This window comes from Sporosarcina ureae (assembly GCF_029267015.1).
Classification (GTDB): Bacteria; Bacillota; Bacilli; order Bacillales_A; family Planococcaceae; genus Sporosarcina; species Sporosarcina ureae_D.
Window position 1 is genome coordinate 1 of the sequence record NZ_JARIEA010000028.1, and the last position, 47,118, is coordinate 47,118.

53 protein-coding genes and 8 tRNA genes are annotated in these 47,118 nt (G+C 41.5%); 49 read left to right on the forward strand and 12 right to left on the reverse strand.

The genetic code is table 11. The annotated features are described in order from the left end of the window. Positions 1–230: 230 nt before the first annotated feature. Complete coding sequence (locus tag Q7P97_RS04015; protein ID WP_303966920.1) at positions 231–905, reverse strand: adenine nucleotide alpha hydrolase family protein; 675 nt, start codon at positions 903–905, stop codon at positions 231–233. A 287-nt stretch (positions 906–1,192) separates the two neighbouring features. On the opposite strand from Q7P97_RS04015, the gene Q7P97_RS04020 reads away from it, so the two are divergent. The 9 genes from Q7P97_RS04020 (at position 1,193) to Q7P97_RS04060 (ending at position 8,554) form a co-directional block, all read left to right on the forward strand. Continuing rightward, complete coding sequence (locus tag Q7P97_RS04020; protein ID WP_303966924.1) at positions 1,193–3,607, forward strand: Na+/H+ antiporter subunit A; 2,415 nt, start codon at positions 1,193–1,195, stop codon at positions 3,605–3,607. Then, positions 3,594–4,019, forward strand: a complete 426-nt coding sequence (locus Q7P97_RS04025; RefSeq protein WP_303967050.1) for a Na(+)/H(+) antiporter subunit B — start codon at positions 3,594–3,596, stop codon at positions 4,017–4,019. Before Q7P97_RS04020 ends, Q7P97_RS04025 begins: the two co-directional genes overlap by 14 nt. Further along, positions 4,019–4,351 carry a Na(+)/H(+) antiporter subunit C gene (locus Q7P97_RS04030; RefSeq protein WP_085427382.1) on the forward strand — a complete coding sequence of 111 codons (333 nt, stop codon included), beginning with the start codon at positions 4,019–4,021 and terminating at the stop codon, positions 4,349–4,351. Before Q7P97_RS04025 ends, Q7P97_RS04030 begins: the two co-directional genes overlap by 1 nt. Next, positions 4,344–5,828 (forward strand): Na+/H+ antiporter subunit D, encoded by a 1,485-nt coding sequence (locus Q7P97_RS04035; RefSeq protein ID WP_303966929.1) that lies wholly within the window; start codon positions 4,344–4,346, stop codon positions 5,826–5,828. The genes Q7P97_RS04030 and Q7P97_RS04035 overlap by 8 nt, the downstream gene beginning before the upstream one ends. Before the next feature lie 15 nt (positions 5,829–5,843). Next, positions 5,844–6,326 carry a Na+/H+ antiporter subunit E gene (locus Q7P97_RS04040; protein WP_303966932.1) on the forward strand — a complete coding sequence of 161 codons (483 nt, stop codon included), beginning with the start codon at positions 5,844–5,846 and terminating at the stop codon, positions 6,324–6,326. Then, positions 6,323–6,607, forward strand: coding sequence for a Na(+)/H(+) antiporter subunit F1 (locus Q7P97_RS04045; protein ID WP_085427379.1), 285 nt, complete (start codon positions 6,323–6,325; stop codon positions 6,605–6,607). The genes Q7P97_RS04040 and Q7P97_RS04045 overlap by 4 nt, the downstream gene beginning before the upstream one ends. Next, positions 6,585–6,950, forward strand: a complete 366-nt coding sequence (gene mnhG / locus Q7P97_RS04050; protein WP_085427378.1) for a monovalent cation/H(+) antiporter subunit G — start codon at positions 6,585–6,587, stop codon at positions 6,948–6,950. Before Q7P97_RS04045 ends, mnhG begins: the two co-directional genes overlap by 23 nt. A gap of 99 nt (positions 6,951–7,049) precedes the next feature. After that, on the forward strand, positions 7,050–7,412 hold the full coding sequence (locus Q7P97_RS04055) for an ArsR/SmtB family transcription factor (protein WP_232319613.1): 363 nt from the start codon (positions 7,050–7,052) through the stop codon (positions 7,410–7,412). Between the two features lie 44 nt (positions 7,413–7,456). Then, complete coding sequence (locus Q7P97_RS04060) at positions 7,457–8,554, forward strand: GNAT family N-acetyltransferase (protein WP_303966942.1); 1,098 nt, start codon at positions 7,457–7,459, stop codon at positions 8,552–8,554. Between the two features lie 31 nt (positions 8,555–8,585). On the opposite strand, the gene Q7P97_RS04065 is transcribed toward Q7P97_RS04060, so the two are convergent. After that, on the reverse strand, positions 8,586–8,741 hold the full coding sequence (locus Q7P97_RS04065; protein WP_143560424.1) for a lmo0937 family membrane protein: 156 nt from the start codon (positions 8,739–8,741) through the stop codon (positions 8,586–8,588). Positions 8,742–8,860: 119 nt separating this feature from the next. Between Q7P97_RS04065 and mntR the strand changes: the two genes are divergently transcribed. The 5 genes from mntR (at position 8,861) to Q7P97_RS04090 (ending at position 12,050) form a co-directional block, all read left to right on the forward strand. After that, on the forward strand, positions 8,861–9,268 hold the full coding sequence (gene mntR / locus Q7P97_RS04070; RefSeq protein WP_029054749.1) for a transcriptional regulator MntR: 408 nt from the start codon (positions 8,861–8,863) through the stop codon (positions 9,266–9,268). A 15-nt stretch (positions 9,269–9,283) separates the two neighbouring features. Then, positions 9,284–10,138: a CvfB family protein gene (locus tag Q7P97_RS04075; RefSeq protein ID WP_303966955.1), complete on the forward strand. Its 855-nt coding sequence runs from the start codon at positions 9,284–9,286 to the stop codon at positions 10,136–10,138. Positions 10,139–10,201: 63 nt separating this feature from the next. After that, positions 10,202–11,089: a DUF1002 domain-containing protein gene (locus Q7P97_RS04080; protein ID WP_303966958.1), complete on the forward strand. Its 888-nt coding sequence runs from the start codon at positions 10,202–10,204 to the stop codon at positions 11,087–11,089. Between the two features lie 91 nt (positions 11,090–11,180). After that, a complete protein-coding gene (locus Q7P97_RS04085; protein ID WP_303967052.1) occupies positions 11,181–11,462 on the forward strand; it encodes a GNAT family N-acetyltransferase in 282 nt (93 codons plus the stop codon). A gap of 114 nt (positions 11,463–11,576) precedes the next feature. Beyond that, complete coding sequence (locus Q7P97_RS04090; protein WP_303966960.1) at positions 11,577–12,050, forward strand: DUF4064 domain-containing protein; 474 nt, start codon at positions 11,577–11,579, stop codon at positions 12,048–12,050. Positions 12,051–12,154: 104 nt separating this feature from the next. On the opposite strand, the gene Q7P97_RS04095 is transcribed toward Q7P97_RS04090, so the two are convergent. After that, positions 12,155–12,652 (reverse strand): GNAT family N-acetyltransferase, encoded by a 498-nt coding sequence (locus tag Q7P97_RS04095; protein ID WP_303966964.1) that lies wholly within the window; start codon positions 12,650–12,652, stop codon positions 12,155–12,157. Positions 12,653–12,921: 269 nt separating this feature from the next. Between Q7P97_RS04095 and Q7P97_RS04100 the strand changes: the two genes are divergently transcribed. From Q7P97_RS04100 to Q7P97_RS04115, 4 genes are all read left to right on the forward strand, one after another. Continuing rightward, the gene (locus Q7P97_RS04100; RefSeq protein WP_303966967.1) at positions 12,922–13,314 is read left to right on the forward strand and encodes a YbyB family protein; all 393 of its coding nucleotides are present in this window, start codon (positions 12,922–12,924) and stop codon (positions 13,312–13,314) included. A gap of 175 nt (positions 13,315–13,489) precedes the next feature. Next, complete coding sequence (locus Q7P97_RS04105) at positions 13,490–14,272, forward strand: helix-turn-helix domain-containing protein (protein WP_303966970.1); 783 nt, start codon at positions 13,490–13,492, stop codon at positions 14,270–14,272. Positions 14,273–14,329: 57 nt separating this feature from the next. Next, positions 14,330–15,112 (forward strand): membrane protein insertase YidC, encoded by a 783-nt coding sequence (gene yidC, locus Q7P97_RS04110; RefSeq protein ID WP_303966974.1) that lies wholly within the window; start codon positions 14,330–14,332, stop codon positions 15,110–15,112. A gap of 62 nt (positions 15,113–15,174) precedes the next feature. Continuing rightward, the gene (locus Q7P97_RS04115) at positions 15,175–15,423 is read left to right on the forward strand and encodes a hypothetical protein (protein ID WP_303966977.1); all 249 of its coding nucleotides are present in this window, start codon (positions 15,175–15,177) and stop codon (positions 15,421–15,423) included. Between the two features lie 35 nt (positions 15,424–15,458). Here Q7P97_RS04115 and Q7P97_RS04120 read toward each other — a convergent pair whose 3' ends face one another. Beyond that, on the reverse strand, positions 15,459–16,619 hold the full coding sequence (locus tag Q7P97_RS04120) for an MFS transporter (protein ID WP_303966979.1): 1,161 nt from the start codon (positions 16,617–16,619) through the stop codon (positions 15,459–15,461). 171 nt (positions 16,620–16,790) lie between these two features. Here Q7P97_RS04120 and Q7P97_RS04125 point away from each other — a divergent pair, with 171 nt between their 5' ends. Next, positions 16,791–17,720 (forward strand): M15 family metallopeptidase, encoded by a 930-nt coding sequence (locus Q7P97_RS04125; protein ID WP_303966982.1) that lies wholly within the window; start codon positions 16,791–16,793, stop codon positions 17,718–17,720. A 37-nt stretch (positions 17,721–17,757) separates the two neighbouring features. On the opposite strand, the gene cls is transcribed toward Q7P97_RS04125, so the two are convergent. From cls to Q7P97_RS04150, 5 genes are all read right to left on the reverse strand, one after another. Continuing rightward, positions 17,758–19,209 (reverse strand): cardiolipin synthase, encoded by a 1,452-nt coding sequence (gene cls / locus Q7P97_RS04130; RefSeq protein ID WP_303966985.1) that lies wholly within the window; start codon positions 19,207–19,209, stop codon positions 17,758–17,760. Positions 19,210–19,308: 99 nt separating this feature from the next. Continuing rightward, positions 19,309–20,484 (reverse strand): MFS transporter, encoded by a 1,176-nt coding sequence (locus Q7P97_RS04135; RefSeq protein ID WP_303966988.1) that lies wholly within the window; start codon positions 20,482–20,484, stop codon positions 19,309–19,311. A 644-nt stretch (positions 20,485–21,128) separates the two neighbouring features. Beyond that, positions 21,129–23,534, reverse strand: a complete 2,406-nt coding sequence (locus Q7P97_RS04140) for a heavy metal translocating P-type ATPase (protein WP_303966990.1) — start codon at positions 23,532–23,534, stop codon at positions 21,129–21,131. A 20-nt stretch (positions 23,535–23,554) separates the two neighbouring features. Further along, positions 23,555–23,764, reverse strand: a complete 210-nt coding sequence (gene copZ / locus Q7P97_RS04145) for a copper chaperone CopZ (protein WP_303966993.1) — start codon at positions 23,762–23,764, stop codon at positions 23,555–23,557. Between the two features lie 12 nt (positions 23,765–23,776). Continuing rightward, positions 23,777–24,106: a metal-sensing transcriptional repressor gene (locus Q7P97_RS04150; protein ID WP_303966995.1), complete on the reverse strand. Its 330-nt coding sequence runs from the start codon at positions 24,104–24,106 to the stop codon at positions 23,777–23,779. Positions 24,107–24,348: 242 nt separating this feature from the next. Here Q7P97_RS04150 and Q7P97_RS04155 point away from each other — a divergent pair, with 242 nt between their 5' ends. Next, the gene (locus Q7P97_RS04155) at positions 24,349–24,489 is read left to right on the forward strand and encodes an Lmo0850 family protein (RefSeq protein ID WP_198166243.1); all 141 of its coding nucleotides are present in this window, start codon (positions 24,349–24,351) and stop codon (positions 24,487–24,489) included. 67 nt (positions 24,490–24,556) lie between these two features. Here the strand turns inward: Q7P97_RS04155 and Q7P97_RS04160 are convergent, their stop codons facing one another. Both Q7P97_RS04160 and Q7P97_RS04165 read right to left on the reverse strand, forming a co-directional pair. Then, positions 24,557–24,901, reverse strand: coding sequence for a zinc ribbon domain-containing protein YjdM (locus tag Q7P97_RS04160; RefSeq protein WP_303966998.1), 345 nt, complete (start codon positions 24,899–24,901; stop codon positions 24,557–24,559). Between the two features lie 72 nt (positions 24,902–24,973). Beyond that, positions 24,974–26,161, reverse strand: a complete 1,188-nt coding sequence (locus Q7P97_RS04165) for an FtsW/RodA/SpoVE family cell cycle protein (RefSeq protein WP_303967001.1) — start codon at positions 26,159–26,161, stop codon at positions 24,974–24,976. A gap of 227 nt (positions 26,162–26,388) precedes the next feature. On the opposite strand from Q7P97_RS04165, the gene Q7P97_RS04170 reads away from it, so the two are divergent. From Q7P97_RS04170 to Q7P97_RS04195, 6 genes are all read left to right on the forward strand, one after another. Then, complete coding sequence (locus tag Q7P97_RS04170) at positions 26,389–27,450, forward strand: D-alanine--D-alanine ligase (RefSeq protein ID WP_303967004.1); 1,062 nt, start codon at positions 26,389–26,391, stop codon at positions 27,448–27,450. Between the two features lie 14 nt (positions 27,451–27,464). Further along, complete coding sequence (locus Q7P97_RS04175) at positions 27,465–28,835, forward strand: UDP-N-acetylmuramoyl-tripeptide--D-alanyl-D-alanine ligase (protein WP_303967007.1); 1,371 nt, start codon at positions 27,465–27,467, stop codon at positions 28,833–28,835. Then, positions 28,832–29,524, forward strand: a complete 693-nt coding sequence (locus Q7P97_RS04180; RefSeq protein WP_303967010.1) for an alpha/beta hydrolase — start codon at positions 28,832–28,834, stop codon at positions 29,522–29,524. Before Q7P97_RS04175 ends, Q7P97_RS04180 begins: the two co-directional genes overlap by 4 nt. A 430-nt stretch (positions 29,525–29,954) precedes the next feature. Further along, on the forward strand, positions 29,955–31,475 hold the full coding sequence (gene cshA / locus Q7P97_RS04185; RefSeq protein ID WP_303967012.1) for a degradosome RNA helicase CshA: 1,521 nt from the start codon (positions 29,955–29,957) through the stop codon (positions 31,473–31,475). 133 nt (positions 31,476–31,608) lie between these two features. Then, positions 31,609–32,088 carry a PH domain-containing protein gene (locus Q7P97_RS04190; RefSeq protein ID WP_303967015.1) on the forward strand — a complete coding sequence of 160 codons (480 nt, stop codon included), beginning with the start codon at positions 31,609–31,611 and terminating at the stop codon, positions 32,086–32,088. Continuing rightward, positions 32,081–33,622 carry a PH domain-containing protein gene (locus Q7P97_RS04195; RefSeq protein WP_303967018.1) on the forward strand — a complete coding sequence of 514 codons (1,542 nt, stop codon included), beginning with the start codon at positions 32,081–32,083 and terminating at the stop codon, positions 33,620–33,622. The genes Q7P97_RS04190 and Q7P97_RS04195 overlap by 8 nt, the downstream gene beginning before the upstream one ends. Before the next feature lie 185 nt (positions 33,623–33,807). Here the strand turns inward: Q7P97_RS04195 and Q7P97_RS04200 are convergent, their stop codons facing one another. Beyond that, a complete protein-coding gene (locus Q7P97_RS04200) occupies positions 33,808–34,413 on the reverse strand; it encodes a rhomboid family intramembrane serine protease (RefSeq protein WP_303967019.1) in 606 nt (201 codons plus the stop codon). Positions 34,414–34,481: 68 nt separating this feature from the next. Here Q7P97_RS04200 and acpS point away from each other — a divergent pair, with 68 nt between their 5' ends. The 23 genes from acpS (at position 34,482) to Q7P97_RS04315 (ending at position 47,021) form a co-directional block, all read left to right on the forward strand. Beyond that, positions 34,482–34,838: a holo-ACP synthase gene (gene acpS, locus Q7P97_RS04205; protein ID WP_303967021.1), complete on the forward strand. Its 357-nt coding sequence runs from the start codon at positions 34,482–34,484 to the stop codon at positions 34,836–34,838. 95 nt (positions 34,839–34,933) lie between these two features. After that, the gene (locus tag Q7P97_RS04210) at positions 34,934–35,968 is read left to right on the forward strand and encodes a LolA family protein (protein ID WP_303967023.1); all 1,035 of its coding nucleotides are present in this window, start codon (positions 34,934–34,936) and stop codon (positions 35,966–35,968) included. An 88-nt stretch (positions 35,969–36,056) separates the two neighbouring features. Further along, a complete protein-coding gene (gene alr / locus Q7P97_RS04215; RefSeq protein ID WP_303967024.1) occupies positions 36,057–37,169 on the forward strand; it encodes an alanine racemase in 1,113 nt (370 codons plus the stop codon). A gap of 156 nt (positions 37,170–37,325) precedes the next feature. Beyond that, the gene (locus Q7P97_RS04220) at positions 37,326–37,631 is read left to right on the forward strand and encodes a transcriptional regulator (RefSeq protein WP_303967026.1); all 306 of its coding nucleotides are present in this window, start codon (positions 37,326–37,328) and stop codon (positions 37,629–37,631) included. A 4-nt stretch (positions 37,632–37,635) separates the two neighbouring features. Then, positions 37,636–37,986 carry a type II toxin-antitoxin system PemK/MazF family toxin gene (locus Q7P97_RS04225; protein WP_029054722.1) on the forward strand — a complete coding sequence of 117 codons (351 nt, stop codon included), beginning with the start codon at positions 37,636–37,638 and terminating at the stop codon, positions 37,984–37,986. Between the two features lie 185 nt (positions 37,987–38,171). Next, positions 38,172–38,999: an RsbT co-antagonist protein RsbRA gene (gene rsbRA / locus Q7P97_RS04230; RefSeq protein WP_303967035.1), complete on the forward strand. Its 828-nt coding sequence runs from the start codon at positions 38,172–38,174 to the stop codon at positions 38,997–38,999. A 1-nt stretch (position 39,000) separates the two neighbouring features. Continuing rightward, positions 39,001–39,363, forward strand: a complete 363-nt coding sequence (locus Q7P97_RS04235) for an STAS domain-containing protein (protein WP_083034138.1) — start codon at positions 39,001–39,003, stop codon at positions 39,361–39,363. A 2-nt stretch (positions 39,364–39,365) separates the two neighbouring features. Then, entirely contained in the window at positions 39,366–39,767 is a 402-nt protein-coding gene (locus tag Q7P97_RS04240; RefSeq protein WP_303967037.1) for an anti-sigma regulatory factor, read from the forward strand. A 7-nt stretch (positions 39,768–39,774) separates the two neighbouring features. Next, on the forward strand, positions 39,775–40,785 hold the full coding sequence (locus Q7P97_RS04245) for a PP2C family protein-serine/threonine phosphatase (RefSeq protein ID WP_369684314.1): 1,011 nt from the start codon (positions 39,775–39,777) through the stop codon (positions 40,783–40,785). 101 nt (positions 40,786–40,886) lie between these two features. Further along, on the forward strand, positions 40,887–41,228 hold the full coding sequence (locus Q7P97_RS04250) for an STAS domain-containing protein (protein ID WP_303967041.1): 342 nt from the start codon (positions 40,887–40,889) through the stop codon (positions 41,226–41,228). Next, positions 41,215–41,688, forward strand: coding sequence for an anti-sigma B factor RsbW (rsbW, locus tag Q7P97_RS04255; protein ID WP_085427345.1), 474 nt, complete (start codon positions 41,215–41,217; stop codon positions 41,686–41,688). Before Q7P97_RS04250 ends, rsbW begins: the two co-directional genes overlap by 14 nt. Continuing rightward, entirely contained in the window at positions 41,663–42,448 is a 786-nt protein-coding gene (gene sigB / locus Q7P97_RS04260) for an RNA polymerase sigma factor SigB (RefSeq protein WP_303967044.1), read from the forward strand. The genes rsbW and sigB overlap by 26 nt, the downstream gene beginning before the upstream one ends. Beyond that, positions 42,448–43,044: a PP2C family serine/threonine-protein phosphatase gene (locus tag Q7P97_RS04265; protein WP_303967046.1), complete on the forward strand. Its 597-nt coding sequence runs from the start codon at positions 42,448–42,450 to the stop codon at positions 43,042–43,044. Before sigB ends, Q7P97_RS04265 begins: the two co-directional genes overlap by 1 nt. A gap of 111 nt (positions 43,045–43,155) precedes the next feature. After that, a complete protein-coding gene (locus Q7P97_RS04270; protein ID WP_303967054.1) occupies positions 43,156–45,297 on the forward strand; it encodes a Tex family protein in 2,142 nt (713 codons plus the stop codon). A gap of 14 nt (positions 45,298–45,311) precedes the next feature. Further along, positions 45,312–45,764 carry a SprT family protein gene (locus Q7P97_RS04275; RefSeq protein WP_303967048.1) on the forward strand — a complete coding sequence of 151 codons (453 nt, stop codon included), beginning with the start codon at positions 45,312–45,314 and terminating at the stop codon, positions 45,762–45,764. A 256-nt stretch (positions 45,765–46,020) separates the two neighbouring features. Next, a tRNA-Glu gene (locus tag Q7P97_RS04280) sits at positions 46,021–46,092 on the forward strand. Between the two features lie 51 nt (positions 46,093–46,143). Beyond that, positions 46,144–46,218 (forward strand) — tRNA-Gln (locus Q7P97_RS04285). 72 nt (positions 46,219–46,290) lie between these two features. Beyond that, positions 46,291–46,366, forward strand: a tRNA-Lys gene (locus tag Q7P97_RS04290). A gap of 79 nt (positions 46,367–46,445) precedes the next feature. Continuing rightward, positions 46,446–46,532 (forward strand) — tRNA-Leu (locus tag Q7P97_RS04295). A gap of 37 nt (positions 46,533–46,569) precedes the next feature. Beyond that, a tRNA-Gly gene (locus Q7P97_RS04300) sits at positions 46,570–46,643 on the forward strand. A 4-nt stretch (positions 46,644–46,647) separates the two neighbouring features. Beyond that, positions 46,648–46,724, forward strand: a tRNA-Ile gene (locus Q7P97_RS04305). 140 nt (positions 46,725–46,864) lie between these two features. Continuing rightward, positions 46,865–46,940 (forward strand) — tRNA-Thr (locus tag Q7P97_RS04310). Positions 46,941–46,944: 4 nt separating this feature from the next. Beyond that, positions 46,945–47,021 (forward strand) — tRNA-Pro (locus tag Q7P97_RS04315). Positions 47,022–47,118: the final 97 nt, after the last annotated feature.

Here is a 47,118-nt window from a genome sequence, read left to right on the forward strand (position 1 = left end):
GGGGCGACTCCCGATGGATCAGCCCGATCAGGTGAGACAACCAAAAAGGAGCACAGCGACTTGGTTGGCTCACCGCGGGCCCATGGGAAAGCGTCCCCCAACTGGAGCTTCCATCCCGAACCACTCAAAAATTCACTCACCACTTCCAAGCCCTTGCTCTTGAACTTGAACTTGAACTTAACCTTATACAAAAAGAGAGATGCCCCATTCAAGGGACATCTCAAGTGATATTAATTCTGTATCTTGCACTGGATCTTGCTTGAGTCGATTACCTGGTCATCTTCTATCTGTACCTGGCAGATCTTGTTATTCTGCATGAACTTAAAAAGACCGTTATTGAAATCCGTACCGATCTCCTTAAAGAAAATTCCCTCGTACTGCGCATGTTTCGAAAGCGTGAAGTTTATGCGGAAGTTATCACCATCTGGAACTAGATAGGCACGTACTCCCTTTTCAAACGTCCCTTCCGTCTCACTCTTAATCGCACGATCAACCGACACGACATGAAAATCCACAAATGGAATTTCTCTCAACAGAACATTCATGAATGAACCTTTTGTGATTTCTTCCCAGCGACTTTGTGCAGTCTGTCCGATAATAATCTGTGTAATACCGTACTGGTGAGCCACTTCTTTGATGACCTTTGCAGTAGGGCGCTTCTCATCATCGCGAATAATGAACGCCTCTACATCTAACTCTTCCGCAAGCTCTTTCCATCGGTCTACATACTCCGACTTCTCTACATCGAAATCATCTAGTGGAGCAGGATCGACGGTCAGGATATAGAGCGGACAGTCCATGATTGCAGCAATTTTATATCCTCTGTTAATGAGACGTTCACCATTTGGACCGTAATACACACAAACGAGAATGCTCTCGTCCATACGGCTTTTCATTTTGCCCATAATGACTCTTCACCTCTTCGAATTCTATAAACTACGTGTATTCGGTTCACATATTAGGGGAATGCTTTCCGCTGCAATTCCGCCAGAGAACCTCATCCCAGAGACGGGATTACGAACTTGGCCTTACAGTATGCTGACCGCGCTTCCTATGCGGTTTTTGATAAAGTAGTGTATACTTTTCAGTAGAGAATATATTCTATACTTAGAGTCCCATTATGCATAACGTATAGGGTTCAGTCAAGAGTCCCTCAGTATTATATAAAAAAATATTTTTTGGAGGTGTTAGATTGATAACTGTCTTGCTGGCAATTTTCTTACCATTTATCGCAGCGTGTTTAGTGCCATTTATACATAAGTTCTTGACAGGTCGACGAATTGGTTGGTTCGTGATTACAATTCCGCTCTTCTTATTCATTTTACTACTCCGTTTAGTTCCATCGCTTTCAAATGGAGCTTCTTATTTATATACATTCCCTTGGATACCTTCTGCAGGTGTCCATTTTTCCACTCATTTAGATGGATTGAGTATGATTTTTGCTTTATTGATTACGGGCATTGGAAGTTTAGTTGTGCTGTATTCCATTTATTATCTTTCAGAGCGAGAAGCGATCGGGCGTTTCTATACATATTTACTACTTTTCATGGGCGCTATGTTGGGAGTCGTTTTATCTGATAACTTGATCGTTCTTTACGTATTTTGGGAATTAACGAGTATTTCCTCGTTTCTATTGATTGCATTTTGGTATCACCGAAAACAATCCAGATACGGAGCGAAGAAATCCATGCTCATTACCGTCACGGGCGGTGTTTTCATGTTAGTTGGATTTTTAATGCTCTATACGATCACAGGGACATTTAATTTGCAGGAGTTAATCGCCATGCGGGAAGTGATTGCAGCGGATTCGTTATTCATCCCTGCCATGCTACTTGTTTTGCTTGGTGCGTTCACCAAGTCTGCGCAGTTCCCATTCCATATTTGGTTGCCTGACGCAATGGAAGCACCTACGCCTGTCAGCGCCTATCTACACTCCGCGACGATGGTTAAAGCAGGGATTTATTTAGTGGCACGTTTTACACCGATTTTCGCAGGTGATGCGACATGGTTCTATGTTGTGTCTTGTGTAGGATTATTGACGATGCTATGGGGGTCTGTGAATGCTGTGAAGCAAACGGATCTAAAAGCTCTACTCGCTTTCTCTACAGTGAGTCAGCTCGGAATGATCATGAGTTTGTTAGGCATTGGATCACTGGCATTCGCATCTTCTGAGAGTGCGCAAGTCGCATTGTTTACTGCTGCGACGTTCGCTGCATTATTTCATTTAATTAATCATTCTACCTTTAAGGGCGCTTTATTTATGGTCGTCGGTATTTTAGATCATCAGCTAGGTACGCGTAATATTAAACGGCTTGGTGGATTAGCTACTATTATGCCGATCACGTTTACCATCGCATTGATCGGTAGTTTTTCCATGGCAGGCCTTCCACCATTTAACGGCTTCTTAAGTAAAGAACTCTTTTTTGAAGCCGTGCTGTCATTGAAAGATGCGAATCTGCTGACGATGGATTCGGTGGTGTCATTGTTCCCGATCGTTGCATGGATCGGAAGTATATTCACTTTCATTTATTGCATGATTATTGTATTTCAGACGTTTTTCGGCAAAGTACCGCCACCAGTGTCGGGACAGCGACCTGCACATGAAGCACCGATTCAAATGCTGATTTCACCGATAGTTCTTGGGAGTCTAGTCGTACTGATATTCTTCTTCCCGAATCTGCTCGGTACGTATATTTTAGGGCCCGCAATGAATGCGGTGTATCCAAAATTCGAAGGAATGACCGGTCTAATACCTGAAATTCATGTGTGGCATGGATGGGGTATGCCAATCTTTATGACGATTGGTTTGGTTGTCGCCGGAGTCTTATTGTATCGTTTCTTGCGTTACTGGAAAGGCATCTACAGATTAGGCTTTTTACAATGGACGCTCGACCGCTTTTATAATGCATTTTTAATTCGGACTGAACGAATGGCTTCTGTTGTGACGAAAACCTATATGACTGGATCGGTACGTGACTATGTTGCTTATATCATGTTGATTTTCATTGCCCTTGTCGGAGTAGGGTTAGTAGGTTTTCAACAATTCATTTTCGACTTTACGAATGATGCCCCAATAGAGATCAATGAAGGTATTATTATCTTCGTCATGATGTGTTCAAGTGTGGCGATTTTGTATGCGAAGTCAAGGATTGCTGCTATTGTTCTTAATGGTGTATTGGGCTATTCCATTGCGATTCTATTTGTCGTATTCCGCGCACCAGATTTGGCATTGACGCAAATAGTTGTCGAGACGGTCACGACAGTGTTGTTCTTGCTTTGCTTCTATTACTTACCAGAGTGGAAGCCTGAACATAAATCGATTTCTATGCGAGTGCGTAATGGATTGATCGCGATCGCTTCGGGGACAGCTGTCACAGTGGTTGCACTACTCGTGCAAGGTCATTCCATCTATCCATCTATCTCAATTTATTATGAAACGGCATCACGGATTGCTGGCGGTCTAAATGTGGTCAACACGATACTTGGGGACTTCCGTGCGTTCGATACGATGCTTGAGGTATTGGTATTGTTCATCGGAGGTCTTGGCGTATACTCATTAGTCAAACTGCGTCGCAAGAAGGGAGCGGATCACTCTGAAGAAAAATGATGTGATCTTACAAACAGTCACGAAGATTGTTTTCTTCATCATCTTGACGTTTGGAGTGGAGCTATTTTTAGCGGGACATAATAATCCGGGCGGTGGCTTTATTGGCGGACTTGTGCTCTCTTCGGCGTTTGTATTGTTGTACTTGGTTTATGACATAGAAACCGTTCACCGCGGGACACCGTTTGATTTTAAACGAGTGGCGGCACTTGGTGTGTTGCTGGCGGTAGGGACGGGGATGTTGTCGATAGTGTTCGGTGAGCCTTTCCTGACTCAGACAACGTGGCTAGTGGATTTACCGGTTTTCGGTGAGACGAAACTTGGAACGATGACGATTTTCGAAGCAGGCGTCGCGTTGACTGTGCTCGGTGTCGTCGTGACCATTATTTTAGGAATCAGTGAGGACGTGGAGTAATGGAGACATTAATTACCCTTCTGGTTGGAGTGCTGGTGACTGTAGGCGTCTATTTACTTCTGTCAAAAGAGATGTTGCGAATCATTTTAGGGACCGCAATCCTATCGCATGCCATTAACTTATTATTACTAACGATGGGCGGTTTGAAAAAAGGGGACGTGCCCTTACTGACAGAAAATGCGGCTGAATATACGGATGCCTTACCACAAGCGCTTATTTTAACGGCGATTGTCATCAGCTTTGCGGTGACGGCATTTTTGCTCGTATTATCTTACCGTTTGTATCAGGAGTCTAACCGTGGACCTGGATTGCGAGGACGACAAGATGAATAATTTATTAGTATTGCCTATGATTCTGCCTGTTTTGGTAGGTGTGATTTTAGTGTTCTTACGCCCCTATATCCGTGTGCAACGTGTGCTGAGTATTCTAACGATAATTGCTTCTGCTGGGATAGCTGCGTATTGCTTGCAGCAAATTCATCTGCACGGCATTATGCGACTAGATTTTGGAGGCTGGCTACCACCACATGGTATTTTATTTGTGGGCGATTCATTCGCTATGTTGCTAGTACTTACCACATGCGTTGTTTCGAGTATTATTTTACTGTATTCATTCGCTTCGACAGGAGTAGAGACAGAGACGATGTTTTTCTACCCGTTCTTCCTGTTTTTAATCGCGGGTGTCAACGGTTCATTTTTGACGGGAGATTTATTTAACCTCTTTGTTTGTTTTGAAGTAATGTTACTAGCTTCCTATGTATTGCTGACTCTTGGTGGACGCAAGATGCAATTGAAGGAAGGTATTACTTATGTGTTAATCAATGTATTGGCATCATGGTTTTTCTTGCTGGGTATTGCGTATTTATATGGTGCTCTTGGTACGTTAAACATGGCACATGTCGCAGTACGTGTAGCAGAAACGGGACAAGGACCGCTGCTAACCTTAATTGCGATCATTTTCTTGATTGTCTTTAGTTTAAAAGCGGGTTTATTAATGTATTTCTGGTTGCCTGGTTCCTATTCTGCCCCACCTACAGCGGTTGCCGCTCTGTTCGGTGCATTATTAACGAAGGTCGGAATCTACGCGCTATACCGGATGTTCACGCTAATATTTATACATGATCCATTAATTTATACAATCATTGGTGTACTAGCGGTCGTGACGATGGTAGCGGGCTGTCTCGGAGCTATTGCCTATACAGACGTACGTCAAATCGTTTCATATAACGTGATCATTTCCGTTGGCTTTGTGCTGACAGGTTTGGCGATTGGTACGTATACAGCATTTCAGGGAGCAAGTTATTATTTAGTTCATGACATGGTAAGTAAAGCGTTGCTGTTTTTATTGGCAGGCACAGTCGTGTATTTAACAGGTCGTTCGAAGTTTCAAGAAATCAGTGGATTGATCCGGAACTATCCGCTTGCCGGCTGGTTATTTTTCATGACGATGCTTGCCATTGCAGGCATTCCACCACTAAGCGGTTTTATTGGAAAAGTGTATATAGGCTTGGGTGCAATTGAAAAGGGATCGTATGTACTGTTGGTCGTAGCATTTTTGTCGAGTATTGGTGTGTTATATTCATTGCTGCGTATTTTCCTCAACAGCTTTTGGGGAGAAACGACAATCAGCGAAGATGATCAGAAGCCATTTGAAAAGAGGATGGGGTTACCGCTAGTATTACTTGCGGTACTAGTAGTGGGATTAGGTATCGGTGCAGAATTAATAGCACCTTATATACAAGACGCAGCCAATACGCTGGCCAATCCCGAACAATATATTCGTGCCGTTCTGGGCGACGATTTAAAATAGAAGGGAGAAATGGCCATGCCAATACAGCTTCTGCTGAATTTATTCATTGCGTTTTTATGGATGTTATTAATGGATGAAGACGAGCTGAGATTCAATACGTTTTTCATGGGTTTTTTAGTCGGACTCGGAATCATTTTTGCCATGAGTCGTTTTTTTGGCACCCATTTCTATTTACGCAGAGTATACGCTGCTTGCAAGCTTTTGTTAATCTTTATAAGAGAGCTAACGCAATCAAGTATTGTGGTCATCTCCCAAATCATGAGACCTACATTGCAAATCAAGCCGGGTATCTTTAAGTACGAGACGATCCTGACGAGTGATGTTGAAGTGACCGTACTGTCCATGTTGCTGACTCTGACACCGGGTTCGGTTGTGATGGAAGTATCACCTGAAGGTAACGAATTATATATCCATGCAATGGATGTCGAAGAGTCTCGTGCCGGATTGATTAAACAACTGAAGAATTTCGAGAAAGCGATAATGGAGGTGACACGATGATAGCAGGTATGCTTACTATATCGGTCATACTATTCGCATTGACTATTTTGGTCGCCGTCATCCGGATTATCCTAGGGCCTTCGCTGCCGGATCGCGTCGTAGCACTCGATGTCATTGGAGTGAATTTGATTGCCACCATTGCAGTCGTGTCTGTGATTTTAAATACAAAAGCATTTTTGGAAGCGATTTTGATCCTTGGTATTCTATCCTTTATCGGAACCATTGCATTTTCCAAGTTTATTGAGAGGGGGAAAATCGTTGAACGTAAGCGGGATTGGTGAATTTATAGGGGCTTTATTGATTTTGACAGGTGCTGTTGCCAGTATGTTGAGTGTCTTTGGCTTGATTCGTTTGCCAGATGTTTATACTCGATCACATGCCGCAACGAAAAGTTCAACGTTGGCCGTGTTATTGACATTATCGGGCGCGTTTATCTATTTTCTCTTCTCGGAAAACTTTGTAAGTGTACGTCTTCTTCTAGGTATCGGCTTTGTCTTTTTGACAGCGCCGGTTGCTGGGCATGTAATTATTCGTGCTGCGTATCGATCGAAAGTGAAGCTCGCGGATATTTCTACAGAAGATGAATTATATGAAAAAATTCACGGCGAAAGATCGGATAAATGATTATACTATTGATTCAAATGACTATTTGATCAAATTGATTTTCTGAATAATATTCTATATAATGACCGTAATCTACAGTCTATCGAATGGGGTGAAAAAGTGGTAAATCAAGATGCCTGTGAAGTGACGATTGTGCACGAGGATGTAGTTCGTAAAATCCGTAAAGAACTTCCGGATGTAACTGAAATGGTACAAATATTCAAAGCACTGGCTGATGAAACACGTTTGCGTATTGCTTATTCACTGACTTTGGAATCAGAAATGTGTGTCTGTGACGTAGCGGCAGTCATTCAATCTTCATCCGCTACCGCTTCCCATCATTTACGTTATTTACGGGATCATTCATTGGCCAAATCAGAAAGACGTGGAAAAATGGTATACTATTCTTTAGCAGATGAACATGTTGCAGACCTGGTGAAGATTGCTTACGAACACGCAATTGAAGCCCAGCAAACGATGTAACGTCACGTGTGGCGCTTGCATACAGGCATGATGGAGGAGTTTTAATGCGTTTACAAGAATGGACGATAGAAGAACAAGATTTACTAATTCAGTTTATGACGACAAACTCATGGCCTTACCATGATATTAGTCAGCCTGGTCGCGAGTTACTTGAGAAGTCGATCGAAGAGGGTGGCTATGCATCTGATGACGTAAAAACGTTCTGGATTGAAAATAATGAAAATGAAAAAGTAGGAATCGTGAAAGTCTATGACTTACAAGAAGACGTCCCCTTATTCGACCTTCGGATTGCTGATCACTTCAGAGGCTATGGATATGGTTCCCGTGCATTAAAAAAACTCACTCAGTATGTATTTGAGTTACCTGAGCACAAGATTCGTATTGAAGGGCATACACGCCACGACAATGCTGCAATGCGCAAAGCATTTGAACGCGCAGGCTTTGTGAAGGAAGCGCACTTGCGTCAAGCATGGTTCTTACCTAAAGAAAACACCTATTATGATGCGGTGACCTATGGTATGACAAGAGAAGATTACGAGGCGGGTACGACAACTCCTGTACGTTGGGAAGACAGGGAGCGTTTCGAAAAGAGTATACCCGGCTTTAGGGATCAGATGCAATCTGAAAGGTTATATATACGTGCGCCTGAATTAAACGACGCAATGGATGTTTGGGGTGCTGTTTCGCATTCAATGCCTGCGTTACGAAAGTGGACTGTATGGGCACAAAAAGAAATGACAATCGAGTCGACAGAGGAATATGTTCGTCAGTCTGTTTCAGAATTTATTGGAAGAAAGTCTTTAAGCTTTCACTTATTCTTAAAAGAAACAGGTGAGTTTATTGGCTGTGCAGGATTCCATAGAATCGACTGGGGTATTCGGAAATTTGAAGTGGAGTATTGGTTGGACACAAAGTTTGAAGGTCGAGGATATATGACGGAAGCACTCAAAGAACTTATAGGATTTGCGTTTGCTGATTTATCGGCCGCACGTGTGGAATTCTTCTGTGATGAGAATCACAGTAAAGGTCGCGCAGTAGCAAAAAGAGCTGGCTTTGAACTAGAAGGTATTTTACGTAAAAATGCTCCTTCTGCGAATGGGCAAAGCTTACGCAACACATGTGTGTACGCAAGAATTACCTGATCACATAAGGAGCACTATACGATAGTTTTCACTATATCGAACGTCTTCCAGTTATTAATTGAATAACAAAGATAATGCCGGCAATTACTAAAAGTGTGTGGATTAACCCACCGCCAATATTCGCTACTAAACCAATTACCCATAATGCTATTAGTACTACAATAACAAGCCATAATATACGACCCATAGTGAATCAACTCCTTTTCATTGTTATTTGCTATATAAGTATTTTACCCACGCTTTCTAATCTTAAACTTTTAAGATAATAATTCGTAGATGTCGACGGTCAAATGAGGAGGCGATAATTTGGCTACACCCAGTATGGAAGATTATATTGAACAAATCTATTTGCAGTTAGAAGCAAGGGGAGAAGCACGTGTGTCCGATGTGGCAGAGGCACTCTCTGTTCTTCCGTCATCCGTAACGAAAATGGCTCAGCGCCTTGATCGCGAAGGTTATGTGCACTATGAGCGCTACAGGGGTTTGGCGTTAACTGATCGCGGTTTACGCTTTGGTAAAAAACTTGTACATCGCCATGAATTACTAGAACAATTTTTGCGTATTATTGGTGTGGAAGAAGAAAATATCTACGGAGATGTAGAAGGGATTGAACATCACCTAAGCTGGAATGCGATGGATCGCATTACTGATTTGGTGGAGACACTTGAGTCTGATCCTGAATTCGTGAAAAAATTAAAAAGTAAAGCACTCTAGAGAGGACTATCCTATATGACATTATTACAACCAGGTACACTTGCAACACTTGAAATCCTTCGCAAAGAGGGTTCGCGCTTTGTATTGGACGCTGCTGGAGAAGAAATTTATATGAATGAATCTGAAGCGCCCGATGCACAAGAACGATCAACCATTGAAGTTTTTCTTTATATCAATAGAAGAGGCGAACTGACTGGCACTGCACAAATACCAACAGTTACGATGAATTCATTCGGATGGGCGAAAGTTATTCGTTTGGAAAGAAGTGAAGGGGTTTATGTAGATATTGGTGCATCATTTGAAGTACTGATCAATCGGGCCGACTTCCCGCAGATTAAAGAATTATGGCCACAGCCGGGCGACGAATTGTATATGACACTTCGCACAGATCCTGGCGGTAATTTATTCGGACGTCTAGTTACGGAAGAAAGAATTCAGGAGCACTATACTATGGCAGAATCAGACATGTACAATCAGAACGTTAAAGCAAGAGCATACCGCTTGTTGCCAATCGGCACATTTTTGTTGACGGAAGATATACAACGTATTTTCGTTCACGAGACAGAGCGTAAAGAAGAACCTAGATTAGGTGAAGAAGTAGATGTTCGTATTATCGATGTTCATGAGGATGGAACGATGAATGGTTCATTGTTGCCGAGAAAACAAGATCGCTTGCAGACAGATGGAGAACAAATACTAGCGTACTTACAACAGTCAGGTGGTAAAATGCCATTTACCGATAAATCTACTCCTGAAGAAATCGAAGAGATGTTCCAGATGAGTAAAGGTGCTTTCAAACGAGCATTAGGCACGTTAATGAGAGAGCGAAGAATTACACAACAAGACGGCTGGACGACTTTAATAGTGTAACAAACGCAACTTTTCTATGAACCTCAACGTATCTATACATATAGAACAAGGAGGAGTGACTGTATGAAAAGAGGATTAGCCTCTCTATTGGCTTTCATGATGATGGTTGCAATCATAACGCCATCCGCTGTTTCAGCGGATGAAGTCATTAATGAAAAACTTGGAGTTCCAATTATAGTGTATGGCGCTAATTTATCGGATGATGAAAAAGCGAGTGTGAAAGAAAGTCTAAAAGTGTCTGAGGAAGCTGAAGTGGAAGAGCTGTCAGTGGACGGCAATGATTTAATTAAATACATTCCTGGCGGTGACCGCAATGCGCGTATGTATTCGTCTGCGAAAATTACTAGACAAGAAGAAGGTGAAGGTCTTGTCATCAATATTGTAACACCAGACAATATTACACAAGTAACAGCGGATATGTATGCAACGGCAATGTTAACAGCAGGTATAGAAGATGCGGTCGTAGAAGTGGCGGCTCCTAAAAAAGTAACAGGCCACTCAGCTCTCGTTGGAATCTACAAAGCGTATGAAGTATCTGGAGAGGTTCTGGATACGGAGCGTACAGATGTAGCAAATGATGAATTGAGTTTGGCGACAAAGCTTTCAGAAAAAGCAGGTGTCGATCAAGACGAAGTAGCTAAGTTGTTGACGGAAATCAAAAAGCAGATTTCAGAACAGAAGCCTGCGACCAAAGAAGACGTAGAACGGATTGTCCAAGACCAATTGAAGAAATTTAATATCGAATTGAATGATGCAGATCGCCAATTGTTAATCGATTTAATGGATCGAATTTCGAAACTAGACATCGACTTCACGAAGCTGAATGAACAACTGTCCGATATGGCATTGAAAATCAAAGATAAATTAGGCGATATCGATCCGAGCTTCTGGGAGAAGGTAAAAGAATTTTTCAGAAACATGGCGGATTCGCTCAAATCTTTGTTTAGTTAAGATGTCATTGTGGTACGTTATAGGGTAGAAGTATAACTACAAAGGAGAGATCTGCATGAGTGAAAACAAAAACAATGAACAGCGTGAAGGTATGGATTTTGAGCTTGCGGAGTTAGGCGGCAATAAATATGCGTATCAGTATAAAGTAGCGGGCGAAGTAAAAGCCGAAATCGAATGGACTGAAGAGAATGGTGTCATGACGATGACGCATACGTATACAGACGAATCCTTACGTGGTCAAGGTGTTGCAAAAAAACTACTTGACCAAGCAGCTGATAATGCACGTGATAAAGGATTGAAGATGAAAGCGGTCTGCTCATACGTAGTGAATGCATTTGATCGAAGTGATGAATACAACGATGTGAAAGCATAAGTATTGTGATGGAATAGATACGTGATGATTGTTCCATATCACTTTTTGAAACTTTTCTCGTTTGCTTGCGTATAAGTAATAGAGAAACAAATTAGCAGAAGAGGGTGATGTGGAATGATTAATCGTACAGCAGAGCGCATACTCGGTATCATATCATTGATATTATTAACATTAAGTGTTGTAGGTACTGCGCTAATTGCATTCTTTTGGAATATGGCGAGCACAGATCCGACATTCATGGAAGAGTTTCGTATGGAAATAGTGAATGAAGGAGTATTAAACACAGACGAAGTGGATATGTTCATGTCGTTCATGGGCTCTTTTTCCACCGTCATTTGGGTTTTAGTAGTTGTAGCGTTTATAGGGTTAGTATTGAACATTATCGGATTGGTGAAAGTTTGGAATAATAAAAGTCCGAAAACAGCGGGGATATTATTCATCATTGCAGGTTTACTAGGTGGAATTCTATCTTTACCATCTATCCTACTCTACATTGCGGCCATTCTTTGCTTCACAAAGAAACCCCCGATGGCACCAGGACCTTCATCTGACGAATATGTCTCAACACAGTCCAATTGGATGAGCTAATATTTATAAACAAAAGACCCTTTTCTTATTGAAAAGGGTCTTTGCTATATCTTTTAAATGCCTTCTCTCTCAACATGTGACGAAAATACTTTCAGCACATTATTTTAAGTATGTGCAGGTTGCGTAATAGGCAATGAATAGTGAAGAGTATTTACAGAAATACCTTCAAACAACTCCGGAAACGACTCGACAAATCTAAATCCCTGTTTAGCATAGAAATCTTGAAGTGCCATATCATTCTGATCTACATACACATCTATATTCACAGCTTCCTGCAACGTACTTAGCGCTTCTTTTAACAACGCTTCCTCATACCCACTATTCAAATACTCTGGAAGCAAATGAAGTGCTGTCAGTTCACTTTCACCGTCTATATCAATCGGAGTATAGCTTAAATATCCGATGGATTTGCCTTGATCATCTATCGCAAGCAATACCATCGTTTTTTCTAATTGCTTCTTCAGCATTAAGTCGGAATAGGTTCGTTCAATAAATACCTCGATCACTTCTTCAGGTATATGTTCTTGAAATGTATGTTGCCAAGACGTAAGAGCAATCTGTTGAACATCTTGAATATCTTCTACTGTCATTTTACGAATCATAGTGATCTCACCTCTAGTTCTCTTTCTACATAGTATAACAAATTACGCTTTACAAAACTACTATGCTATAAAAGTGAAAATTACTCTGTAGACGTAGAAAAGACCAACTAGACTTCAAGTATTGAATTGACATAGAAAAGACATATACAACGTAGATCTACCATAACTAAATAACTAACCATATTGAAGACGTTTGAAAGTAAGTTCATGGGGTATATTAAGCAATAAGTAGAAAATCACTAAAAGTATAACGACGGAGGATGGTAAATATGGCTAAAAAATCAAATGGATTATTATTCGCAACACTTGCAGCTGGTGCGTACGCATATTTCAGTAAAAAAGAAAATCGTGATAAGGCAATGGAAACGGTAGGTATGCTAAAAGAAAAAGTAGATACTTTCGTTAATAACAATAAACTGGTTGATCAAGCGACTGAAAAAATGGGTTATTCAGACCCAACGGATTTAGGTGACAACAACATGGTCTCCGAGGGAGCACAGACAAGTGTTCATTATTACAACCAAGAAGTACAAGATCCAGATAAAAAAGCATCACAAAAAGATGGTCTTTATAAGAAAAATGAAGATGCTCAAGATAATAATCCCCTATACAATAAAGATGAAACAACTAAAGAAGCAGAAAAAGACAGTAAAACCAATTAAGTTAGATAAGAATAAAATACCAAAAGCGTCCCTTATTAAGGGGCGCTTTAATACATATATAGCGTTAAATGCAGAAGAGGTAGATAATCTTGGAGAATAAGGTAAAATGATATACATATAGTAATGTGCCATGCATAGTTAGATGTATACAGAGAGAATGAGTGAGGTGAGACTCATGACTGGCCAAAAGACAGAACGTTCTAATCTGGAATTGATCAATGCAATTGAAGAAGAGAGGAGCATAAAAAAGGCAAAGTCATTTTTTAATCTGGAAAAAGAACTCCTCACACAAATCTTCAACTTAGAGAAAGACAATGCACGCTCTACTCTTAAGGAAATTCAAGATAATTTATACAAGAATACACCTGGATTTACATTTAAAGTCGTGAAATACTATTTTATTATCATCTCTTCCCTTGTTACTAGACGGTTACAAACGGAGTGTATTTTAACTGAAGAAAATGCTTTTACATTCAGCACAGCTTGTATCGAAATGATTGAAACCAATTTGCATGAAGATAATATGAAGGAAATTGGTGATGAACTAATCGAGTTTTACTGTTACATCTTGAAAGAAAGAGTAAGACCCTCTCTTTTACATGAAACAGTTAATGAAGTGATTCAATATATTAATAAAAATGTTGAAAAGCAATTGATTGTTGAAGATATTGCCAAGCGTTTTAATGTGAGTACTAGTCACCTTTCGCGCATATTCCGAGAATATACTTCTGTTACGCTCGTTGAATACATTACAATACGTAAAATAGAAGAGGTACAATATCATTTGCGATTTTCTGATCAAAAAATCGCGGAAATCGCGGAAAGATTTCATTTTTGTAACCAAAGTTATTTTACACGTGTCTTTAAAAAGTATACGGGATTAACTCCTAGACGCTTTCGTAAGGATCTGGACGGAAATTACTTTCGTTTCACTATAAATAAAGGTGATTCACTGTAAATTTATCGCTGTTTGCTGTATACTTTTCATTAGTTTGAGATAGCGTAGGTGAAATCATTGAAGAAAAGAATAGGGCTTGTAAGTTTATTGGCAATTACTGCTGTGTTTTTGAGCGGTTGTTCTGGTGTGGAAAACAAAACAGGTATTTTTTACAGTACGTTTGTTAGGCCGATGGATTGGTTACTTCATTATCTAGGTGAAGCTTTCAATGGTAATTATGGTTTTGCAATTGTACTGATTACTGTAGCAATTCGTCTAGTTTTGATGCCGTTGATGTTAAAGAACTATAAAGCTCAACAAGAGATGAAAGTAAAGATGGATGGATTAAAGCCAGAAATGGATGACATCCAAAAACGTATGAAAATATCTAAAGAATCCAACGATAAAGAAGAGCAAATGAAGCTCCAGCAGGAAATGATGGGACTGTATTCCAAGCATGGCGTCAATCCATTAAATATGGGTTGTTTACCACTTGTGATTCAAATGCCAATCATTATGGGCTTGTATTTCGCCATTCTTTACGCACCACCTGAAGTGAAAAACCATGAATTCTTATGGTTCAAACTAGGAGAGCCGGATATCATCATGATGTTAGTAGCCGGTGCTGTATACTTTGTGCAGGCGCGTGTGTCATTGTGGACAATGCCTGAACAGCAACAGAAACAAATGAAGTTATTCATTTACATGTCTCCAATTATGATTATGTTCATCTCGTATACGGTGATGGCTGCATTACCACTATATTGGGCAGTCGGGGGATTACTGTTAATTTTCCAAACGTATCTTGGACGTAAATTTTATTTTAAAGAAGTAAAGCCAGCAGTCATTGAAGAAAAGTAAGGTACAGAAGAGCTGGTGTATACCAGCTTTTTTTGTTTCTAACAATAGAGAGGAAGAGTCACATGAAATTGAAATGGATCATGGGCTTGGCCATTACAGCCTCTGCTGCCGCAGCACTGTATTTTATCATCAAGCTGAATTTGGAGTTTGCCATTTTATTCATGTTGATCATGTTTACCTTCACGAATACCGCACGAACCTTTATGTATAGAAATCAAGGTCTGCTGCGCGAAGCGAAATGGATGCTTTGGATGGCGTTGTTTTTCGGGATAGCATCACTTGGTACACTGGCGTATATTTTATTAGTTTGACAAAAGGAAAGGTCGCATATACGCGACCTTTCCTTTTAGTCATTTTTATGAGAAATGCGCTGTTTCGTCCATAAAATTAACATTAAAGCAGCAATGGAACAAGCCGCCATACTAAGAAATGCAAAGCGTGGTGACTGATCGTATAGATAACCTGCGGGAAAAGTCAGAATCGCTACGCTTAGACTCATTGCGACTGCAGCATAGATACCTTGCGCAGAAGCGATTAAATAATTCGGTACGTTTTTCGAGATATATTGAACGAATGCAAAATGTGCCATGCCGAATGATATGGAGTGGAGCATCTGCGTTGCGATAAATACGCTTGCTACAGGAAATAAGAAAATGGAAATCCAACGAATTGTAGAACCTGTCGCGGCTATTAAAAAAATAGTCGATGTCTTGACTCCGACAAGAAGACGGTCGGCCTGTGTGAAAAATATAATTTCAAATAATACAGCAATATTGAGTATAACTCCGATGTAAAATCCGTTGATACCCATATCATCTAAAAATATAAAACCATAGTTGTAATAGGAAGCATGCGCGCCTTGCAGTAAAATCGCAATACATAGCACGATAACGAAAGGTTTATCCGCAAACAGAGCGCGCAATTGGCCTTTTTGTGCAGTCGATTCTGCAACGGGCGATTGTTGCACTACTTCCGGAGCTTGTTGATAGAAAAATAGCAACGCCATACCGAGTCCGATGATCATCATATATAAAATGGCTTGCTCGTTCCAGATAGCTGTTACTGAACCGATTAATAATAGTGCGACAGTGTAGCCGATCGAACCAAATGAACGGCTCTTCCCATAATGAATGCGTTCATGTTGCATCAATAAGGACGCGCCACTCTCTACGCCTGGAAGAATAATAGGGTATACAGCACTGAACAAAACCGTCAAACCAAATAACACCGAAAATGGACTCTCCGGAAGATAAGCTAGCGCGACAATGAACGATAATAGCGTAGTCCAGCGTATAACGCGCAAAAGTGACATATTTCGCATGGCGTACGGAAATAGAAAGAATGTTGAAAAGGACCTAGCGATCATACCGGCCCCCATAATAATGCTAGCCTGCGTCACCGTTAAGCCTTTTGCTGAAGTCAACCAACCTGTCCAATAAGGTAAGAAGATGCCCCATGTAAAGAAAAACACAAAAAAGCTCATCGAGAGCCAACGTTGATTATTCAAATGCAATACCTCACAATAATAGCTGAAAATTAAGTTAGGTAAATATTATCATAGACAGACGAAAAAGAAAAATAATGATACACTAGAATACATGGTTTGAAACAAAGCTTACGCTATATTAAAAAGAGAGTAGATATTTAATAGGCGTTTCAGAAAGAAAGCAGGTATTGTATGAGAAACAATAGAGATGATAAAAAGCGTAAAAGGAAAAATAAATGGATAGATGGAGGTATCGTTTTGATCTTCATGATCCTTGCAGGTAGTGTGATATGGATTGGGACGAATGAATGGAGCATGGAGAAGGCGCTAGACAGTATTCAAAGTGAATCAGAATCATCTACCGACTTTCAAGAAATAGAAAAGTCAGTGGATTCAAGCCAAACGGATCAAACAAAACGTCATGACGAAGAAAAAACCCCTATACCGAGTGAAGAACGACTTCGGGAAGTAGATAAGTCATTACTCGATGAGGCACAAGAAGAATCGCAAGAGGAAATGTCTGTGGAAAAAGCGGCACCTCAAGACACAGTGAAGCCCTCTAACCCAACTAGCTATATCAAAGGACAGAAATTACCTCAAGAACCAATGTTTATACATGGCGTTTTACTTGCCAATAAACAATATCCTCTACCGGAAGATTACGCACCTGGAGAAAGCGAAGAAGCGAGAGAGGCATTCAATGAATTAGCAGCCGCAGCCTTAACGTCTGGTATTAATCTGCAAGCGTTCAGTACCTATCGTTCGTATGACTACCAAGTGACTTTATATAACCGATATGTAGAAAGAGACGGACAGGAAGCAGCCGACCGGTATAGTGCGCGTCCAGGCTATTCAGAGCATCAGACAGGGCTTGCGTTTGATATTGGGGAAGTGAATCATGAAAAACATTGGGCGTCGAATTCTTTTGGAGATACAGAAGCGGCTAAGTGGCTCGCTGCTAACGCTCATCAATATGGATTTATCCTTCGTTATCCTGAAGGAAAAGAAGAAATGACTGGCTACATGCATGAATCTTGGCATTATCGTTATGTTGGAAAAGACATGGCAGAACAAATTTTTAAACGTAACATCACGTTGGAAGAATATTTAAACGTACGATAAAAACAGCCGACAGAAGATATTCTCTGTCGGCCGTTTTTTATAAGATTGGAGATAGTAAGCGGGAAATCGATTCTTTAACTTTGATCAATCGCTCACGCTCCAAATACGCATGTAGTGTTAACTCGGTTGAATTCTGAATATCTTCCTCGAAAATCTCTGCCAACTCATGAGATTTTTCCCGGTCATAAATGAAAGCATTCACTTCGAAGTTCAAGCGGAAACTGCGAACATCAATATTCGCTGTTCCGACAGATGATACTTGATCATCTACTACAATTTGCTTGGCGTGGATAAAGCCGTTTTCATAAATGTATACTCTCGCTCCAGCTTTTAGTAACAGTCCGATATTTGAATAGGTCGCCCAGTAGACAAACATGTGATCCGGCTTATTAGGGATCATGATCCGGACGTCCACACCTGATAAACATGCAATCCGAAGAGCGTCCAGCATACTTGTGTCAGGAATAAAATAAGGCGTCTGAATGTAGATATAGTCTTTCGCCAAGAAGATCATCTTCAAATAGCCATCTTTAATATCTTCCCACTCGGAATCGGGTCCGCTAGATACAATTTGCATCGCGACAGTTCCTTTACGGGGAATGGCAGGGAAGAATCGTTCATCATACTGAATATTTGTTCTTGGTGAGGCCTGATTCCAATCGAGGATAAAGCGCGTCTGTAAGGGATGAACTGCACTTCCCTCAATACGAAGATGTGTATCGCGCCAGTAACCAAACTTTTTGCTGAGTCCTAAATATTCATCGCCGACGTTAAACCCACCGATGTATCCGATTCTTCCATCGATAATAACGATCTTCCGATGATTCCGGTAGTTCAAACGTGGATTGATCAGTGGAAGCAAGGCAGGGAAGAATGCAGCAACTTCACCGCCACTAGTAATTAATTCTTGAAAGTGCCTCACATGCAAACCACGTGAGCCAATATCATCAAACAACATACGTACTTTCACACCAGATTTCGCTTTTCGGATTAGAACCTCTTCAATTCGTTTTCCTATTCCGTCGAGCCGGAAAATATAATACTGAATGTGGATATGATCACGAGCGTGTTCCAAGTCCTCGAGTAGTGCTTCAAACTTCTCTTGACCGTCCGTGAATATCTGCACATCATTATCCTGTGTCAGTACGGAATGATTATTGCGTAAATGCAAATAGATCATATCGCCATATTCTTCTGTATCGGGCTTCAGAAACTCGAATGTCTCATTTTCTATTGCCTCAAGTTGATAACTAATCAGCTTTTCAATACCGATTTTATTCCTGCCTTCCCAGCGGAATAAGTGCTTCTGTCGCAATTGTCGACCGAGTAATAAATAAATTACGAAGCCTAAAATTGGAATAAAGAATAGCACGAGAAGCCATGCCCAAGTACTGGTAGGATCTCGACGCTCTAAAAATATCAAAGCGACCGCTAGAAATATATTAATAACCAACGTACTTGTGATAATCAAACTAATCACTTGCGTCATATGCTTCCTCCCATAGGATATATACTATTCCCCTAGTATAACGGAGTTGCGAATAAATAACCTGTTTACAAAGTAAGATAAAACTTCATCCGTATGGTATCAAGCAACAGGTTTTGCAGTGTTTCGTAAAGACCGTGTTGATTTACGGAATATAAACACTAAGATTATGGAGAGTAATGCGATAATTGCAGAAATAAAGTACATATTACCTGCTTGCATGGTGAATACCCATGTAAATAACAACGGACCAATAATCCGCCCCATATTATCCATAGAGTAGGAGAGACCCGCTGCAGTTCCATACATACCGCCCGATTCTTTAGTTGTGAGTGATACGAGTACTGTCCTGACAAGTGCATTACCGGCAGTGAATACACTCATTGCAAAACCTGCCCATAGTAAACTTGTGGAAAATGGAATGAGTATTAGGCCGATTGCTGTAACGACTTGCGCGACGATAATCCATGAAGTTTCTGTACCATTCTTCACGCGTCGTACCACACCACCTTGAATGGCGGCATCCACAAGACCACTTGCCATAAATAAATAGCCTAGTTGTAGTGGTGTAATTTGAATTTTATCGATTTGAAACAGCTGGAATGTTGCTTCGACGCCAGCGAGTAAAAACGTGATGATGAATGATGTGATGAATAGATAGCGAATACGATATGTCCATAAGGTAGAAGCACCTTTTGGAATAATAGCTCGTTTATTCCCTTCACTATGACGGTCAGGCTCTTTGAGAATAATCATAGCGTACACAGTTAATAGCAGAGTCAATGAACCGGAAGCGATGAATGGTAGTTGCAAATGGACGTCGCCTAGAATACCCCCAATTGCTGGTCCGAAAATGAATCCGAGACCGATTGACATGCCGAGTAGACCCATGTACTTATTCCGATTCTCTTCTGTCGTGATATCAGCAACAAACCCAGTCACTGCGGTATATAACGCACCTGAGAAGATACCTCCTACTACGCGCGAAACATAAAGCAGAACTATATGGTGCATAAACGCTGCAAATAAGAAGAAGCTTAGGCTAAAACCGAGCAAGCCAATCATAATCAGTCTCTTTCTACCTGTACGATCAGACAGCGCGCCCCATAATGGCGCAGTGAAGAATGAGGAAAGGGCGTAGATCGTCAGCAGACCACCGACATGCACTTCTGAAAAGCCTTCAGCTAGGATGACTTCGGGTAAAATAGGGATGATGATGCCGAATCCGAGGTAAACGAAGAACTGGACGGACATCAATAATAATATCGTTTTCTTCATATGTAACCTGCTTTCTGTCTGAATAGTTTCTTTCTTATCGTACGATGAAAAGGGGGAGCGTTCAAGTAGGAGTGAGGGAATTGGTATACGTGAGGGGACGGAAGCGGATTGTAGATGGTTTTTGAAATATTAAAAGCAAATTCAAAGTCAAATTCAAAGTCAAATTCAAAGTCAAAGTCAAAGTCAAAGTCAAAGTCAAAGTCTTAGGAGAAATGAGTGAGTTTGTGAGTGGTTCGGGATGGAAGCTCCAGTTGGCGGACGCTTTCCCATGGGCTCTCGGTGAGCCAACCAGTTCGCTGCGCTCTCTTTTGGTTGTCTCTCCTTTCGAGCTGATCCATCGGGAGTCGCCGCCAACTTCCGCTTCCATCCTACTTTTATAGTGCAGGTACTTAGATCACTCACTGTAGGTAGTGTGTGAATTATTGTTTTGTTTTAACTTCTTTAGATTCAAGTTCTACAGTTCAAAATCGATTACAATACTTATTTTAATGAGCAAGTAAAGGGTATCATCTACTTACATTACAAATCCCCACCCCAACACTCCTGCCAGCCTATCTGTTTAGCTTATTTAACCTTCACTTCAAAAACAAAAAAGACTACCCCAGAAAGTCGTATATTCCGACTTCTGGGGCAGTCTAATACTTTTAATGCAACTTCACTCGCTGTAGACGTAAAGCGTTTAACACGACTGACACCGAACTGAATGCCATCGCAGCGCCTGCTAGCCATGGTGCTAGCAGACCGGCTGCTGCAATTGGAATGCCGATCGAGTTATACGCAAGTGCCCAGAACAAGTTCTGCTTAATGTTCCGGACCGTCAACCCACTCATCTTCACTGTATCCACAACGCGTAATAAATCACCATGCATCAGCGTCACGTCAGCCGCTTCCATCGCGACCGCTGTTCCGGTACCCATCGCCATACCGATATCGGCAACTGCGAGGGCAGGTGCATCGTTAATACCGTCACCGACCATCGCGACACGCTTTCCTTCAGCTTGCAGCGAACGAATGACTTCTGCTTTACGGTCCGGCAATACACCTGCAATTACATGATCGATTCCAGCCGTATTCGCAATGGCCTGTGCCGTCATTTGCTGATCTCCAGTTAACATGATGACATCGAGACCCATAGCCCGTAGCTCAGCAATGGCCTGACTAGATGTTTCCTTAATCATATCCGCAACGGCAATGACCGCTTCATGTACACCGTCTAATGCCATGAACATAACCGTCTTTCCGTCGCCTTCCATTTGTTCTACAGAAGCAATTGTCGAATCAAATTCCACATCATAGCGAGAGAGTAGATTCTTTGTACCGAGTAAAACAATCTGTCCCTCGATCACTGTACGAATTCCGTAACCCGGAATCGCTTCGAATGAATCAACCGTTGGCAATGTAGAAAGTTGCTCCAGTCCATAAGAAGTAATAGCTTTTGCAACAGGGTGCTCAGAGTCACTTTCGGAAGCCGCAGCAAGTGATAACAAAGACATTCGCTGTTTTTCATCCCGAACATGGAAATCTGTCAGTTCTGGAAGACCTTTTGTGATCGTTCCTGTTTTATCAAATACAATCGTATCAATAGATCGAGTCTGCTCCATTGCTTCAGCCGTTTTAAATAACACGCCTTCTTCTGCAGCTCGTCCTGAACCTGCCATTATAGAAGTTGGAGTAGCGAGACCTAGTGCACACGGACATGCAATGACCAGTACGGCAATCATGCTTGTTAGAGAAGCTTCGAAATCACCAGGTGCGACTACGAAATACCAGATGAGAAACGTAATGATCGCAATTCCGACAACGACAGGTACAAACACGCCGGAAATTCGGTCAGCCAGTCGTTGGATGGGTGCTTTTGATCCTTGTGCTTCTTCTACGACCCGAATGATCGTGGATAGCATGGTGTCTTTACCTACGTTCGATGCTTCTACGCGTAATGAACCGTTAGCATTCACTGTAGCAGCGAATACTTCATCACCGTTTTGTTTATCGACGGGTAAGCTTTCGCCTGTTAGCATCGACTCATCCACTGCAGAAGCTCCAGATAAGACAATTCCGTCCACCGGAATAGAAGCTCCAGGCCGAATAACTAGAATATCTCCGTGAGCTACTTCGTGAATAGGTATTTCGATGACTTCACCATCGCGTTCTAAAATAGCCACTTGTGGTTGCAACTTCATCAGATTTTTTATTGCATCTGATGAGCGACCTTTAGCACGTGCTTCGAATACTTTACCTAATAAAATCAATGTAATTAACACTGCACTTGTTTCGAAATACAACCCATGTTCTAGTGCGAAACCAGTCAATACAAGATAGACCGAATAGAAATAGGCGGCAGACGTACCGAGTACAACGAGTACGTCCATATTGGCACTGCCATTACGTAGAGCAGCATACGCGCCTTTATAGAACGTAGCACCAATCCAAAATTGTACGGGTGTAGCTAATGCCCATTGGAAATAGGGATTCATAAATATTTCCGGCACATACATCCAAGAAGTGAAGGAAAAGTGTGCGAACATCGTCCACAAAAGCGGCAAGGACAGGATAGCGGAAATAATCAGCTTGCGCGTCTTTTCATCTATCTCCTTCTGCCGATGATCAGTTTGTTCAGCGGATTCCTCTGAACGAGGTGCTGCTTCATAACCGATCTTTTTAATCTTTTGTAAAATATCCGTTAAATCTAAAGCGGCAGGGTCATAACTTACATGAGCAGTTTCAAGTGCTAAGTTGACGGAAGCAGATTGAATACCAGACGTACGTGATAATACTTTTTCAATGCGTGCAGAACAAGCCGCACATGTCATGCCACTAATATTCAGATTTACTTCTTCCATCAACACATCATAACCTAGCTTTCGAATTCGTTCTTCTACGTCAGTTAATCCTATTTGTTCAGAATCAAATGTAACAGCTGCCTTTTCTGTCGCAAAATTCACGTTAGCAGTAGATACACCTTCTAATCGTTGCAGACCTTTTTCAATGCGATTAGCACAAGCTGCACACGTCATACCTGTAATAGCAAATTCTGATTTTTGTTCACTCATGATGCAGGACACCTCTTTCGTTACGCTTCGACGTCATATCCTTGATCTTCAATTGCTTCTGTCATCTGAGCCACGTTTACCGCTGATTCATCGTACTGAACTACTACGTTATTAGCTTTTAAATCAACCAAAGCACGTTCTACTCCTGTTAATTCTGTTAAAGCACCTTCAACTGCTTGTACACAATGGTTGCATGTCATTCCTGATACTTTCAATGTTGTTTCTGTCATGTATGATTCCTCCTATTTTCTAATTAATTTAGCTATGGTTTTGACCAGTTCATCTAATACTTCTTCGTCCCCTTCAGCTAATCTAGTTTTGACGCAGCCTTTTAAGTGTCCATCCAATAAAACATTGGCGACACTATTCAAAGCAGATTGTGTAGCAGACAGTTGGGTAATAATATCATCACAATATACATCGCGCTCTACCATCCCTTTAATGCCACGGATCTGACCTTCGATACGGTTTAAACGATGGGTCAAGTTCGTTTTAATTTCTTCTGAATGATGACTCTTGCGGCAGGAAACTTCTACTTCTTCTAGCAAAGAGTCTTCGGGTAATAATGTCACTGGTTGTCCACCACCTTTCATTTATATTCATCGTAACATACGTATGGGGGGTATGTGAAATCATCTGTTTTTTTAAAAAAGGTTTAAAACTTGCAAAAAAAGTGAAAATGTAACATAAATGAAAGATTTAAAATGCAAGTAAAGTGGTATGATATAGGTAATCAATAATTTTTTAAAAAATCGAGAACTTCATAAGTGATTAAACGTCTATATAATTAACCCAGAAGGTTGAGGTGGAAGAAGTGGCTAAAGAGATGGATTTCAAGAAAATTATTTCCAATTTGGCAAAGCTTGGTGTTTCCGCAAAACTCACAAAATCTAGAAGCGATATGTTGCAAGCGTTGACGCCTGCAGTACAAGTACCGCCTGTTCAAACTAACTAAACATAAGATCATACGAAAAGCTCACCCCCGAATGTTCGAGGGTGAGCTTTTCGTGTTAGGTAAAGTATTAAATTTTCTTCACAAACTCCGATTTTAGTTGCATAGCGCCAAATCCATCAATTTTACAATCGATATTATGATCGCCATCTACTAAACGGATACTTTTTACTTTCGTTCCCATTTTCAGTGGATTGGAACTTCCTTTCACTTTTAAATCTTTGATGACTGTTACAGAATCTCCATCCTGCAACACATTGCCATTAGCATCCTTGATCTCTGGCATTTCTAAGGAGTCGGATTCTTCCACTGATCCTGGAGTCCACTCGTATGCACATTCCGGACAAACAAGAAGGTTTCCATCTTCGTACGTATATTCCGATTGGCATTTTGGACAATTTGGTAAAGTTGACATAAAAAAACCCCCATTCCTATACAGTCTACACAATTTGTGACTGCTCGAAAAGGGGGGCGTGGCATTCATTCATTACAAATCATCGTCATCCGCATCAAATAAATAGGTCCGCTGATGGAACTTCATACTAAAGATTAAACCGATGGCCAGCATATTACTGAATAAGGAACTTCCTCCGTAACTGATGAACGGCAATGGGATTCCTGTAATCGGTAATAGTTGAATATTCATGCCGATGTTTTCGAATACATGGAACGCAATCATCGCAATGATCCCTGTACATACATATACGCTGAACGGATCATGTAGTGAAAGAGCTACTTTGGTTAAATGATAAATTAAAATGAAATATAAGGTGATGACTAAACAAGCACCGATAAAACCGTATTCTTCACCTATTACACTGAAGATGAAGTCGGTATGATTCTCGGGGATGTAAACGACGCGCTCTAGAAACCCTTTGCCTGTCAGTTCTCCTGAGCCTATTGCGGTCATTGCCGTAATGAGGTTATACCCCTCGTCGGTCGGGTAAGAGTACGGGTCAAGCCATGAATACACTCGCTTAAACTGATAAGGTGAAAAGCCGAATTTATCGAGTAAGTCTTGTGCGAACAATGACATCCATAATATACCACCAGCGGCTGCCGCGCCTAATGAAAAGATGGGAACGAGCAGTTTCCATGAAATACCCGAAACGATAACGATAGCTGCCGTAATCGATATAAATACCAGTGAAGTTCCGAGGTCGGGTTGCTTCATGATAAGGAATAGCGGAACGACTAGCATTAGCGCAATTTTACCGAGCAACAGTAAATCGGTTGTATATGTCCTGTTTAAAGAACGTTCGTTATGCGTGCTGACCATCTTGGCAAGTCCAATAATAAAGAACGTTTTAATGAACTCAGCAGGCTGAATGGTTCCGATGACAGGTAAATGCAACCATCGCTTTGCACTGTAACGCATTTCTGCAATTTGACCTGGTCCACCGGGCGCCAACATAAGAAAAACCAATAGAAAAATACCGAAACCATAGAAATACCAAGCGAACTTTTTATACTGCTCTGGTTCAAAGTACATCACCATTGCGACGATGAAGGAACCGAGTATATACCATCTCACTTGTTTTAAAACGAAGTTCTGTGTATATTGCTCAGAGGTTTGAGCGGATCCAATGACGAAAAAACTGATGATCGCGAAAAGTAAAATGATAAAGGCAAGTGTCCAGTCAAATCGTTCACCTAGCCTGTTTGTTTGCTTCAATTATGAACTCACCTTTTCTTAAGCTAGTATTCTCTTACTATAATCACCTATTATATCGCAAAACTTTTTAAGAAGTACACCCATTACTGGACGAGTTGTGAAATGATTGGTTTCTATTAGAAATAAAAAGAAGTAAAAAGAATGAAGAACGTTGGCTTTTCATTCATGAATTGGCTCCGTTCATGGTAAACTATATGAATGAAAACTACGGAATGCGAGGAGATTACATGAAAAGACGATTAGGTTTAGTATATGGCGGGAAATCCGCAGAGCATGAAGTGTCACTATCCACGGCACGCGCGGTTACACAAGCGCTTGATTTAGATAAGTATGAAGTGTTACCCATCTATATTACGATGCAAGGTGAGTGGTTAAAAGGTGAACCGTTGACTGGACCTGTATCAGAGATCGAGACATTGCGTCTAAAAAGTGAACAACCAAAGTCAGATGACATCGGCAGTTTTTTGCAAGGAGATATGCCTGACGTTATTTTGCCACTTCTTCACGGAACAAATGGGGAAGACGGAACTGTGCAAGGTTTATTTGAAGTTTTAAATATCCCGTATGCAGGTAATGGGGTGCTTGCTTCTTCAGCGGGCATGGATAAAGTCGTAATGAAACAATTATTTGCTCAAGCCGGTTTAGCGCAAGTTGCATATGTCCACTTTATTCGTAGTGCGTGGAAAGAACACGCTGAGCAATTATTGGATCAGGCGGAACAAGAACTTTCGTATCCGATGTTCGTCAAACCGGCTAACCTTGGGTCGAGTGTCGGAATCAGTAAAGCGGATGATCGCGAATCGCTTAAAACGGCAATTGAGCTAGCGTTGAAGTTCGATCGCAAAATTATCGTAGAGCAAGGTATTGTGGCGCGTGAAATCGAAATGGCGGTCCTTGGAAACGATCAACCTAAAGTGTCGATTGCAGGAGAAATCCGTCCGGTTGCTGACTTTTACGATTATGAAGCCAAATACAAAGATCAAAGCACAGAATTATCGATTCCGGCTGAAGTGCCATCTACTGTAGCAGAGCATATGAACGATATGGCGATTCGTGCGTTTAAAGTTCTTGACTGTTCGGGTCTCGTCCGTGCAGACTTTTTCGTCACAGCAGACGATGAAGTATTGATCAATGAAGTGAATACATTACCAGGCTTCACGCCAACTAGTATGTTCCCATTGCTGTGGCAAAAATCCGGATTGACCTATCCTGAATTAATCGATCAGCTAATTGAACTGGCAGTAGAACGTCATATAGAAAAGCAACAACTACAATATACAATGGACTGAGTGGAGGAAGTATCGTGAAACGAAATCTATCAACGATCCAGCAATGGCTTCAGGCAGAAGGACAGCATGTCGCAGAGCAAGAAGTAACAGGCGTCTGCATCGATTCACGGAATGTGCAAGCGGGGGATTTGTTCATCCCTTTTAGAGGGGAACAAGTAAATGGCCATCAATACGTCAAAGGGGCAATTGAGCAAGGAGCAATCGCAGCACTATGGCTGAAAGATGAACCGAATCCGCCTGCAGATATACCGCTGTTGTTCGTCGAGGATGCAGAACTAGCATTACAGCAAATGGCCCGTAGCTACCGAAGTGAATTGACGTGTACTATCATCGGAGTAACAGGGTCAAATGGTAAAACGTCGACAAAAGATCTGATTGCCGGAGTATTATCACCTTATCGCAACGTTAAAAAAACGGAAGGCAACTTCAATAATGAGCTTGGCTTGCCTTTAACATTATTAACTATTGAAGACGACACAGAAGTAGCCATTCTTGAAATGGGGATGAGTGGCTTTGGAGAAATCTCTTTCTTGTCAACACTCGCTAAACCGCAATTTGCTGTCATAACAAATATTGGTGAGGCGCATATGCAAGATCTCGGTTCTCGTGAAGGGATTGCCAAAGCGAAGTTTGAAATTACCGACGGTTTGACGAGTGGCGGCATGCTATTGTACGACGGTGACGAACCGTTACTGCAAGAGCTAGTACGTCAACAACCCGATTTCTATAGTGTGTCATTCGGCTATGATCAAGCAGATTTGACTGCGCAACATATTTTATCTACCGATCAAGGCAGTTCATTCACTGTGACGGGGAAACTTGAAGGTCAGTTTACGATTCCTGTTTACGGATCCCATCAAGTGAAAAATGCGCTGGTCGCGATCATGATCGCAAAAGAGTTAGGCTTGAGCGAAAAACAAATCGAAGAATCACTAAGTGGAACGTCATTAACGGATATGCGCATGCAACCAGTGGCAGGCAAAAACGGATCATTACTTATTAATGATGCTTATAACGCAGCGCCAACTTCTATGCGTGCGGCATTCCGTTTTATAGATGAGACATCCGTCAAAGAAGACAAGTGGCTCGTCCTTGGCGATATGCTGGAGCTTGGCGCCGATGAACGGCACTATCATGAAGGACTGGCAGAGGATGTAAAGAGAATGAACGTGAAGGGAATTGCGCTCTTTGGATCACGCATGAAATGGTTGGCTGATCAATTGACGGATTATCCGGGAGAAGTCATGTGGACGGCGAATGATACGGACTTGCTGGCGGAGGCATTGCGCCCGAAACTAACAGAGCAGACAGTAGTATTGTTTAAAGGGTCTAGAGGAATGAAGTTAGAACGAATCATCGCAATGCTTGCAGAGGAACAGTTGTGACGACTGGTGTTCTCATCGTTCACGGATTTACAGGCGGTCCTTTTGAAGTCGCTCCGTTCAAAAGGTTTCTACAGAATCATACCGATTGGAAAGTAGTAGTGCCGGTTTTACCTGGGCATGAAATGGATCGGGGTATCCAGAAAGGTTCAGCCAAGTCATGGATGATGGTCGCGGAGTTAGAATTAAGAAGACTACAAAAAGAAGTGGATAACGTCATAGTCGTCGGCTTCTCCATGGGTGGTTTGATCGCCATGTATTTGGCTCTGCGTTATCCGATCAAAAAGCTTGTGCTATTAAGTGCTGCGGCAAAATATATTAGTCCACGTATTTTATTGGAAGACGCTAAAATCATGATAAGTTCCTTAAGACATAGGGATTTTCCTCCTGATTCGTTCTATCATCTATATAACTATAAGCTGACAAATACTCCAGTGCGTGTGGCGTTAGAGTTTTTGCGCGTAGTGCGCGAAGTGCGACCGTATCACCATCAAGTCAAAACGCCTGTTTGTATCGTACAAGGGAAGCAAGATGGTATCGTCCCTGCAGTCACAGCAGATTTACTGTACGAACAGCTCGGATCAAAAGAAAAGCATCTAATTTATTCTGAACATGGCAAGCACCATATTTGTTATAGCGAAGATCGCCATGTATGGTTTCCAAAAGTACTGAAGTTCATGGGCAAAGACTGATTAATGGAACTTAAGCGGATTCGTTGCAGTCTTGTGTAAGCCATGGTAGAATGATGAAAGGAATTGGATACATTTACACGGCACTCTTCCGTTATATTATACGGAGAGTACTTTTTTTTGAATAAAACGGTGATTAGTAGGCAGACTAGCAATGATTTGCTGTTTTCACCGCTCGGCAAGGACCGAGCTTTCCTTGTATGTCACGGGTTTTACATTGTGCTGTATAAAAATCTGGACGCAATTACGATAGGTGTAATTGATATGACCCCTCTGCACCCACAAGAATCCTTCTAGAAGATTCTTTTTATAAACCAGAGATGGATATATCGGAAACGCTCCCAACTTTCAAAGTACATGGCTCGAATTTGCCGCGCTTTCATTTGCAGATGTAACCAATTGTCAAATGGAGAAATAAAGGAGATTGAATATTTTGACAAAGTTTTCAGATTTGAACATTAGTGAAACAACACAAAACGCTTTGCTACGCATGGGGTTTGAAGAGGCTACACCAATCCAAGAGGGGACAATCACTTTTGGTATGGAAGGCCGCGACGTAATCGGGCAAGCACAAACAGGTACTGGTAAAACGGCAGCATTCGGTATTCCAATCATTGAGAAATTGGATCCTAAAAGCACTGCAGTTCAAGCGTTGGTCATCGCACCGACACGTGAATTGGCAATCCAAGTATCAGAAGAAATTTACAAAGTAGGCTTCGGTAGCCGCGCGAAAGTACTTTCCGTTTATGGTGGACAGGAAATCGGACGTCAAATCCGTGCACTTCGTAACAATCCAAATATCGTAGTCGGTACACCGGGACGTATTTTGGATCATATTAACCGTAAAACATTGAAGCTTGATCACGTTCAAACACTTGTATTGGACGAGGCAGATGAAATGTTGAACATGGGCTTCATCGAAGATATTAACACAATTCTTGCAAGCGTACCGGCTGAGCGCCAGACATTGCTATTCTCAGCAACTATGCCTGCTCCAATCCGTAAAATTGCAGAAACTTTCATGAAAAACCCAGAAATAGTAAAAATCAAATCAAAAGAAATGACTGTTGAGAACATTGAACAGTTCTTCGTAAAGTCTCATGAACGTGAGAAATTTGATGTGTTATCAAGATTGTTGAACGTTCAACAACCTGAATTGGCTATCGTATTCGGCCGTACAAAGCGCCGGGTAGATGAGTTGGCTCATGCACTAAGTATTCGCGGCTATATTGCTGAAGGAATCCACGGTGACTTGACACAAGCAAAACGTATGTCAGTTTTGCGTCAGTTCAAAGACAATAAAATCGATGTACTTGTAGCGACAGACGTAGCTGCACGTGGATTAGACATCTCAGGTGTAACACACGTTTACAACTTTGATATTCCACAAGATCCAGAAAGCTATGTTCACCGTATCGGTCGTACTGGCCGTGCTGGTAAAAGTGGAGTGGCTGTTACATTCGTAACACCACGTGAAATGGGCTACCTTCGCATCGTTGAGGAAACGACTAAGAAGCGTATGACTCCTTTACGTCCACCAACTTCTGATGAGGCTTTGCTTGAACAGAAGAAAAATGCAGTGGATTCATTGGTAGAAACAATTGAACAGAAAAATTCAGAGGATTATGCTGGATTAGCAGCACAATTACTTGAGAAGCATGATGCAAAAGAAATTGTAGCAGCAGCACTTAAGTCATTGACTAAAAGCGTTGATGAGACGCCTGTAAGTATTTCAGAAGAGCGTCCATTACCTTCACGCAGACCTTCTTCATCACGTTCTGGCGGCTATAAAGGCGGCAATCGTAGTGGCGGCGGACGTTCACAAGGCGGACGCGGCAGAAGCGGTGGCGGTTCATCAGCTGGTGGATCAAACAGACGTAGCAGCGGACCTCGCGATGGCGCAAGAAGAGATGGCGCATCAAGACGCAGCAGCAGTAATCGTTCAGAAAGATAAAATAGACAAAAATCCGGGCCTGCATTATAGCAGCCCGGATTTTTTTGTCGTGAATATGATATGATCGATTAAATGAAACATTTTGCATGTTGTTACGTATGTATGTGTAGGTATTCGAAAAGAGGTGGATCTAGTGAGGCAACAACCGTCAAATCAAATCTCCAGAAAAGGGTTAACGGTGTGGAGATTATATGGAACGATTCAAAGCGTCATTATATTGCTGATCGCAGTCGGAGTTGGTTTTTTATCATGTTTTTTTAATTGGCCCGTTTGGATTATGATCGTCGTTTCTGTAGCTGTACTATTATATGCATTTTTATCAATTTATTTATTTCCAAAAATACGTTGGCAACGCTGGCGTTATGAAGTGCGTGAAGCGGAGATAGAGCTGCAGCACGGATTGTTTATCGTCAATCGCACGCTGATACCGATGGTGCGTGTTCAGCACGTGGATACAGCAGAAGGACCGATTCTACGCAAATATGGTCTAGCGTCCATCACGATTTCTACCGCAGCAACAAATCATTCCATTCCTGCATTAGTAACAGAAGAGGCGGATGAACTGCGCAATCGGATTTCGACGTTTGCAAGGGTGGCGAAAGACGATGTCTGAACAACGCTATAAACTTCATTGGATCACAGCTGTCGTCGAGACTGCGAAAACACTGAAAGATTTAATTGGTCCATTCATTATTTTAGTCTTTGTGAATGGTTTCAAAGGAGAGAGTACAGCGCCTTGGTATATCCAATATTGGACGTTACTCCTGTTTGGTGTGTTAATCGTATTTACGCTTGTATCAGGTATTGTGAAATGGCGTCGCTTTGATTATTGGTTCGAGGATCAAGAACTGCGTATCGTATCGGGTTTGTTTGTCAGGAAAAAGCGTTATATCCCTTTTGACCGCATTCAAAGCTTAGATTACACAGAAGGGATTTTTCATCGTCCATTTCAATTAGTAAAAGTTAAAATCGAAACGGCGGGTTCTTCTTCCGGTAAAGATGCTGAAGCAGAATTGACTGCAATCACGAAAGAAGCAGCCGAACAGATTGAACGTGAAATTCAACAAGCAAAAAAAGTGAAAATAATCGGACCTATGCCTGTCTTGTCTCATCAAGAGGAATGGCAGTTGTTTCGAGAACCTGAAGAAGAAATTCAAACCGTGCATCAACCAGCACCCGTCATTTTCTCTATGACGACAGGCGACTTGCTCATGCTTGCGACAACGTCAGGGGGCATTGGGGTTATTTTATCGGGTGCTCTCGTGTTTTTATCGCAAATCGAAGAACTTATACCGTACGACTGGTTGTTTGGAGAGTTAGAATCATTCATCCGTATTGGCGTCTTCGTCATCACGATTTTAATAGTACTCGGCTTTCTGATCGTTTGGCTACTATCCGTCGCGATGACATTCCTTGCGAATTACGATTTCAAAGTCATGCTTGAGAAAGATGATCTAATTATAACCAGAGGGTTGCTTGAGAAGAAACGAGTAACTGTTCCGTTGAAACGTGTACAAAATATTACTATAGCTGAAAACCCTTTACGCCAGCTATTCGGCTATGGAGCGGTCATTATCAATAGTGCGGGAGGGGTAGGGGAAGGTTCGCGTATCAAACTGTTTCCCTTAGCAAAACGAAACCGTATTATAGAACCGTTGCAGGAGCTGTTTCCGAATATAGACTTTAGTGAGCCGAAAGAGAAAATTGGAAGCAGAGGGAAGCGTTTTTACTACCGTTTTAAATTACTTGTGACATTGATTCCAATAGCGATTGTCTCGTATAATTTTTTCCCGTATGGCTTGCTGACATTATTACTCTTACCGCTAGTCGGATTGCTTGGCATTTGGCAATACAATACAGCTGCTTACACGATCTTGCCGAAGCAATTGACGATGCGTTTTCGCGCAATCAGTCGGCAGACAGTGTTCACCGAAAAGAATCGTATTCAGTCGATGGAAGTAGATCAGAACTATTTCCACCGGAGAAAAAGAGTCGCAACCATCACAGCCAACGTCAAATCCGGCATGACACTCGACGCCCCAGCGATTCGCCACATGCCGCAGGAAGATGCAGAAAAGTTCTTGTCTTGGTATGAGTATCATCCAGAAACCCCAGAAACACATACACAAACAGAGCCAGACAACTAAACCTGTCTGGCTTTTGTGACTAAATGAAAGTGGATAAGCTGACGAGGGATGGTGGAGGGGAATGGCGCTTCGGAGGGGACGCGTCTACCTGGAGCGCAAATCTCTATCCTTCACACATGTGTACACTTTTCTGTTTCTATGCAAAAAGCCAAACAAGGATAATCCCTGTCTGGCTTTGCATGACGCTATTTTTTTCGCCAACTGACGATGTTCTTCGGATTGAAGAAGCTCAGTCCAATCAGGAAGCCGGTGATCAGCCCAGCAATATGCGCTGTCACGTTAATATTCGTCCCGACAAATGTCATCACAATACTAATGACGATAATCGGTAAAATAACCTGTCTCAACTGCGGGAATGCATGCTTCGTATAATACACAAGCGCACCAAACGCACCAAACACACCGAAAATCGCACCACTTGCACCGACGTGCGTATAAGCAGCAGGTTGCACGAAGTATGTTGCGATATCGCCGAACAAGCCGGCTAACATATACACCGTAATAAAACGTGCTTTCCCTGCAATCTTCTCAAGCTCTGGTCCGAAAACGAAAAGCGAGAACATGTTAAATAGCAGGTGCATGAAACCGCCATGCAAAAACATCGGTGTTAGTAGGCGCCAATACTCTCCATTCGCAATGAGGAAGTTGTCCCCTAAGCCAAGTAAAAAGAGTTGATCTCCAATGCCGGGAATCAGTGTGTAGATAAATATCCCGATATTCAAGGCTAACAAAAATGTCACGACGGGGTAGGCGCGAACATATTGTGAAAAGTTTTCTGTTCGTATAAACATGGTTTCACCTCAATCTTCTGTACTGATTATACATAGTATTTAACTTGAAGGGAAAGGAGTTGTTCATTTTGATTCAAGGAATTGGATTAGACATCGTAGAATTGGATCGCGTAGCTCGTTTGGATGGTCGCAATAGTAAATTTCGAGAGCGCATATTATCCGAAAGGGAATTAAGTGTTTATGAAACTTTAAGTGGTCATCGAAAAATAGAATACTTGGCAGGTCGGTTTGCTGCGAAAGAAGCGTTTTCGAAAGCTCGCGGCACTGGAATCGGAACAGATTGCAATTTTCTCGATATTGAAGTCATTGCTGAAGCAAGCGGACGTCCTGTACTGTACTTCCGTAAACAGCTAGCTCAAGGGTTCGTCAGCATTACACACACTCAAACAGTAGCTGCGGCGCAAGTGGTTTTGATAGAATCTTGAAAGCGGCCAAATAGAAATTAAAACAAGCTCGCATATTCGATTCATCCCTCTCATAAGATAAGCTACCCGAATTGATTGGAGAAAGGATGAAAAGAATGCGGAAAAAGATTATGTTATTAGCAGTTGTAGCAGTTATGTTGGTACTAGGAGGATGCGGTAAGCCTTCCAAAGAAGATGTCATGAAGAAGCTTAGCAATAAGTGGAATGAAACAAAAGGCTATGAGCTAAATGCCTCGATGGAAATCAAAACAGGTTCAGAACCTCGGGTGTACAATGTAGAAGTATGGCATACCAAGCCAGAGTTTTACAAAGTAAATGTGACGCAATCGGGTAATGGTGAGTCACAAATGATTGTTCGTAACGAAGAAGGTGTATTCGTCATTACACCATCACTAGGTAAAACGTATAAGTTCCAAAGTGATTGGCCTGCCCAGAACAGTCAAGGATACTTAATCGGAACCCTTGCTGAAGATATTAAGGCAGACAAAGCGGCGGTCATGGAAGAAAAGGAAAAAGAGTATGTCTTTGAAACGGCTACACGCAATAATCATAAGTCACTTTTACCAACTCAGAAGATTCATATTGATAAAAAGACATTGTTGCCAAGCAAGGTGACGATTCACGATGAAAATGGTGAAGAAAAGATCTCCATTAAGTTCGATAAGATTGCATTGGGTGTAGAGCATAAAGTTGCTGAATATAAGGTGAAAATGGAAAAACCGAAAGCGGACGGTGACAAAGCAGATACTGATGAAGAAGCAACAGAAGATGATGGGGAAGACCAAGCTAAGGCGAATCAACAAACCTACTATCCGGTTGCAAATCTTCAAGGTACGACACTGTCAGAAGAGAAGAGTGTAGAAATTGAGAATGGACAGCGTGTGATCATGACATTCAGTGGGGATAAGGAGTATGTTGTTATTCAGGAACCAGCTGAAAAGCCATTAAATGAAATGCCTGTATCCATAGAAGGTGATCCCGTTGATCTAGGATTCGCAGTGGCGGCATTGACAGAACAATCGATTCATTGGGAAGCGAATGGCATGGCGTTCTTTGTGGCATCGGATATGTTAAGCAAGGAAGAGTTAATTACTGTAGCAAACTCGATGACAGCAACAGAATCGAAATAATCAACAACTGAAATCAATTGACTTGGCTATGCCTTTGGATAGATAATTATTTTATGCGACAGTCTATCCTATAACGAGGTGGAAAGTAATGTTCAACGAAACGGAATATCGGCCAACACGTGCGATTATTAATACAGCGGCTATTAAGCATAATGCAAAACACCTCATTTCTTATTTACCTAAAGAAACTAAGCTGATCGCGGTCGTTAAATCAGATGGTTACGGGCATGGAGTAGCAGAGGCTGCTTCCGCTGCATTGCAGGCGGGAGCAGAAATGTTCGCTGTTGCCACGCCGGACGAAGCAATGACGCTTAGAAAAACACAGCCAACTGCCGATATACTTGTGCTGGGGGTTTCACCAGTTTCGTTTGCAGCTATAGCGGCGCAGCAACGTATTATTCTAACGGTCACAAGTGCGAATTGGGTAAAACAAGTAAATGCTCAGCAACCGTTTGATAATAAATGTAGAATTCATGTAAAAATCGACAGCGGAATGGGTAGAATTGGAGTACGAACTGAAGAAGAACTTGCGCAATTAGTGAAATGTATTCAACAGTCTAGTCTAGCTATAGATGGTGTATTTACTCATTTTTCACGTGCTGATGAAGAGGATCGAGAGCCAACGCGGCGACAGTTTGAACGATTCATGCACCTTGTGAATTGCTTGCCTAAAAAGCCACGTCTCGTTCACGCGTCAAATAGTGCAGGGGCACTACTGTTTCCTGATTACGCATTAGATGCCGTTCGTTTTGGTATAGGTTTATACGGCATCCCGCCTTCCGATACGGTAGCGAAGCAGTTACCTTTTAAACTCGAACGGGCATTGACGATTGAAACTGAAGTAGCGTATGTGAAAAAAATGACGGCTGGTGAAAAAATTAGCTACGGTGGGTCGTATGAAGCAGCTGAAGGAGAATGGATTGCTACATTGCCGATAGGCTACGCAGATGGATTGAAGCGTTCGCTGGACGGGCAGGAAGTGCTGATTGACGGTAAAAGGGTGCCTATTGTCGGAACCATTTGTATGGACCAATGCATGATCCGATTACCTTGTGAATACCCTGAAGGTGAAAAAGTAGTATTGATAGGCAAACAAGGCAACGAAGAAATAGTTATAGAAGAATGGTCTGAACGTTTACACACAATTCCCTATGAAGTAGCTGTAACGTTTTCCACACGAATACCTAGAATCTATACGTAATAAAGGTCGAAACTATCTGGCAGAATATATGACGTAATGTCCATTCGATTCGACACGCTACTGACTAAACTAGTATTTCTTGTCAGAACACTCAAATCCTTGTCTTTTCATATTCCAATATAAATGGTAAGATAGAAATGATATAGAAATAAAGGGATGGGTTTGTCGGAGGTGCTCGATTTGCGTACGGATAAAAACGATAAAGGAATACTTAGTATAGCCTCGACCAGATTGCAACAGCAAAATGAAGACGCAATCTTTCAATGGGAGCAAGTGCAAGAAGATTTCGTTTATATGACAAATGTGAAACATATCGAAAATGGTGAAGCTTCCTTATTGCGTGAAGCCATGATTAGAGGTTATGTGGAAATGTCGCAGATCAACCTCAACATAGCGGCAGAATGTTTATATGCGGAATTTGAAGCTCAGCATACCGTAGAACGTTGCGTCAGCGGAGGATGAAAAGTTGGCAATTAAACGCGGAGACGTCTTTTTTGCAGATTTGTCACCTGTAGTCGGTTCTGAACAAGGTGGAACTAGACCGGTACTGATCATTCAAAATGATATCGGTAATCGATTCAGTCCCACAGTTATTGTAGCAGCCATTACTGCACAAATACAAAAAGCAAAATTGCCGACACATGTCGAAATTACAGCGGCACGGCATGGATTCGAGCGGGATTCAGTCATCCTGCTCGAGCAAGTCCGCACAATCGACAAGTCAAGGCTCACAGACAAAATAACTCACTTAGACGATGCGTTAATGAAACAAGTCGACGAAGCGTTGCAAGTAAGCTTCGGACTTATTAAATTTTAGCATACATATATCTAATAATACTTATTGCAGATGGTGCTAGTAACCAATGGCTGCTTAAAAACACTATAGCCAATCGGTTATAGTGTTTTACTTTTTGATTTCAAAAAAATGACTAAAAACATGTAGTTTGTAGAGAAATTCGATACAATAGAGATAATTGAAGATGTAGGGAGGAACAAATAACGATGAATGAAGTTATGAGAAAAGGAATAGCCGATAATATAGATACAATCACTACGCGCTGGGTGGAAGAAATGAAAGAGAATGCGGATGAGCGTTTCTTAGACTTAATGCCGGCTGCGGTAGTAGCAACGACAAGTAGAGAATTCACTGAGCTTATGACTTCTAATCTAGCTGCACGCGAAAAAGTGGACAAGGCACGATTGGACGAGTTCACAGAAAAAATCATTCATTTTGGTTGGTCCATTAAATTTATTAACCGTGCAATTGATACGTTTTCTTCGGTAGTATATAACTTATTCTTTGAAATAGGGATATTGGAAGAGTCTAATCTACGACAAGGTGTGAATATCTTCTCTAACTGGATCAATCCATTGAGAGAAAGCATCATCGAAGAATACTCTACAAAGTGGGAACGTACAGATATCTTGCAGAAGATTGCATTGCAAGAGCTTTCGGCTTCGTTGATTCCTGTGTTCGACAAAATCTCTGTCATGCCGTTAGTGGGTACGATTGATACGGAACGTGCGAAATTGATCATGGAGAATCTACTCGAAGGCGTTGTTAAGCAACGTGCTGAAGTTGTATTGCTTGATATCACGGGTGTACCAGTTGTAGATACGATGGTTGCACACCATATTATTCAAGCGGCTGATGCTGTTCGTTTAGTCGGTGCGAAATGTATGCTTGTCGGAATTCGTCCAGAGATTGCGCAGACTATTGTCACGCTAGGTATTAATCTGACAGATTTCTCGACAACTAGTACGTTACGCAGAGGCATGCAGAAAGCGCTAGAAATGACAGGACGTACAATTGTGGAGGAGGAAAAGTAGTATGAAGATGCGAATCCCGATTCTAAAGCTAAAAGACACATTGATTGTATCTATCCAAGTGGAGCTTGACGATCAGACTGCTTTACAATTCCAGGAAGATTTACTGAATCAATTGCATAAAACGTCTGCACGCGGCGTTGTGATCGATTTGACACCAATCGACTTCATCGATTCATTTATCGCCAAAGTTCTTGGAGATGTTATTCATATGACGAGTCTTATGGGTGCGAAAGTTGTCATCACAGGTATTCAGCCTTCTGTAGCCATTACACTAATTGAATTAGGTATACGTTTAGAGAATGTTACTACAGCATTAGATTTAGAGAATGGGCTAGAGAAATTAACTAGAGAATTGGAGGCCTGACCATGGAACACAGGTCTTCTATAGAGATCAATACAGAATGGGATATAGTTGCTGCTAGACAATTGGGCCGTAATGAAGCGAAGAGCACTGGTTTTGGGACAGTTGACCAAGCTAGAATTACAACGGCTATTAGCGAACTGGCTAGGAACATATATCTTTACGCAGGAAAAGGCAGAATTGAAATAGAGTCTGTTACAGTAGGTCCACGTGTAGGCTTAATTATTACAGCTTCCGATGATGGACCGGGTATTTCTGATTTGCAAAAAGTAATGACAGATGGATATACGACATCAGGAGGACTTGGTGCAGGTATGCCAGGGGTCAAACGGTTAATGGATGATTTCAGAGTGGATACGGAAGTGGGCGTAGGAACCACTATTACAGCGACGAAATGGTTGCACTAGGAGTTGAATGATATTGCCACAGGAGGCGGGTAAGCAGTATAAACAGATGCTGGAGAATTATCTGCACTCCAAAGGAGAAGAAGATCTCTATTTGGGACAGCAATTCAGCCGTAGCTTCATAGAAAAGGATATCGCTCCAGAAGATGTTATCAGTATTCATAAGACGTCAATTGAACAATTGATTAAGGATCTGCCGTCTGATGTCAGTGTTTCATTCGACTTTTTAATTGAAATGATGATTCATTATGGACTAGCACTAAGAGAACATCAGAGCTTGATTCGCAAACAGGAACTCATTCAAACGGAGATGGATATTGCTGTTCGTGTACAAAATACGTTGTTGCAGACGACAACTCCCCGAGTCGAGGGTCTGGATATAGGCTGGACTTCAAAGCCATCTAAACAAATGAATGGGGATTATGTCTACTTCCTGAATGATAATACACATGAGGTATGTCTAGCGGTAGCAGATATTATCGGGAAGGGTATGTCCGCTGCTATGCATATGTCTATGGTCAAGTTTGGCATGGATAGTTTGCGATATGAACAGAGAAGTCCTTCCGAAGTGCTAAGCTTCATCAATAAAATGGTGGAGCGAAGTATTGCCGATACGATGTTTATTTCCATGTTCTATGGAAAATATGACACGGAAAGCTCTGTGTTCCGCCATTCTTCAGCTGGTCATGAACCTGCGTTGTTTTATCGTGCATCCGAGAATAACTTCAGTTTGCTTGAGAGCAAAGGGTTATTGCTAGGAGTACAAGAAGATGCAAAGTACGAAGAACGTACAGTGCGTCTTGAAAATGGGGACTTCGTCGCAATCATGACAGATGGCGTTACAGAAACGAGAACGGAAAAAGGATTTATTGAAATGGATGTCATCGAGGACTTACTAAGTGACGTACGTACAGAAAGTGCTCAAACGATGGTTGATCATTTATTTAGTGAACTTTCTAAAATGCAGAATTATGAATTGCATGATGACTTTACTCTAGTTATTTTGAAAAAAACAAAATAAAGGTTTAGAAAATAAAGGAATGGGTATAAAACAAGGAGTGTATAGCAAGTTAGGTTACGCTATACATCTAAGAAAATAGAGAAATCGATCGGGGTGGCGAAATGAATTTACAAGTTGAGCAAGTGGATAAAGATCTTGTGCATAATTTTAAGGTTATCGGTGAAATCGATATATATACGGCACCAAAGCTAAAAGAGCATTTGACTAATTTAGAATTGGCAGAAGGAATTGAAGTTGAATTGGATTTGTCTGAGGTCAATTATATGGATAGTACTGGCCTAGGTGTATTTGTTGGATTTTATAAGGAAGTAAAAGCACACAATGGAAAATTGGTTATCAAAGGATTAAACCAACGCCTTTATCGATTGTTTGAAATTACTGGCCTTAGTGAGATTATGGAGATAGAACAGTCTAAAGGTGGCGAAAATAATGCAAGCGTTTGATTACATTGAAATAAAAGTTCCGGCAAAACCTCAATACGTTGGTGTAGCTCGATTAGCCATATCGGGGCTTGCAAGCCGCATTGGATTTACATACGATGAAATTGAAGATTTGAAAATTGCTGCGAGTGAAGCGGTAACAAATGCTGTTCAACACGCGTATAATGACGAAAAAACAGGTGAAGTAATTTTGGGCTGTGCCCTTTATAAAGATCGTCTAGAAATTGTCGTCACAGATCATGGTCAAAGTTTCGATTTTGAAGAAACGAAGAAAAAGGTCGGTCCTTACCAAGATTGGAATGAAGAATCACCTCTTAGAGAAGGTGGCTTAGGACTATATTTGATGGAGACTTTAATGGACGAAGTCAAAGTTGACCATGGGGAGGGTGTCATTGTTTTCATGACCAAATATTTGGGCAGAGAGCGGGGAGAAGACCATGTCAAATCAACAGTCTTCTCGTGATAACGAAACAAAAGAACAAGTCATTCAATGGATACATGACTACCAGGAGAATAATGACGACTATGCACAAACGCAGCTAGTCCTGCATTATGAGCGACTGGTGCACTCTATTGCGCGTAAATATTCACGTGGGCAATCGCACCATGAGGATATTGTCCAAGCAGGAATGCTAGGACTTTTAGGCGCAATTAGGAGATACGATCCTGAGCAAGGACGTAACTTCGAAGCGTTTGCTGTGCCGACAATCATCGGGGAAATCAAACGTTTTCTTCGTGATAAGACATGGGCTGTTCATGTACCGCGTCGAATTAAGGAATTGGGTCCGAAAATCAAAGCGGCTGTAGAAATATTGACGACTGAATTTCAACGTTCACCAATGGTTTATGAAATTGCAGAATATCTAGGTACCGACGAAGAATTAGTTCTTGAAGCGATGGAAATGGGCAGGAGCTACCAAGCGCTGTCAATTGATCATACTTTGGACGCGGATTCAGAGGGTGGAACGATCACGCTGCTTGATATTATTGGTGAGACGGATGACGGTTTTGAAAAAACAGATCAACGCATGCTTGTATTAAACGCCCTAAACGTTTTAAGTGAACGAGAACGTCAGATTATTCAGTATACATATATCGATCAGATGAGCCAGAAAGAAGCTGGAGAATTACTGGATATTTCTCAAATGCACGTTTCACGTCTTCAACGGAAAGCGATTAAAAAGTTACAAGAAGTGATTTTAACGAGTGGTGGTGCAAATTAGTGGAAACTTTTGAGAATGACTATGTAGAAGCATATATATACCAACAGTCCAAAAAGGGTAATAAAGATTCTGGGGATGCATACTACATTCATTCAGAAGAAGATTATTTCATTTGTGCTATTGCAGATGGCTTGGGTAGTGGAACAGAAGCGAAAGAGTCAGCAGAAATAATTCCACAAGTCTTAAAACACTATCATCATGAATCACCTGACGATTTGTTGCATCGTTGCAATAAACAGATGTTGCATAAACGAGGTGCTGCAGTAGGGATTGTAAAAGTGTATTTCGAACAACAAACCTTGGAATATAGTTGCGTTGGTAACATTCGGATCTATATCCTGCAATCAAATGGTCAGATGATTTATCCATTGCCGGTAATGGGCTATCTATCGGGCAGACCACAATCACCGCGTACGCAAAGATATCCTTATAATAAGAATGATCGATTCTTCCTTCATTCTGATGGTGTAAACTTGCGCAGTCCTAAAAAGTATCTACAGGAAAACTCTACTCCGTACCAATTGTACAAAAAAGTTGAAGGTACAATTGAAGATAACGATGATGCCACATTCATCTCAGCTAGCCTGCTTCATTAAGTTGAAGCAGCTTTTTTGTGTCAAAAAATAAAAGGTTGCAGAAGGAAACTGTTTTCGAAACATGCTATTATGTGGAAAGAAGAAGGGGTGGTTGAATTGTCAAAAGATCTTATGGAAGCAACTGCAAGCCGGGCGGGAATTGGTAAACGTCAAACTGCAAGCGTTATCGCATTGTTGGAAGAAGGCAACACAGTACCTTTTATTGCGCGTTATAGAAAAGAAGCGACGGGGTCACTCGATGAAGTACAGATCAAAGATATTGAAGATGCATATCATTATATAAAATCGCTTGAACAGCGGAAAGAAGAAGTCCTTCGTTTGATAGAAGAGCAAGGGAAACTGGATGATGCGTTAAAGGCTGAGATAGAGCGTGCGAGTGTATTGCAACGAATCGAAGACTTATATCGCCCTTATAAACAAAAAAGACGTACGAAGGCAATGATTGCGATTGAAAACGGTCTAGAGCCACTGGCTGATCAACTCATGCAACAGTCGTCTGCGAACATTGAGACTATTGCACAAACGTATATTAATCCTGAAAAAGAAATCCATTCAATAGAAGATGCTCTAGAAGGAGCAAAGTTTATCGTTGCGGAAAGAGTATCGGAAGACGCAACGATGCGTGAGAAAATACGTAAAATCACATGGGCGTCTGGAAAATTGACCGCAATCTTGAAAAAGGATGCGGAAGATGAAAGAAAAGTCTTTGAAAACTACTACGAATACGAAGAACCTCTTAATAAGATCGTACCTCACCGTGTTCTAGCTATTAATCGCGGGGAGAAAGAAGATGTATTGCGTGTAGGCGTAAGTTTCCCTACAGATCGCATTATTGGTGATTTAGAACGTATGTATCTTAAAAGGCACCCTTCTACTTCTGCAACTTATATAAAAGAAGCGCTTGAAGATTCTTTTAAACGTCTAATCGCTCCTTCAATAGAAAGAGAAGTTCGTACAGCTCTGACTGAAAAGGCTGAAACTCAAGCTATTCATGTGTTTTCCGAGAATCTGCGCAGTCTATTACTGCAACCGCCGCTAAAGGGTAGAACAGTACTCGGTGTAGATCCGGCGTTCAGAACAGGTTGTAAACTAGCAGTGGTAGATGAAACAGGGAAACTCCAAGATATTTCTGTTATTTATCCGCATCCGCCGAAACCTCAGAAAGATGCATCTAAGAAAGTAATTCTAGATTTACTAAAGAAGTATCCAATTTCCATCATCGCGATCGGTAATGGTACTGCGTCGCGGGAGACGGAAAAGTTCATCGTGGATCTAATTAAAGAAGTGAAAGAGCCGGTTTCTTATGTAATTGTTAATGAAGCGGGGGCAAGTGTGTATTCAGCTTCTGCAAAAGCGCGAGAAGAGTTTCCAGACTTACAAGTGGAACAAAGAAGTGCGGTATCTATTGCGCGCCGACTACAAGATCCGTTATCGGAACTTGTGAAAATCGATCCCGAATCTATTGGCGTCGGGCAATACCAACACGATGTAGCAAAAAAGAACCTAACGGATTCGCTTTCATTTGTTGTAGAAACAGCGGTTAACCGAGTTGGGGTTAATGTCAACACTGCTTCATCGTCGTTGTTGCAATATGTTTCTGGCCTATCTAAAACAGTAGCAGAGAATATAGTCAAAGCGAGAGAAGAAGTAGGGAAGTTTACAAAACGCACAGAATTGAAAAAGGTACCAAGACTAGGAGCGAAAACTTATGAACAGGCAATTGGCTTCTTGCGTATACCGGAATCAAAAGAACGTTTTGACTCGACAGGAATTCACCCCGAGAGCTATAAAGTTGCAGAAGCGGTATTGAAAGAGTTAAAGCTTACTAAGTCCCAGCTAGGTACTGAAGATGCAACAACTGCTCTTGAACAAGTAGATATTGCGCAACTTGCGGTACAGTTGGATGTAGGGGAAATCACGCTTCAGGATATTATTCAAACATTGCAGCGTCCAAACCGTGATCCACGAGATGATTATCCTCAGCCTTTACTGAAAGCAGATGTGCTCGATATTAAAGACGTGCATGAAGGTATGGAATTACAAGGAACTGTCCGTAACGTAGTGGACTTTGGTGCATTTGTAGATATTGGCGTTTCAGAAGATGGATTAGTACACATATCTAAAATGAAAAATGGTTATGTAAAGCATCCTTTAGACGTTGTGGCATCAGGTGATATTGTTACAGTATGGATAGATTCTGTAGATCGTAAAAAAGGGCGAATCGCGTTATCTATGCTTCCTCTTAAGAAATAAAGGAGAGAATCAGCATGTCAGAAGAATATTTACAGCAGCTGGTTGAGCAGATCTCGTTGGAAAACTTTCATAAACCGTTTGTCCATCAAGCGATTTTTAATAGCAGACTGCGGACAACGGGTGGTCGCTATAAGTTAAGCAATCATTTTATAGAGATTAATCCGTTAGTTATTAAACTTCATGATAAAGAAGAATTAGTCGGGATCATTAAACATGAACTTTGCCATTATCATCTTCATATAGAAGGTAAAGGATATAAACATGGAGATCCAGACTTTAAAGAGCTACTGAGAAAGACCAATTCACCTCGTCATTGTAAGCCGCTTGCGGAACGCAGAGCGAAAAGTACGATTATCCATTTATATCGTTGCACGGCTTGCGGATTGGATTATCCAAGACGCAGAAGAATGGATTGTACGAAATACCGCTGTGGAAAATGTGCAGGGAAGATAGAAAAGATGAAATAAATATAAAAGACATGCAATCGCAACGATTGCATGTCTTTTATATTTATTTAGATATGGAGGTGGTCAACGGCATTTTTAAAATAAAACAGACAGGGCGAAAGGTTGTTATATCAACGTTTTAAAGACTATAGAAAAGTTTTTTTAAAAAAGATTGATGAAAAAGGTTGACGGATAAGAGAACCCTGTCTATAATAGTAAAAGTCGACTAAGACAAGCGCAACAAACGATTCACTTGTTGAAACGTCAATGTGATTGCGGCCCCTTGGTCAAGCGGTTAAGACACCGCCCTTTCACGGCGGTATCACGGGTTCGAATCCCGTAGGGGTCACTTTTAGAAAATGAACAAATCCCTGGAGACTTGATAACAGGTTATCATTGATGGGGTATAGCCAAGCGGTAAGGCAACGGACTTTGACTCCGTCACTCGTTGGTTCGAATCCAGCTACCCCAGCCATTTTTATTGCGTAGTATACGCACTAAAGAGATCAAAGGTATGTAGGACAGTTTGTTCCTTTCATTATAATACGAGCCGTTAGCTCAGTTGGTAGAGCATCTGACTTTTAATCAGAGGGTCACAGGTTCGAATCCTGTACGGCTCACCATTCATTTTAAAAAAGTTTTTGATAAAGTTCTTGACTTATTAAAATGAAGGTGTATACTAGTAATTGTCGCTGAAACAAAGCGGTAGTGGCGGAATGGCAGACGCGCTAGGTTGAGGGCCTAGTGGGGGTTAACCCCGTGGAGGTTCAAATCCTCTTTACCGCACCAAACATTCTCACTATAACAATTTAATTACAACTTACATGCGGGTATAGTTTAGTGGTAAAACCTCAGCCTTCCAAGCTGATGATGGGAGTTCGATTCTCCCCACCCGCTCCAATAGGGGCCTATAGCTCAGCTGGTTAGAGCGCACGCCTGATAAGCGTGAGGTCGGTGGTTCGAGTCCACTTAGGCCCACCATTCCGCAGTAGCTCAGTGGTAGAGCAATCGGCTGTTAACCGATAGGTCAGAAGTTCAAATCTTCTACTTCCCGCCAACAGTTTCAGGTTCAAATAGGTTAGTGGAGTACCTATGTAACAAATAACTAAACTCCACATTATGCTGGATTAACTCAATTGGTAGAGTATCGCACTTGTAATGCGAAAGTTAAGAGTTCAAGTCTCTTATCCAGCTCCAATAACCGAGTGTAGGGCAGCTTGGTAGCCTACTCCCCTTGGAAGGGAGATGTCGGAGGTTCAAATCCTCCCATTCGGACCATTGCCGTAATGCTAATCTGCAACAAGGTTCGGCGAGGGTTAGCCAATGAGTGTGATTGTAAAGAATAACCTTCGGGACTCTTGCAATAGGGAAGATT

Bases quoted from the DNA above. Each gene is read 5' to 3' on its own strand.
- rsbRA (WP_303967035.1), top strand. From the start codon at position 38,172: ATGAATGAAGTTATGAGAAAAGGAATAGCCGATAATATAGATACAATC.
- Q7P97_RS04075 (WP_303966955.1), top strand. From the start codon at position 9,284: ATGACATTATTACAACCAGGTACACTTGCAACACTTGAAATCCTTCGC.
- Q7P97_RS04245 (WP_369684314.1), top strand. From the start codon at position 39,775: ATGATATTGCCACAGGAGGCGGGTAAGCAGTATAAACAGATGCTGGAG.
- Q7P97_RS04095 (WP_303966964.1), bottom strand. From the start codon at position 12,652: ATGATTCGTAAAATGACAGTAGAAGATATTCAAGATGTTCAACAGATT.
- Q7P97_RS04210 (WP_303967023.1), top strand. From the start codon at position 34,934: ATGCGGAAAAAGATTATGTTATTAGCAGTTGTAGCAGTTATGTTGGTA.
- Q7P97_RS04035 (WP_303966929.1), top strand. From the start codon at position 4,344: ATGAATAATTTATTAGTATTGCCTATGATTCTGCCTGTTTTGGTAGGT.
- Q7P97_RS04250 (WP_303967041.1), top strand. From the start codon at position 40,887: ATGAATTTACAAGTTGAGCAAGTGGATAAAGATCTTGTGCATAATTTT.
- Q7P97_RS04275 (WP_303967048.1), top strand. From the start codon at position 45,312: ATGTCAGAAGAATATTTACAGCAGCTGGTTGAGCAGATCTCGTTGGAA.
- sigB (WP_303967044.1), top strand. From the start codon at position 41,663: ATGTCAAATCAACAGTCTTCTCGTGATAACGAAACAAAAGAACAAGTC.
- Q7P97_RS04105 (WP_303966970.1), top strand. From the start codon at position 13,490: ATGACTGGCCAAAAGACAGAACGTTCTAATCTGGAATTGATCAATGCA.
- Q7P97_RS04135 (WP_303966988.1), bottom strand. From the start codon at position 20,484: ATGAAGAAAACGATATTATTATTGATGTCCGTCCAGTTCTTCGTTTAC.
- cls (WP_303966985.1), bottom strand. From the start codon at position 19,209: ATGACGCAAGTGATTAGTTTGATTATCACAAGTACGTTGGTTATTAAT.
- Q7P97_RS04100 (WP_303966967.1), top strand. From the start codon at position 12,922: ATGGCTAAAAAATCAAATGGATTATTATTCGCAACACTTGCAGCTGGT.
- Q7P97_RS04015 (WP_303966920.1), bottom strand. From the start codon at position 905: ATGGGCAAAATGAAAAGCCGTATGGACGAGAGCATTCTCGTTTGTGTG.
- Q7P97_RS04040 (WP_303966932.1), top strand. From the start codon at position 5,844: ATGCCAATACAGCTTCTGCTGAATTTATTCATTGCGTTTTTATGGATG.
- Q7P97_RS04065 (WP_143560424.1), bottom strand. From the start codon at position 8,741: ATGGGTCGTATATTATGGCTTGTTATTGTAGTACTAATAGCATTATGG.
- Q7P97_RS04080 (WP_303966958.1), top strand. From the start codon at position 10,202: ATGAAAAGAGGATTAGCCTCTCTATTGGCTTTCATGATGATGGTTGCA.
- Q7P97_RS04200 (WP_303967019.1), bottom strand. From the start codon at position 34,413: ATGTTTATACGAACAGAAAACTTTTCACAATATGTTCGCGCCTACCCC.
- Q7P97_RS04045 (WP_085427379.1), top strand. From the start codon at position 6,323: ATGATAGCAGGTATGCTTACTATATCGGTCATACTATTCGCATTGACT.
- rsbW (WP_085427345.1), top strand. From the start codon at position 41,215: ATGCAAGCGTTTGATTACATTGAAATAAAAGTTCCGGCAAAACCTCAA.
- Q7P97_RS04240 (WP_303967037.1), top strand. From the start codon at position 39,366: ATGGAACACAGGTCTTCTATAGAGATCAATACAGAATGGGATATAGTT.
- Q7P97_RS04220 (WP_303967026.1), top strand. From the start codon at position 37,326: ATGGGTTTGTCGGAGGTGCTCGATTTGCGTACGGATAAAAACGATAAA.
- Q7P97_RS04125 (WP_303966982.1), top strand. From the start codon at position 16,791: ATGAGAAACAATAGAGATGATAAAAAGCGTAAAAGGAAAAATAAATGG.
- Q7P97_RS04270 (WP_303967054.1), top strand. From the start codon at position 43,156: ATGGAAGCAACTGCAAGCCGGGCGGGAATTGGTAAACGTCAAACTGCA.
- Q7P97_RS04170 (WP_303967004.1), top strand. From the start codon at position 26,389: ATGAAAAGACGATTAGGTTTAGTATATGGCGGGAAATCCGCAGAGCAT.
- Q7P97_RS04090 (WP_303966960.1), top strand. From the start codon at position 11,577: ATGATTAATCGTACAGCAGAGCGCATACTCGGTATCATATCATTGATA.
- Q7P97_RS04140 (WP_303966990.1), bottom strand. From the start codon at position 23,534: ATGAGTGAACAAAAATCAGAATTTGCTATTACAGGTATGACGTGTGCA.
- Q7P97_RS04060 (WP_303966942.1), top strand. From the start codon at position 7,457: ATGCGTTTACAAGAATGGACGATAGAAGAACAAGATTTACTAATTCAG.
- Q7P97_RS04115 (WP_303966977.1), top strand. From the start codon at position 15,175: ATGAAATTGAAATGGATCATGGGCTTGGCCATTACAGCCTCTGCTGCC.
- alr (WP_303967024.1), top strand. From the start codon at position 36,057: ATGTTCAACGAAACGGAATATCGGCCAACACGTGCGATTATTAATACA.
- Q7P97_RS04085 (WP_303967052.1), top strand. From the start codon at position 11,181: ATGGATTTTGAGCTTGCGGAGTTAGGCGGCAATAAATATGCGTATCAG.
- Q7P97_RS04030 (WP_085427382.1), top strand. From the start codon at position 4,019: ATGGAGACATTAATTACCCTTCTGGTTGGAGTGCTGGTGACTGTAGGC.
- Q7P97_RS04160 (WP_303966998.1), bottom strand. From the start codon at position 24,901: ATGTCAACTTTACCAAATTGTCCAAAATGCCAATCGGAATATACGTAC.
- Q7P97_RS04195 (WP_303967018.1), top strand. From the start codon at position 32,081: ATGTCTGAACAACGCTATAAACTTCATTGGATCACAGCTGTCGTCGAG.
- copZ (WP_303966993.1), bottom strand. From the start codon at position 23,764: ATGACAGAAACAACATTGAAAGTATCAGGAATGACATGCAACCATTGT.
- Q7P97_RS04235 (WP_083034138.1), top strand. From the start codon at position 39,001: ATGAAGATGCGAATCCCGATTCTAAAGCTAAAAGACACATTGATTGTA.